Here is a 57,671-nt window from a genome sequence, read left to right on the forward strand (position 1 = left end):
TCTCACCTGCGAGGTGCCCTCTCGAACCGAGCGATAGAAGCCTGAAGCACTCCTATCCTTCCAGTTCAGAGGGCACTTTCTATCTCCGGGGTCCTGCCGGGCCGATCTTCATCGGTGGATCGAGGCTATGGCGGCAGGCTTGCCGAGTTGTTTCCATACGCCCTTCGGCGTGACACGGTTTCGCACCCTATTGATCCCACGGGGGCTGTGACCAGGGCGTTCCTCGGCGACTTACATACCCCTTGGTCTGGGATGGCGCCAGGAAGGCCATCACATAGTTTGATCATGGCGTTTGTGCTGGTAACCGGCGCCGCATAGGGTTCGACTTAAAAGCCTGATCAGCTACCCAGGCCCGCCTTGCTCGGCTTTCGGTCATTTTGACCGCTTTCATGGCACTGCCCAGTAGAGGGTGTCGGGTTGGATGGTGGCTTGGCCGATCGTGGTGACGCCGTCCCAGCAGGTGCCGCAGAGGGGGACGATGTGGACCGCGTCAGTGCGGGGGTTGACCAGTTCGCGGAGTTGGTCGGTGAGTTGGTGGAGGTCGTCAGTGTCGAGGGTGCAGACGAAGACGCTTCGTTGGATCCGGTCGCCCCAGGTTTGGATGGTAGCGGCGGCGTGGGCGCGGGTGGTGTCGGTAGAGATGTCGTAGGCGATGAGGACGGTGGGCATGGTGGGTCATCGCCAGGATAGGCCGGCCCACGGGGTGCCGCGGTCGATGTAGGCGGCAACACGTTGGGCTTGGCGGTGTAGGTGGCGGCGGAGGCTTCCGGCGAACCCGGGTAGGGCGCCTCGGGTGGAGTGGAGCATGCGGCGTTCGTAGGCGTCGATGACGGCGGCCCGGCCGGCTTCGGTGAGCAGGATTCCGGCGCGACCGTCCTCGGTGCGGGCGTGTTCGGGGCGTAGCTGGTTTGCGCGGGCCAGGGTCGTGATGGCCTGGTCGACGACGAGCGGTCGGAATTCTTCGATGAGGTCGAGGGCGAGGCTGGGCCGGCGGTCGGTGTCGGTGTGGAGGAGTCCGATGGCGGGGTCGAGTCCGGCGGCGGCGAGCGCGGCGACGGCTTCTCCGGTCAGCAGGGTGTATCCGTAGGAAAGCGCGGCGTTAACCAGGTCCAAGGGTGGTCTTCGGCTCCGGCCGACGAACCGTAGTGGTTCGGGGACTGCGGCGCTGAGGCCGGTGAAGTAGGCGCGGGCGGCGGCGCCTTCGACGCCCATGACCTCGTCGCGGGTGGTGGCGTCGGGTAGCAGGGCCAGCATGCGGCGCATCGCGTCGACGGCCGCGGCGAGGTCCTCGTGGTTGTCGCGGCGGGTGAACCGCTGAATGAGGGTGATCTGCTTGCGGATCTTTGCCTCGATGGCAGCGCGGCCGAACGGGATGGCTCGGGTTGAATCGTCGGCGCAGGCGAGCTGGGCGCGGAGTCGGGCCACTCGACGGGTGGAGCCTGAGCTGAGCTGCCCGAGGTAGTGGCCGCGGCGGGAGGCCAGAATAACCTCGACGCCGCTGGACAGCGCCCAGGATCGGGCGCCGGCGCTGAGCCCGACCGGGCCGAACAGGACCAGTCGTTCGACATGTCCGGTTGGCACGTCAAGCAGTTCGACATCGTCGGGTGATTCGACGATGAGTCGGCCAGCCTCGGTGCGTACCGCGGCGCCGGGTTTGGCGACGTAGACGGTGCGGGTGGCGGGTTCGACAATGCGGTGGTCATTGAGGACGGGCGGGTAGCGGGGGCCGAAGTCCTCGCCGAGGAAGCAGAATCCGTCGGCGAAGGACATCACGCTGCTGTCGGCACCCAAACGCATACCGATCTCGGCGGCGGCGTGTTCCACCAGATGAAGTCCTTCCTGAGCATCGGCGCGAGTGGCGGCCAGGACGCAGAAGTCGTCGCCGTAGCGGACCATCGGAAACCCGGCGGCGGTGACCCGGTCATCAATGTGGCGCAGTGCCAGGTTGGCCAACAGCGGGGACAGTGGTGCCCCTTGGGGCAGGCCTCGGCCGGGACGTGGTCCGGTGTCGCCGCTGACGGGGCGGCTGAGCAGGAGGTCGATCAGGGTAAGAACCTCGGGCTCGGTGAGCGTGGCGGACAGCAACCGCCGAAGGCGGGACATGTTGATCGAGGGAAAACAGTCGTCGATGTCGGCGTGCGCGACCCAGGCGAGGCCCTCGGCGCGTAGTCGGGCCACCTGTTGGACCGCGTCGGTGACGCCGAGACCGGGGCGGTAGGCGTAGGCGGCAGGGCCGAGCAGGGGGTCGATGATCGGGGCGAGGACGCTGGCGAGGGCCTTCTCCACAATCCGGTCGGTGACCGGTGGGATGGCCAACTGTCGGCTGCCGCCGTCGTCTTTTGGGATCGTCACTGGGGTGAGGGGCTGCGGCCGGTAGGCGCCGGTGGCGAGCCGGTCGGCCAGATCCGCGAGATGGGTCTTGGCGTCGATCGCGAACCGGCGGGTGCCCGCCGTGAGGGTGCCGTCGGCGCGGTCGTCGACGAGCATGTCCTCCCATGCGGTGGTCAGCGCGGTCAGTGAGGTCGCGGCGGTGAATAGCGGGCCGGGGCTGGTCATGGGCGGTCCGGTTGCCGCCAGGTCGGTTCCGGTCGGACCTGTCCGAGTCCGCGGGTGGTGTGGGCGCCGATGCCGGCGTAGGGGGCCAGTCGCATCAGCCGGTCCACGGCGTGGCGGGTGTCTGTCGGGGCGTCGCAGGCGTATCGGATGCGGCCGACAAACCCGGAGACGGTCAGGTTGTTGATCCGCAGGACCTGGTTGGCGCCGTCGACATCCGTCACCCATACCGGGTCGGTGGCGAGGTCGAGGACAAGCTCGGGCAGGCCGGGTGGGGCGAAGCGACGCCAGGCGGCGCGGAGTCCGCCGAGTACGGGGTTCGGTGCGGGCCAGGGGGTGAAGGAGTTGCCGCGACGGAACGTGGTGGGAGTGACAAACCGCAGGCACCAGGCGTTTGCGCCGCTGTCGCCAGCGGTCAGGTGGGTCCAGGGGGTCGTGGCGATCTGTTCGGCACCGGCATCGAGTTGGGTGTGCTGGGCGCCGAGTCGTAGCCGTACGCCGGGTGCGGCCCGGGTCAGTAGCCGGTTGGTGAGGGTGTCGTCGAGCAGGGTCACCTCGAACCCGGGGCTGTCCAGTGTGTGTCGGGCGGGTGGGCTGATCGTGTACGGCTTGGCCTGCGCGCGGTGGGCGTTGGTGGTGGTGTCGAACCAGCTGGAGACGACGGCGTGCAGGTGCTCGACCCGTACCTGGGTGGGGTCGATGCCGGGGGTGGTGATCCGCCAGCGGCTGGGCATCTGTGCGGCACTCTCCACAGGGTCGAACGGGTTGTCGAGTTGTTGGATCGGGGCTCACGGTAGGTGGTGGGTGGGTGGGGCGGCAAGCGTTGTGGAGTGTCACGATCCGGACGAATTGCGGGGTTCACCCGGGTCGGCGGTGACGTGAACAGCGAAAGCCTGATGTCGATGCCCGGGTGAGATTGTCGGCGAGTGTCGCGATGGTGACTGTTCCTGCTGTCGCGGTCTTGCGACCGTCGTTGCGGGACGGTACGTATGGAAACCATGACTTTCAGCGGTCGTTTTTGGGTGGTCGTGGTTCCGGGTGACGGCGGCTCCTGATGCCGTTGGTGGTGGTCGTCGGCTGGGACGCCGGTTCTCGGCTGTTGCGTTTCGTGCCGGTCGAGAACGGCCGGGGTGGCGGCGAGCGTGTGGTCGTCGTGCCGGACTGGTACGCCGATGAGGTGTCCGCCCAGTGTGGGCAGGGTCCGTTGCCGCGGGTCGGTGAGCTGGTTGTCGAGGATGATGGTTGCTTGCTGGATCTGTCGGGTCCGTCGGCGCGGTGGTGTCGGGCCAACCGGCGTAACCGGGCGGTGCGGCTGACCGACCCGGACACCGGTGACGAGGTCGCCGTGCTGTCTCCGGCACTGGTGGGCCTGACAGATGACGAGGCGCTCGGGCAGCGGGTCAACCAGATCGGCCCGTTTCTGCTGTTCGACCTGCCCCAACCGGTGGCGGGATGCTGGGTTCGCGAGGGCGGGTTGACGGGTTGGCGGGCCGAGGAGACGGATCGTCAGGAGCGGGCCGCAGCGCAGCGGGAGGCGGATCGGATCGCTCGTGCGGAGGCCGTCAGACGTCGCGCTGTGGAGGCCGCGAATCGGGCATTGGAAGAGGCGGAACACGAGGCGCGGCTTCGGCGGGAGCGGACGGACCGGTTCGTCAACCCGTACACGTTCGTGCCGTTTCCGGCGCGGATCGTACGGGGAGAGCCGGCTGGCCATGACCGGCTGGCGCCGGGCCGGATGTCCGGGCGGCTGGTGGTGCGGTGGGAGTTCACTGCGCCCGTGCAGGCACCGGACAGTTCGGTCGACGGCGGCGAGCTACGGTTTCCCGGCTCGTCGGTCAAGGGTGCCGTTCGCTCCGTGCATGAGACGTTGGCCGGCGGCTGTCTACGCGTCGTCGACCCCGAGTTCGTGCCGTCGTACCGGGATACCGCGTCGGCGCTGTCGGACGAGTGGACCCTCGCGGTCGTCTCCGAGGTGACCAGAGACGGGCAGCCGTTGGCGGTGCGGCCGGCCGACAAGGTGGTGTGGGTTCGGGCCGGGCAGCTCATCGCCGCCTGCGGGGCCGGCTTGCGGACGGGTAGCCGGGTCGGGTTCCAGCCGCCGAGGGACAAGAACAGCCTGGGACGTTACGAGCTGTCCGAGGATGCGCCGGTGTCCGCCGGTGGTGACTGGGTGGTGCTGCTGACCGACGCCACCGTACGGCCGAAAACGCGTAAGGATGGCAGCCCGGCGTTGTACTTCGCCGCGTGTGGCCGTGTCCCGGATTCGGCTCCGCGGTGGCCGGTGACCGAGGATGCGTGGCGGACGTTCCGTCAGGCGGTGGCGGGTGCCCGGGAAGTGGTCCAGGCCCGGTCGCCGGACCCTTCGTCCCGGCCGGACCCGTGGCCGGAGGTCCGCTTCCGGGGGGAGCTGGTCGGGCGGCGTAAGGCGGTGACCGGTCGGTTCGACCAGGGTGACGTGTTGTGGGTACGCCAGGACCGAGCCGGCGGCGTGGTCGAGCTGCGCCTATCCGCGATCTGGCGGCATCCCGGCGCGGGCCCGCTCGGCAAACGGATCCCGCCGCACCTGTCACCCTGCACCGATCCGACGGCGTTGTGCCCGTCGTGCCGGCTGTTCGGCTCGGCAGACACCCGCGCGCGAGACGAGGACGGCCGCGCGGAGCAGCGCGCCTACGCCGGACACATACGGTTCGGTGACGCCGTCAGCGCCGGGCCGGTCCCGCTGACGAAAATCCGGCGGGTGCCGTTGAGCACGCCCCGTCCCGGGGCGGGCCAGTTCTACCTGGCGTACGAGGACCGCAGTCCCGCGCGCAAGGGCAATCCGCCGACCCGGGAGTGGGGTGCCGAGCCGGACCGACCGGACGCACGCCTGGTCCGCGGCCGCAAGTTCTACTGGCACACCGAGCCGGGCGACCATCCGTCCCGGTATGAGGCGAGAGAGCACCATCACCGCTCGAAGATGGTCACCGAAAAGCTTCTCGCCCCGCCGGGTACGGTCCTGTGGCAGACGATCACGTTCGACAACCTGGATGGCGGCGAGCTGGGCGGGTTGCTGGCAGCGCTGGAACCGCAGCGGGTACTGCACCGTGGCGACGCCGAGGCGCGTGGGCCGCTGCGACTGCATCTAGGCGGTGGGAAGCCGCTCGGCCTCGGCTCCTGCACGGCGACCGTCACCGGAATTCAGGTGTGGGACGCGGACAGCCGCTACGGTGACGGACCCGATCCCGCATTCGCGCCTGAGGCGGCGGTGGACGCGTTCGTCGGTTCGTGTCCGGACGAGGTGGCCGCGACCTGGCCGGCGCTGGCCGCTGTCCTGGCCGCCGACACGGTCAACCCCGCCCAGGTGTGGTACCCGCCCGGCGCGGACTGGCCCGACCGTGAACGAAAGCCGAAGCAATTCGACGAGCCGTTCGCCTTCTTCGCCGTCACCAGTGGGATGCACATGGCCGACGGACAGGAGCGGCCGTTGCTGCCGCTGCCCGACCCGACCGCCCCGGACCAGACCCTGCCGATCATCCACAAAACGCACGCGAAGGGGTACCGGCCCGAGGAGCGCTGGACGTGACCGGCTGGATGTTCGTCGATGTCGCCGCCGTACGTATCCAGTCCTACCTGGGCCGTACGCCGGACCTGAAGGGGCGCCGAGGGGCATCGGCGTGGCTCAGTCACGCCTCGCACCGCGCCGAGCTTTCCAGCTGGGTGGCGGCGGCCACCGCCGGCCTGCCCGTCACCGTCGAGGTCAACCACGAGGCCGGCGAGGCGGACGGGCTGATCCCCCTGCGAATACCGGCCGGACAAGGCAACGGCGAGGTGGCCGAGGCGGTCGCGGGAGCGGTCATCAGTGCACTGCGGCAGCGGCTGCCGGGAATCTCGCTGGTGGCGACCTGGGCTGCCGACGACTCATACCTGGACGCCTACCGCAGCATGCACAAGACCGGCAGTGGCGCGGGCCTGACAGTCTTCCCACCGGTGCCGGACATGCCGGCCCTGGTCTCCTGTCAGCGATGCCGGATCGACCCGGTGGTCGCCACGATCGACATCCATGAGGTGGAGGTCGTCAAGGTCTGTGCGGACTGCGAGGCCCGGTACACCGACCGGTACCGAAGGCCCGGGCTGTGGCGGGAGCACGTGCCGGTAAGCGCGGAAACCGATCTGCTGCACGCCCTGCACCGAAGTCCTGGTCAGGTGGTGCAAGACTTCACCGGCCTAGCCGACCTCGGTGACCCGGCCGGCAACCGCAACCACCTGGCGACCGTTCATATCGACGGCAACGGTCTCGGCGGCCTGTTCGACCGCATCGCAACCACCGGCACCGGCGAGGCGAAGGCGACAGTGTCGGCGACGGTGTCGGCGGCCACCCGGGAGGCCCTGGTCGAGGCGACCAGGGCCGTGCTTGGCGACACTCGCCAGGTGCCGGTCATCCCGCACCTGGTCGGCGGGGACGACGTCCTCGTCTCGGTGGTCGCCGACCGGGCGTTGCGGTTCGTCACCTGCTACCTGGAGGCGTTCGCTGACCGGATGCGCGGCATCGGCGGGCTGGCCGGGAACCCGGCCGGCGGCCAGCCGGTGACCGCGTCCGCCGGTGTGGTGTTCGCCCACGCCACGTTTCCGTTCCGCCGTGCGGTGGAGCTGGCCGGGCAGGCGCTCAAGACGGCGAAAAAGGACCACCAGGGCCGTCACGCGGCGGTGGCGTGGCTGGACGTCACCCGTGACGGCGAACAACCACCTCCACACCGGACGGCGTGGACCATCGACACCCTGGCGGGCCTCGCGACAGCGCTGGACACCCTCGCCCGGGTCCCGGCGTCCGGGCGGGCGACCCTGGAACGACTTGTCGACCCCGATCGGCCCGCCCTGTCCACCGCGCGGCTGCGCGAGCACGCCCGTCGCCTCGACCGCGACGACGTGCTCGACCCGTTCCTGGACCGCGGCGGACCCGGTACGGTCGCCGACGCGCTGTCCCTGGTCCGGTGGTGGCGGTGACCCTCACCTTCGAGATCACCTTCCATGGGCCGTTCCGGGTCGCGACCGGCCGGGCCGGCGACGGCGCCGACAGCGTCATCGACCGCAGCGCACCGCTGCCCGCCTCCACGCTCAAGGGCGTCATGCTTTCCGCCGCCCGGGACCTGCTGCAACTACCCGAACCTGTGGTGGCTCCGGTGTTCGGTACCGCCTGGCAGCCCGCGCCGTGGAGCTGGTCCGACGCCACCTTCACCCCCGCCGACGCCAGCATTACCGCGTTCGAACCGGTCCGGGTCCGCTCCCGCGCCCGGATCCAGATCTCCGAGGCCACCCACACCGCGGTCGACCGGGCCCTCGCCATCGGCGAGGAGGTCCTCGCCGACCGGGCCAGCTTCACCGTACGACGCAGCGGGCCGATACCCGCAGACCAGGTAGAGCGGCACACGGCGGTGCTGGCCGCCGCCGCCCGGGCGGTGACCGCGCTCGGCGGCGACCGGCGCCGTGGACTCGGCTGGGTGTCCATCACCCCGCTGTCCCCACCGTGGACCGAGACCAGCGCCGACCATCTGGTCGACCTGCTCCATCCCCGAGCGCGCGAGGACCGTTCATGACTCCCCCGCCCCCGCCAGCGTTGGCGGTCACCGTGGTGGCCCGGCAGCGGCTCGCGCTCGGCGTCGCCTCCGAGGTCGGCTACTACACCGCCAGCCACCCGTACGTGCCCGGCAGCGTGCTCCGTGGCGCACTCGCCGCCGCCTGGATCACCGAACACGGCCCACCTGGGCACGGCAACCCGGCCACCGACGAATTCCGGACCCTGTTCGACGGACACATCCGCTACGGACACCTCTTGCCCGACGGCAGCCACCGCACACCGCTGTCGGTGTACCGGTGCAAGTACCCCACCAGCGACGCCTGCCATGACACCGTCGTCGACCAGGCATTCGAAACCGGCGACCACTGCCCCGCCTGCGGGATGCGGCTCGAACAAAGCCGCGGCGACCTCGACGTACCCGGCGGGCTGACCCGGATCACCCGCACCTCCATCGACCCGACAACCGGGCGCGCCAAGGACGGGGAACTGTACGCCAACTCCGCCCTACCCGCCGGCACCACCCTGTCCGGCCTGATACACGGCTACCACCCCTGGCTGGCGCAGCCCCGCACCCTGTGGCTGGGCGGGCGGCGTACCGTCGGCGGGCAAGCCGAACTCACCACCACACCGCACCACCCACCCGCCGCCCCGCCCGCACCAGAGCCGGGGCAGCCGCTGGTGGTCCGGCTCACCAGCCCCGCCGTGTTCGTCGACCCCGCCGGACGGCCCCGGCTGGAACCTGAACCCACACTCGACCTCACCCCGGGGGCCACCCTGCTGCCCGGCGCCTGGACCCGGCCGGTCACCTGGGCCGGCTGGCACGCCGCCTCCCGCCTCCCCAAACCCACCGACCTGTGCGCCGAAGCCGGCTCCACCTACCGCATCACCGGCCCCCCCGACATCCTGGCCACGCTCGCCGAGCGGCTCGGTCGCGACGGCATCGGCCTGCGCCGGGCGGAGGGATTCGGTAGCGTCACCATCGCCACCGGCCCGTGGCGACCCGCCCACCCCCCTCCACAACCTGAGACTGACGGCGCTGATCCGCTGCAGGCACTGCACAACAAGCTGGTCGACCTCCGCCTCGACGACCCTGCCTGGCGATGGCTCACCGGCGCCCTCCGCGCCCTGCAAATCGAACAGCACCGCACCGGCGGCGCCCCAGTGCACGCCGACCTGCTCAACGGGCTACTCAGCCAACCCACCGCCGCGGACCTGTCCGGTCGGCAACGTACACAGCTACACGCCGCCCTGGTCGGCCTCACCCCGGCCACCCTGCGAGATCTCACCACCCTCGTGCTCGCCACACCCGCCGCCGACCGCCGCCGATCCTCACCGCAGGCGACGCGATGACCATCACGTTCCTGATCGCCGAGATCACCGTCGAGCCCGGCTGGGCCGTCGGCGCCGTACCCACCGACGACCCGTCCGTCGACCGTGACCTGCTCCTCGACGCTGACGGCCGGCCTTGGGTGCCCGGATCCGCGCTCGCCGGCTCGCTGCGTGCGCACCTTCGCCAGCACGACGCTCAGCACGGCACCGAGTTCGATACAACCCTCATGGGGAGCCGGCCGCCCATCCAGCGCGGCGACACCACCGAGGCGTCGCCGCTGTGGATCCTCGGCACCCACTTCACCCCCGATCCGGCCAGCGGAGACCTCACCGAGATCGTCGGGCAAACCGCGGTCGACCGGCGCCGCGGCGCCGCTATCCCCACCAGCCTGCGGTACAGCCGCAGCGTCGCCGCCGGCGGCACACTCACCGCCTACCTCCGGCACGACGGGCCCCTCACCGACGACCACCTACAGGTCCTCGCCGCCTGGCAACCCGCCATCGGCCGCGACCGCACCACCGGCGGCGGCCAAGCCCGCCTGACCCGGCTACTGCACGGCACCATCGATCCCACCACCGCCGACGGCATGCGTACCTGGCTGCACCACACAGGGCACGCCCTCATCGAAGCCGTCGCCATCCACCAGATCCTCCCCGGACCCCCACCACAACCATGGTTAGAAACCGATCTGCACATCGTTGACGCGATCCTCGTCTGCGACCCACGTCCGACCGGCCCGGCTCAACCCCGCACCCGCGACAGCCAGCCGTTTGTCCCCGGCTCCGCCTGGAAGGGACTGTTCCGGGGGCGTGTCGAGTACATCCTGCGGTCCCGCTACGGCCTACACGCCACCTGCGGGCAGCCCACCGGCTGCGGAACCTGCCCCACCTGCCACGTCTTCGGCCACCCCGGCGGCCGGGGGCGCCTCGTCTTTCACGACAGCCCGATCTTCGACGCCCAACAGCCTGCGGCCCGCACCCACGTCGCCATCGACCGCGTCACCGGCGGCGCCCACGACGGCCTGTTCTACCAGAGCGCTCCCGTCACCGCCGGCCGCCTCCGCCTCCGCATCGACACCCTCACCGACGTCCCACCGTGGGTGGCCACCGTCATCCAGCACGTCCTACGCGACCTGCACGACGGACTCATCGGCCTCGGCTCCCACACCAGCCGAGGCATGGGGACCCTCCGCCTCGACAGCCGTCCCACACCCGGCCCGGTCACCATCCCCGAGCTCGCACCCACACCGGACACCGCGGAAGGACCAGCGAAATGACGGACACGTCACACACCAGCACCACGACGGCAACCGGCATCCTGCACGCTCACGGCCGCATTACCTGGCGCCACCTCGCCACCGCCCTGCACGACACCGACGGAACCGCGTGGGCCGACTACGACGGCTTCCACATCGGAGCAGCGCCCACCAGCCCGCCCCCCTACACCCACCTGTGGGCCTGGACCGCCGACTGGCTACTACGCGCCCGCCTCGACGGCGACGCCGCCATCGTCGGCGTCCTGCAAACCGGCACCACCACACCACAGCTGCCCCACCCGGGCCCGCCCGCCGCCACCGAACCCATCACATACACCATCCGCCACGCCCACACCTGGCCCGCCAACGAAAACCGCGTCGGCCCCCTCAACCCCACCATCACCGACCGGCCGGCCGACCTCTACCACACCCACGGAACCCATCCCATCACCTTCGTCAGGATCCGATGACCCGCTCTGACCTTCCCACCGCACCCACACGCCGACCCGCCCAGCTCCGATGGCCAGCATCCGCCCCACTACTCACCGTCATGGCGAACTTCGCCATCGCCGCCTTCACCGCCCTCACCGCCGCCGCCCTCGCCCTCATCGTCGAAGACGCCCTGCCCCTCACCCCGCCCCGTCAGGTATCCGCCGAACGCGCGCTCCTTCTCGTCGCGTCGCTCGCCCTGCTCTTGACCGCAGTCGTGTGGCGCGGCATGGTCCACCGTCGCACCGGCACCCTCTTCTACGTACGGCTCATCGCCGACGAAATGCCCGACCTCCACGAAACCGCAGTCCAGATCGCCGCCCGCAGGCGCATGTCCCTCAAATCCGTCACCCGCTGGGCCGACCTACCCGCTCACACCCACCACGGCATCGTCGACCTCACCGCCGCCTGCGCAGACATCGCCACAGCCCTCGAGACCGCCGTCAACACCGACCGCGATGACACCGCCTACACCATCGCCCCCAACACCCTCTGGCCCGCAGCACTCGCCATCGGTGCCGAACTCCCGATCATCGACAACCTCCAACTCCTCGAACTAGACCCCCGCACCCCCAAACCCATCACCTTCACCCTGACCACCCCCGTTACCCCAGCCGACGTCACCACCAAAGAACTCGCCCTCGACACGAAAACACCCGACGCCCCAGTCGGCCTCCTACTCGCATTCACCAGCTCAGCCACGGAAATGACTCCAGAAAAAGTATTCAGCCAATACCATCTCAGCCGATGCCACCGAATCCAGCCGACCGCGATCAACGACGTCGAAGAATTGAGAAACACAACGTTCACCGGGCCCCAACTCGCCGCGTTCACCCAACCTCTCGTCGACGCAATCATCAAGATTCAGAACGAGGCCGGGACACAGGGCGTAATCATCGCCGCCGCCATACCCAAAACCCTCGCCATGGCCATCGGATGGCAACTCGCCCAAGCCTCCACTCGCTTCTTCACCCACACTCACCTACTTCACTACGACCAACAGAGCCAAACCTACACACCGACCTGCGTTCATCCCGCGCAACCAAGCCAGCCACCCACAGAACGCCCGACATCCCCAATCCAGGACCCGCAATGACCTCAAGGGCCTGTCTCGCCGGTGCTGTCTCGCCAACGGCACCCCTCGGGTCCGTGGATCTAAAGGGTTGTTTCCGCCCGGCCTGCCGGGCGTTGTGCCTAGCGAGGAGGGCGCCGTGATGACCGCGACACTAAACGACCAGACCGGACGCAAGAAGCGGCCCGAGCCGACCACGGACGCGAAGGCCGCTGCAGAGGTGGTTCGGGCGGCGAAGGAACGGAGCAATCCCGTAGAATTCACCGAAAGCACTGGAAACTGAGCAATCCAGGCCTGGGCAGCCGATCAAGTCTACAGGTCGCCCCCTATGCAGCCATCCCTACAGCACAAACACACGAAATTCATCGAGCTACGCCGATCCGCATACCGCCCCACACCAGGGGGTGTGAAACACCTCGACAAGTACCCTGGTCACACCCGCCGTCAAAGAGATAGGGTCCTGAACCACGTCACGCCAAAGGGCGTATGGAAACACCACGTCCCAATCCTACCACCAGCGAAGCCAAGGGTCCTGAACCACGTCACGCCAAAGGGCGTATGGAAACCGCTAGTCCAGGAACGAGCTGAACGGGCTGGCAGGTCCTGAACCACGTCACGCCAAAGGGCGTATGGAAACGCAACGGAAACAGCCCCTGAACCTTCGACTACCATCCCGTCCTGAACCACGTCACGCCAAAGGGCGTAGGGAAATTCCACCGGTTCCGGATCCTGTGGGTGCCGACAATCTCATCCGTCCTGGTCACAGCCATCTTCATGGTCGAGGTGGAAGCCTGTACCGTGCCAAACTCGTCGCACATGTTGTGAGCTGGGAGTTCTCGGTTTGGGTTGATGATCGTTGGTATGGTCGTGCGGTTGCTGTACCTGGGGATGATCCGCCTGTTCAGCGGGCTGGGGTTGGTGATCCGCGGTGACAGGGCGTTGCTGATCGAGGTTCTCGTGCTGCGGCATGAGGTGGCGGTGCTTCGTCGGCAGGTTCGGGGCCGGCCGCGGTTGTCGTGGCCGGACCGGGTGGTCCTGTCCGCCCTGGCCCGCCTGCTACCCCGCCGGATGTGGAGCCATCGGATCGTCACCCCGGCCACGTTGCTGGCCTGGCACCGCCGGTTGGTGCGACGCCACTGGACCTACCCGAGCCGGCCCGGCCGGCCACCCGTCAGCGACGAGATCCGGGAGGTCATACTTCGGCTGGCCCGGGAGAATCCGCGATGGGGACACCGCCGAATCCAGGGCGAGCTACAGCGGCTCGGCCATCAGATCGGTGCCGGCACGATCCGACGGATCCTGAGCCACCGGCGCCTCGGCCCCGCGCCCCGCCACAAGAACACCAGTTGGCGGACGTTCCTGCGTAACCAGGCCACCGGCCTGTTGGCCATCGACTTCTTCCACCTCGACACGATCCTGCTACGACGCCTGCACCTGCTGGTGGTCATGGAGGTAGCCACCCGGCGGGTCCATCTTCTCGGCGTCACGGCGCACCCCACCCGGCAGTGGGTGACCCAGCAAGCCCGCAACCTCGCCTTCGACCTGGGCGAGCGCCTCAACCGGTTCCGATTCCTCATCCGCGACCGCGACGCCAAGTACACCACCACCTTCGATGATGTCTTCACCGCCGAGGGCATCACCGTGGTCAAGACCCCACCCCGGACCCCACAAGCGAACTGCTTCATCGAACGCTGGGACGCAGCCTCCGCGACGAGTGCACCAACCACATGTTGATCTACGACGAGCGCCACGCGCAGGCCGTGGCCGGCGAGTACGTCGACCACTTCAACAACCACCGACATCAAGGGCGCCAGCAGCGGCCACCCAACCATGACCCGTCCGTCGTCATCCCCATTGACAAGCCCATACACCGCCGAAGACGCCTCAGCGGGGTGATCAACGAGTACCACCGAGCAGCCTGAACTGATCATCAAAACACCAGTTCACCGCCGTTGAACCAGTTTTGGCACGGCACAGGCTACCGCTAGTCTTCCGGTTTCCCCACACCAGGGTCTACCTGCCGAAGAACAGCCCGCCCGGCCGACAGCGCCGCGTGTATAGATGCCGGAGTGATCGGGATGGAATGTTCGCCTCGACGACGGACAATCGAGATGAACGCGCCCTCGCACTTATCGCCAACCATCGCGCCTGTGACGAGGAACGGCTTGTCCTCATCTCTCTGCTCCGGAACCACAATGACGATAAGCCCACGCTCGCCCGCAGGCACCCACTCCACTCGAAGACCACGCACAGGTGGATACACCAGGCGATCAACGGTCTTGTGGTAAATGGCTGCTGTTCCCGGCTTGAGGTCAAGCGGCACGAGTTTGTCAATAAACTCCTGGCCGTTTCGTACTTTAGTCCGGAACCCGAGCACCAGAAGGCCGGGACTGTCGCCATTGGCGTACCGAGCCACGTCCTGGGCCAACTCAATCTGGCCAGCCTGATCAGGGTTGTAGCCTCGCGACTTCACTTCAAGCCAGGATGACTCCGCCTGCCCAATAAGACTTTCGGGGAAGCCGCCGAGGACAAGAGCAGTGGCAGTAGGCCAATCCAACCACTCGCTTCGCTCTCGATTTCCCTGAACCGGTATCCGCACCTTGAGCACCCTAGAGCACGTATTGCGCAGGTTCATCACTTCCAACACGGTTTGCGACAGGTCACGCAGGCGCACCCTGGCATCCCAAAATGCGTCGTCCCTCTCGAAAGCTCGCTCGTCGATGTATTCGATTGAGATGAAGTCGTGCCCCGCGCGCTCGACAAACCCAGCCACGATGGACTGGGCGGTCCCGTCATCCTTAACTACTGGGGCGGTGAGAGAGAAGGCGACACAAAGAGAACCATCGTTCAGAAGGTCAAAGTACAACCCGTTGTACGGCTCATCCTCATTCTCTGGCTCTACCCGCAGGGACCCCACGAATCGCTCGTGAAGGTGGCTACGTTCAGGAACTTCAACAGGAGGTTGGCGGTCGGGAAGGCCAACTGCGTCCAACAGCGCTGACCGAACCTCAGCAACCGAGAAGGAGGCCACCAGAGGTAGGAACGCTTCAAATTCTGCGGTGCCACCTTCGAGGACAAGGCCGTCCTCGCCGCCCAACAACAATCTGTGACGCTCAACCGAACTGGCCGCTTCTCCCACGATACCCACCTACCATCACACGCCGAGCTGGCACTCGCTGCCCGGAACAGTAGAGGACCGGCCGGCCGGACTCAACCAGGAAACCGGCTCCCGGAAACGCATTTCCATGATCGAGAACTGTCATCCCCGCCAGTGCAGCAACGCCCCAGTCACCAAGTCCTTGGCTTTCTGCCCGTACACCGCCGCTGCTGCCAGGGCCTCGAACGCCTTGGGCATACAAGGCAATCTCTCGTGGCTGGGTAATCGCCAGCTCGGCCGTGATGGCCTCGACGTGCACCAGGCGGTCATCAAACAGGATGAATTGATTGCTTGGCACCTGGTGCTGGTGCTCAGCGGGCAGGATGCCCAGCCGCACACGCGGGAGGGCCAGCGCTGTCACCAGCCGGTCGAGTTGCCCGGCCATGACGCGTGTGTCCCCCACCTGGGTTTTGAGTGCCTGCTCAGCCAGTATGAAGTGGAACCGGTGAACGCCGTGGTAGAGGATGTGCTGCCGCTCCATGCGGACGGCTACCCCGGCCTCCAGGTCGTCGGGTACCTGGTAGAACTCGATGACCCTGCGGGTGCCGAATACCTCGTCCGTTCTGGTCATGGCCGTCTTGATCACCGAGATGAGACCGCGGGCGCAGTGACGAGCGCTCTCACCCATACGCGGCGCTGATCTACGTTGCGTGCTGCGCGAGGATGACATGCTGTGCTGTTGCGACTGGCCTACCTCGGTGTGACCAACGCTCTCGCGCTGCTACGGCTGCTGCCGATGAGCGACCGGGATAGGGACGCCGAGATTCTGGCGTTGCGGCACCAGATCACCGTCCTCGAACGACAGCTGCACGGCGAGCGGGTCCGGTTCACGCGGGCTGACCGGGCGTGGCTGGCTGCTCTACTACACCGGCTGCCGAGGGACATCGTGCGCGGCCTGCGGCTGCTGGTCCGCCCGGAGACCGTGCTGCGCTGGCACCGGGATCTGATCGCCAGCCGGCATGCCAGGATCTCCCGACCCCGGCGAGCCGGGCGGCGACGAACCGTCCGGTCGATCCGACGGCTGGTGCTGCGCATGGCCCGAGAGAACCCCACGTGGGGGTACCGCCGCATCCACGGTGAACTACTCGTCCTGGGTGTGAAGGTCGCCGCGTCCACCGTCTGGGAGATCCTCCAGCAGGCCGGCATCGACCCGGCACCACAGCGCACCAGCACCACCTGGGCAACCTTCCTGCGCTCCCAAGCGCACGCCATTATCGCCGCCGACTTCTTCGAAACCACGACACTGACCGGCGCCCGCATGTACGTCCTTGCGGTCATCGAACACGCCACTCGCCGGGTCCGCATCCTCGGCGCCACCGCCCACCCGACCGCCGGCTGGGTAACCCAGGCAGCCCGGAACCTCGTGATGGACCTCGAAGATGCCGGATGCCGAGTGAAGTACCTGATCCGGGATCGGGACGGAAAATACCCGGCCCTGTTCGACACGATCCTCGCCGACGCGGCAATCAGCCTCGTGCTCAGCGGGGTACGGACGCCGCGCATGAACTCGATCATGGAGAGATGGATCCAGTCCTGCCGCCACGAACTGCTCGACCGGACACTCATCTGGAACCAGTCCCACCTGTTACACGCCCTGCGCGAGTACGAACGGCACCACAACCAGCATCGTCCTCACCGCGGCATCGCAAACGCCCGACCCCTACATCCGCTGCCCGAACCGATCACCGATCCCGCAGCGCTGACACACCTGAACGTCCAACGACACGATCGACTCAACGGCCTCCTCCACGAATACCAAAACGCAGCTTGACCAGCGCGGACGAAATTTTCGGCACCCGCAGCTCCCAAGTTGCTCCCATCGTAAGGAGCACAACACGAAACGGCTCGTTACCGAAGATCCGGTAACGAGCCGCATGACCTGCTCATATAGCTGGTGGGCGATACTGGGTTTGAACCAGTGACCTCTTCCGTGTCAAGGAAGCGCGCTCCCACTGCGCCAATCGCCCTCGTTGTTGCCGAGGTGGAGACGGGATTTGAACCCGTGTACACGGCTTTGCAGGCCGTTGCCTCGCCTCTCGGCCACTCCACCGAGGTTGCCCCCGATGTGGCGGCATCTCCGAGCGGACGACGGGACTCGAACCCGCGACCCTCACCTTGGCAAGGTGATGCGCTACCAACTGCGCTACGTCCGCTTGTCTTCCGGTGTTTCCCGGTGACGGATGAGAACTTTAGCCGAGCCCGCGAGCGGATGCCAAATCGGGGCCGCCGACGGCGGGTCAGACGCCCCTGACCGGGACAAACGCCGTGGCCGCACCCACCTCCCCTACAGCATCCTAGGAACCTGGATAGGAGGAACTGGGTGCGGCCCGACGGGTTCCGCCGCTACTTCGGGGCGTTCAGGTCGGTCAGCGCCTTGGCCGCCCCCCGGTGCAGGATCACCGGGTCGGTCCGCCAGGCGAACTGGAGGCTGATCTCCTTGGCCGCCGCGTTCGCCTGCTCCAGTTGCGGCTTGCGCTCGAAGAGCGCCTTGGTCAGCACGCAGACCAGGTCGGCGTCAAGGTCCTCCTTCACCAGCAGGAAGTTCGGCACCACGATGGTCTTGACGTCCGCCGGCGTACCGTAGGTGGCGGCGGGGACGGCCCCCTCCTCGTACACCGGGTTGATCTTTTTCATCTCGGCGAGCAGCGGCGTGATGTCCAGGAAGCTGACCTGGTCCCGGGTGGTGGTGAGCAGGTCGGTGATGCCCGGGGTGGGCAGGCCGCCGGACCAGAAGAACGCGTCGATCGAGCCGTCCTTCACCCCGTCGACGGTCTTGGTCAGATCAAGCCGCTGCGCCTGGATGTCCTTCTCCGGGTCGAGCCCGGCCGCCTGCAGCAACCGGTTCGCGATCACCTCGGTACCGGATTTCGGCGAGCCGGTGGAGACCCGCTTGCCCCGCATGTCGGCGACCGAGGTGATCCCGGCGTCCTTGCGGACGATCACCTGGGTGTAGTTGGTGTGGATCCGGGCCAGCGCCTGGACTGGCTGTTTCTGCCCGGCGAAGCTCCCGGTGCCCTGGACCGCGTCGGCGGCGGTATCCGCGAGCGAAAAGGCCACCGCGTACGTACCGGCGACCAACTGCTGGATGTTCTGCACCGAGGCACCGGTCTCGGCCGCGGTGGCCCGGACCCTGCTGCCGGGCGCGTTGGAGATCTGCTCCGCGTACGCGTTGCCGAGCGCGAAGTAGACGCCGGTGGCGTTTCCGGTGGCGATGCCGATCCGGGTCTCCGTCGCCACGTCGCAGGTGATCTCACCACCGGCGTCGGTGCTGGCGGTGTTCTGCCGGCCGCCACAGGCGACGAGGGAGGCCAGTCCCATCCCCGCGACGGTGACCACGGCCAGGACCCTCGACGTACGTCTCATCTCGTTTCCTCTCCCAGGTTCGAACCGACCTCTCGCGCCGTCGAGCCGGCGCCGCCCGCCGGCCCGGCCCCGGCACCCGCGGCACCGGCCCCGCCGGACGGGGCGACCTCGACGGAACCACCAACCGGACCGCTCTCGGCACCACCGACCGGACCGACATCAACACCGCCGGATACGGCCGCCGCCGGTGCACCACCGGAGACGGCCGACGGTGCACCGGCGGGCGGGGCCGGTACGGTCCGGCGACGGTGGACGAGCGCGACCACCACGGCGAGCGCGACCAGCGCGACCCCGATCGTGATGGAGACCGGGTGCAGGTAGAGCAGGAGCAGACCGGCGACCGCGGTGAGGGTCCGCTCGACCGGTCCGGCCGGGCCCACCCCGAGCAGCCAGCCGCCGGTCGCCACGGCCAGTGCCGCCACCCCGAGGCAGCCGACCAGGCCCGCCCAGAGCACGTCCAGTGGTGCACCCCGGCCGAGCAGGTACTCGCCCGGGCCGGTCAGCACGAACGCGATCGGGGCGAGGAAGGCCGGCAGGGCGTACTTCAGGGCCTGCCACATGGTGGGCACGGTCCGGCCGCCGGTGATCGCGGCCGCGCCCACGGCGGCGAGTGCGGTCGGCGGGGTGACCTCGGAGAGCACCGAGTAGTAGAAGACGAACATCGCCGCGGCCGGGGCGGGTACGCCGAGCGCGAGCAGCGCCGGCCCGATGATCACCCAGCCGATGATGAAGGAGGCGGTGACCGGTACGGCGAGACCGAGCAGCGACAGTGCCACCGCGGCGAGCAGCACGGTGAGCGCCAGTACGACGGTCGGGTTGTCGCTGACCGCCTGGGCGCCCCGGACCAGCAGCGAGGCGAACTGGGCGCCGAGCCCGGTCTTCGTGGTGGTGGCGGTGACGATGCCGGCGGCGGCGCAGACGGCGGCGACCGGGAGCACGCCGCGTACCCCGGTGGCGAGCGCGGTGGCGAGCCGGCGTGGGGTGAGCCGGTGCCGCCGGTCGAGGAAGGAGAGCAGCACCGCGAGGCCGGTGGCGTAGACCACGGCCCGGATCGCGCTCACCCCGACCGCGAGCAGGACGACGATCACGATCAGTGACGAGAAGTGGTAGCCGAAGCGGGCCAGCAGGCGCCATGCCGAGGCGGCGGCCACCTCGACCGGCCGTACCTGGAACCGGCGGGCGTCGATCTCGACGGCGAGCAGGATGCCGAGGTAGTACAGCAGGGTCGGGATGACCGCCCAGCCGAGCACCGTCAGGTAGGAGACCTCGAGGTACTCGGCGACGATGAACGCCGCCGCGCCGAGGGTGGGCGGGGAGAGGATCGCCCCGACCCCGGCGGCGGCGAGCATGCCGCCGGCGTGCTCGGCGGGGTAGCCGGCGCGGCGCAGGATCGGCCAGGTGACCGCGCCGACGCTGACCGCGGTGGCGGTGCCGGATCCGGAGACGGTGCCGAGCAGGAAGCCGGAGGCGACCGCGGTCCGCCCGGCGGCGCTGCGGGAGCGTCGGAACGCGGCCACCGAGAGGTCGACGAAGAACCGTCCGGCGCCGGAGAGGTCGAGCACCGCGCCGTAGATGGTGAAGAGCACGATGTAGGTCGCCGCGACGTCCAGCGGGGTGCCGTAGAAGCCGCTGCCGGAGTTGTAGAGGGCGTCGACGATCTGTCCGAAGTCGAGGCCGGCGTGGGCGATCGCCCAGGTCTGCGGCAGCAGGCCGCCGTAGTAGCCGTAGGCGAGGAAGAGCAGGCAGACCACCGGGAGGATCCAGCCGGTGGTGCGGCGGCACGCCTCGACCAGCAGGACCAGCAGCAGTGCCCCCATCAGCACGTCGACCGGCGCGAGCAGGCCCTGCCGGTCGAGGAAGGCGTCGTAGCCGCCGCCGGCGTCCCCGACGGCCAGCGGCAGCACCGGGTAGAGGCAGACCAGTAGCGCCAGGCCGGCCAGGACCCAGTCGAGCGCCGTCGGCCGGTCCGGGCGGCGGGTGGCGGGCGCGCCCTCGGGTACGTCCCGGGCGGTCCGCGCCGGCAGTCGTAGCCCGGAGCGGTAGGCGAGGAAGACCAGCGGCAGTACCCCGGACAGGAAGATGATCAGATAGAACTGGCTGCCCTGCGACAGTGGGCGGAAGACCTGCCAGAGCACGAGCAGGGCGACGGCGAAGGCGACCACCGCGACGCCGGTGCCGACCGGCCCGGTCAGCTGTCGGGCGGGGCGTTCCTCGTCGTCGTACGCCGGGCTGGCCAGCTGCGACGCGGCCGGCGGCCGTGATCCGCCGTCCGGTGTGGACGGCCGCCGGTCCGGGGACGATTCGGCGGTCGCAGTCGGAGGGATCTGGGCCACACCGTCTGACATGAGCGGACACTACTACGGGCCAGCGAGCGGTGCCGATCTTCGTGGGCCGGACGGTTGCCCGGCCGGGACGAACGGTCGCCACCCGGGACGAACGGTCAACTCCGCAGGTCGGGCGGTCGACGAGACAGGTCCGGCGGTCGTTCGCCACGGCGGGCGGCGGTCCGATGTGTGGGGAAGGGGCATTTCCTGACCCGGAGGTGTCGGTGGGGGCCTTCCTGGCAAGGGAGCGCGGTCGGTCCGTCGCCCGGCTCCACCGTTCGAGGGACAGCGCCCCGATATTTACGATGTTGGTAACTTATCCGACGTGTTGGTAGCTTATTGTGCGCGCCGAGATGGGCTACGGTAACCGCGTGACGAGACGTGCGGCCGAGGTGCGGCTGGATGCGCTGCTGCGTACCGCCTGTGAGGTGATCGCGACCCGGGGTCTGGCGAACACCCGCACCGCCGACGTGGCACAGGCCGCCGGGGTCAGCCAGGCGTTGGTGTTCTACCACTTCGCCACCAAGGAACGACTCGTCGCGCAGGCGTTCGCGTACGCGGCCGAGCAGGATCTCGGTCGGCTCGACGCGGTGCTCCGGTGCACCGCCACTCCGTTGGGCAAGCTCAAGAAGCTGCTCCGGCTGTACGCTCCGCCGGGCCGCTCGCGGTCCTGGGCGATGTGGATCGACGGCTGGTCCGAGTCGCTGCGTACGCCGGAACTGGAGAAGGTGTCCCGCCGGCTCGACCTGCGACGGCGGGAGGGGCTCGGCGAGGTCATCGCCGCCGGAGTGGCCGAGGGGGTGTTCAGCTGCGACGATCCGGCCGGGGCCGCCTGGCGGATCAACGCGCTGATCGACGGGCTCGCGGTGCAGTTGGCGGTACACGAACGGGTGATCCCCCGTCGGCAGCTCACCGGGTGGGTCCGGCTCGCGGTCGCCCGGGAACTCGGGCTCTCCCCCACCCAACTGGACTGAGGGCCGCCCGGCTGGACTGAGGGCCGTGCCCGGCTGGAGTGACGATCCGCCGGTTACGGCCGCGCGTCTGGAGGCAGAATCGGGGCATGGAGTTGCTGCCCGCGTACCGGCGTACGCTGAGCCACCTGGCCGATCAGGTCGGTCAGGTCGGCTACGACCAGTGGGCAGCTCCCACGCCGTGTCCGGACTGGGACGTCCGGGCGCTGGTCAACCATGTGGTCGGCGAACTGTACTGGTCGGTGCCGCTGCTCGCCGGTGCCAGGGTGGCCGAGGTCGGCGACCGGTTCTCCGGTGATCTGCTCGGCACCGATCCGGCGGCGGTCGCCCGGGACGCGGCGGCCCAGGCGGACCGGGCGGCGGGCGAGCCGGGGGTGTGGGACCGGACCGTACGGCTGTCGTCCGGGCCGACCTCGGCCGACGAGTACCTGCACGAGCTGATGGCCGAGTGCCTGGTACACGGCTGGGACCTGTCGGTGGCGGTCGGTTCCGTCGTCCGCCTGGATCCCGAGGCGGTACGGGAGTGTGCCCGCTGGTTCACCGGGCGCTCCGCCGGGTACCGGTCGAGCGGGCTGACGGCGTCCGAGGTGGAGCTGCCTCCGGGGGCGGACGACCAGGCCCGGTTTATCGCCGCCTTTGGTCGCGACCCGGGCTGGCGCGTCGAGGCGTGAGGCCCGGGCTGGCGCCGAGACGTGCGGCCCGACCAGGCCCGGACCGGCGCGCCGGGGCGTGCGGCCCCCACGGGACCACGACCGGCCGGCCGGGTGCGGTGGGCGGCGGCGTCCGTTGACAGTCGGATCACCCCGACGGTACGTTCGGGCGGCTGTTGAATGGTTTCATATTGCCTCGCCGCCGAGGTCGGGCGCTCACCCGGCGAGCCGCGGCCGAGCCGATCGGATATCGACGATGACCACTGGAACCCTGCACCGGCCGCCACCCCGGCCCGCCACCGGCGAAGGCGGTTCGACCCCGCGCCGCCCGCGTTACCGACGCGACCGCCCCGGCATCGCGTACCTCTTCCTCTCCCCCTGGGCGCTCGGCGCGCTGCTGCTCACCGTCGGCCCGATGCTCGCCTCGCTCTACCTCTCCTTCACCGACTACGACCTGTTCACCAGCCCGGAGTGGGTGGGGCTGGACAACTACCGGCGACTGTTCACCGACGACGCCCGGTTCCTCGACTCGGCCAAGGTCACCGCGACCTACGTGCTGATCTCCGTACCGCTGAAGCTGGCCGCCGCCCTCGGGGTCGCCATGCTGCTCAACCGCAACCGGCGCGGACAGGGCTTCTACCGGTCGGCGTTCTACGCGCCGTCGCTGCTCGGCACCGGCGTGGCGATCGCGCTGGTCTGGCGGGCGATGTTCACCGACAGCGGGGTGGTCGACTCGGTCACCGGGACGTTCGGCTGGGACACCGGTGGCTGGATCAACGAGCCCGACTACGCGCTCTGGGTGCTGATCATCCTGGCCGTCTGGCAGTTCGGCGCCCCGATGGTGATCTTCCTGGCCGGGCTCAAGCAGATCCCGACCGAACTGTACGACGCCTCGGCCGTGGACGGCGCGGGACGCTGGCGGACGTTCCGCTCGGTGACCCTGCCGATGCTCTCCCCGATCATCCTGTTCAACCTGGTGCTGGAGACCATCCACGCCTTCCAGGCGTTCACCCCGGCGTTCATCGTCAGCGGCGGGCGGGGCGGCCCGAGCAACTCGACGCTGTTCTACACGCTCTACCTCTACGAGCGCGGCTTCGCCCAGTTCCGGATGGGCTACGCCTCGGCCATGGCCTGGCTGCTGCTGCTCGTCATCGCCATCATCACGGCCCTGTTCTTCGGCACGTCCCGCCGCTGGGTCTTCTACTCGGGGGAGGACAGGTGACCACCTTGACCAGCGGCCGCACCGCCGGCCGTACGGGAACCCGGCTGCGGGGGATCGGCTGGCACACGCTGATCATCGCCGTCCTGGCGTTGCTGCTCTATCCGGTGGTCTGGCTGGTCGCCACCTCGGTCAAGCCGACCGACGAGATCCTGTCCAGTCTGAGCCTGCTGCCCAGCCGGTTGGCGCCGGAGAACTACTCCGCCGCGCTGGACGGCATCGCCGGGATCGGCATCTGGCGGTTCTTCACCAACTCGGTGCTGGTCGCGGCCGGCTCGGTGATCGGCAACCTGGTCTCCTGCGCGCTGGCCGCGTACGCCTTCGCCCGACTGCGGTTCCGGCTACGCGGACCGTTGTTCGCGTTCACCCTGCTCACCATCATGTTGCCGTACCACGTGGTGCTGATCCCGCAGTACACGATCTTCCAGAAGCTGGACCTGGTCGGCACCTTCGTGCCGCTGATCCTGCCGAAGCTGCTCGCCACCGACGCGTTTTTCGTCTTCCTGATGGTGCAGTTCATCCGGGGCCTGCCCCGGGAACTGGACGACGCCGCCGCGATCGACGGTTGCGGACCGGTGCTCACCTTCCGGTACGTCATCCTGCCGCTGCTCAAGCCGGCGCTGGTCACCACCGCCATCTTCACCTTCATCTGGACCTGGAACGACTTCTTCAGTCAACTGGTGTACCTGAACGACCCGGAGTCGTACACGCTGCCGCTGGCGTTGCGGTTGTTCATCGACCAGACCAGCGAGTCGGCGTTCGGCCCGATGTTCGCGATGTCGGTGCTGAGCATCATCCCGGTGATCCTGTTCTTCCTGGCCTTCCAGCGTTACCTGGTGGAGGGGATCGCCACCTCCGGTCTGAAGGGTTGAGCACCCTCGCGGGTCCGTCCGACGTACCGTTGCCGGACGGGCCCGCGACCGGTGGCTGTCGTACTCAGGTCGGCAGGACCGCCGCGATGCCCTCGCGGAGCAGGTTCCCGTCCGCTACCACGATCCGGTGCCGGCGGCGCAGTGAGGTGCCGGCGGCCAGCCGCCGGGTCCGCTGCCAGGCGAGCGCCACGCAGACGCCGGGATAGATCCCGGTCCGCACGAACCAGTGGTCGCCGTCGCCCAACCCGGTGAAGACCAGGGTGTACGCCGCACCGTCGGCGCTGCGACCGCCCAGAGCCAACCACGCTTCCGTACTGCCGTTGACGGCCTCCTCCCCGTCGGCGGAGGCGGTGAAGGTCGACACCTCACCCGACGCGGCACGCCAGAAGAACCCGCCGTACCCGGCACCGCCGGGGCGGCCGTTCGTGGCCGGACTGCCCAGCACGACGTCCCGGTCGGCGGGCGCGGTGAGCCGGTAGGCGAAGTCGAGCAGCCAGGCGTCGGCCCGGTCGGGAAGCGCGGTGGCGCGGACCGTCCGCTCCTCGGTCAGCAGGGTGGCGCCGGAGGGATCCGACCAGCGCAGCCGCTCGGCGAATCCGTCGACGTCGGCCGGCGGCCGGTCGGGGTGCTCCGGAACGGTCGGGACGGGCTCACCTCCGGTGTCCGCGGCGGCGGCCCCGACCCTGGTCTCGACGCCGCCCTTGGCGCTGGCCCCGACCCTGGCCTCGGCGCTGGCCCCGACCCTGGCCTCGACGCCGACCGGTCCGGCCGTGCCGCCGTCGGGCAGCCAGGCGTCGTGGGTGATCTGGCCGTGGTCGTCGCGCCAGGTGTAGCCGGTGTCCCGGACGTACGTCCGACCGCCCCACAGGTTCGTGCCGGAGACGTCCTGCAGCGCCACCGAGACCCCGAGGTGCCACCGGTGGTCCTCGGGCAGGGTGTCGGTGACGGTCACCCCGGCCAGGGTTCGCACCGGATGCAGGTACGGGCGTGGGCCCCAGCGTGGGTCGATCTCCGGCGCGACGACGTACCCGGCGACGATCTCGCCGCCTATCCGGAGCCGTGGTCCGGTCGGCTCGTCGGTCATCAGCCCGCTCCTGTCGGTTCGATGGCGACTGTCGCTGGTGTTCCCGGTGGCGGTCGACGGGACCGCCGGACGCGCGGAGGAAAGCGGTTGCCGGCGGACAGCGTACCCGGGTCGGTCGCGCCGGGCCGCCGCCCGTTGACAGGGCATCGATTGACGCCGGTGGCAAGGGGCTACCGGGCGGGGCGGGGCGGCGTACCGTGTCGGCGCACGGCGAGGGGCACGGCGGACGCCGATGGCGGGGTCGCCACGCCGCTGGCGGTGCCACGAGCACGGTCGGTCCGGTCGCCGGATAACCTTGACACGTTTCAGCCCGGGCGGTCCGGGCAACGGAGGGAGACGTGGTGGCGGGACCCACGGTCAGCATCCGGGATGTGGCCGCCCAGGCGGGCGTCTCGGTCGGCACGGTCTCGAACGTGCTCAACCGGCCCGACATCGTGGCCGCGTCGACCCGGAGCCGCGTCCTGGCCGTCATCAACGAGTTGGGCTTCGTACCCAACGACGCCGCCCGGCAGCTGCGCCGGGGCCGGGGCCGCACGCTCGGCCTGGTGGTGCTGGACGTGGCCAACCCGTTCTTCACCGACGTGGCGCGCGGCGTCGAGGACGCCACCGGCGAGGCCGGCATGGCGGTGATCTTCTGCAACAGCGACGGCGACCCGGGCAAGGAGAGCCGCTACCTCGACCTGTTGGAGGAACAGCGGGTCCAGGGGGTGCTGATCACGCCGGTGGACGACGCCAACGAGCGACTGGTGCGGCTGCGGGAGCGGGGGGTCCTGGTCATCCTGCTGGACCGGCGCTCGACCCGGACCGACGTCTGCTCGGTCTCGGTGGACGACCGGCTCGGCGGTGAGCTGGCCGTGCGACACCTGGTCGAGGCGGGACACCGGCAGATCGCCTTCGTCGGCGGCCCCTGGCGGCTGGAACAGGTACGGGACCGGCACCAGGGCGCCCTGCACGCGCTGCACGAGGCCGGGCTCTCGGAGCAGAACATGCGGCGCTTCGAGACGGCCAGCCCGACCGTGGCGGCCGGCCGGGACGCGGCCTCCCGAATCCTCGGCCAGCCCCGGTCCAGCCGGGCGACGGCGGTGTTCTGCGCCAACGACCTGCTCGCGCTCGGCGTACTGCAGGAGCTGACCCGGCAGCAGGTCCGGGTGCCGCAGGACATCGCGCTGGTCGGCTACGACGACATCGAATTCGCCGCCGCCGCGGCGGTCCCGCTCTCCTCGGTACGCCAGCCCCGGCAGCGACTCGGCCGGACCGCGGCCCAGTTGATGCTGGAGGAGGCGAACGATCCGGAGGGCCACCGGCACCAGCAGGTGGTCTTCGAACCGGAGCTGGTGGTCCGCGAGTCGAGCCGGTACGCCCGCCCCGTCGACTGACCGTTTCTTGACAGTTCAACGATGCCGATCGTATTTTGAGGGCGCTTGGTTGAAACGGTTCATTCAAGGGAGGCCGCCATGCGGCGTGTCTGCTTCATCCTGCGGGTCCGGCCCGAGCGGCTGGCCGAGTACCGCGAACGGCACGCCGCGGTCTGGCCGGAGATGCTCGCCGCACTCCGCGACGCCGGCTGGCACGACTACTCCCTCTTCCTGCACGACGACGGGCTGCTGGTCGGGCACTTCCGCACCGCCGACCTGGCCGCCTCGCTCGCCGCGATGGAACGCACCGAGGTCAACGCCAGGTGGCAGGCCGAGATGGCACCGTTCTTCGTCGGGCTGGACGGGCGGCGCCCCGACGAGGGATTCGTCGTCCTCGACGAGATCTTCAACCTGGACGCACAACTCGCCGCGCTGGAGAACACGGAGGCCGACATGACCGAGCGAAGCGAGGAGAGGGCATGACCGGGGTCGAGGTCCGGGCGGCGTTGCGCGCCCAGCAGATCGAGGTGCCGTCGTGGGCGTACGGCAACTCGGGCACCCGCTTCAAGGTCTTCGCCCAGCCCGGCGTGCCGCGTACTCCGGAGGAGAAGATCGCCGACGCGGCCCAGGTGCACGCGTTCACCGGGATCGCCCCGATCGTCTCGCTACACATCCCCTGGGACCGGGTCGACGACTACGCGAAGCTGGCGTCGTACGCCGCCGAGCGGGGGGTACGACTCGGCGCGATCAACGCCAACGTCTTCCAGGACGACGACTACCGGCTGGGCAGCGTCACGAACCCGGATCCGCGGATCCGGCGCAAGGCGCTGGACCATCTGCTGGAGTGCGTCGACATCATGGACGCCACCGGCTCGCGGGACCTGAAGCTCTGGTTCTCCGACGGCACCAACTATCCGGGCCAGGACGACATCCGGGCCCGACAGGACCGGCTCGCCGAGGCGCTCCGGGTCACCTACGACCGGCTCGGCCCCGACCAGCGGATCCTGCTGGAGTACAAGCTCTTCGAGCCGGCGTTCTACACCACCGACGTACCGGACTGGGGCACCGCGTACGCGCACTGCCTGCGGCTCGGCGACAAGGCCCAGGTGGTGATCGACACGGGCCACCACGCCCCGGGCACCAACATCGAGTTCATCGTGGCGTTCCTGCTCCGCGAGGGGCGGCTCGGCGCCTTCGACTTCAACTCCCGGTTCTACGCCGACGACGACCTGATGGTCGGCGCGGCGGACCCGTTCCAGCTGTTCCGGATCATGCACGAGATCGTCAGGGCCGACGCGCTGCGGCCGGAGTCGGGGATCAACTTCATGCTCGACCAGTGTCACAACATCGAGCCGAAGATCCCGGCTCAGATCCGTTCGGTGCTCAACGTGCAGGAGGCGACCGCCAAGGCGCTGCTGGTCGACGCGGAGGCGCTGGCCGCCGCGCAGGCGGCCGGGGACGTGCTCGGCGCGAACGGGGTGTTGATGGACGCCTTCAACACCGACGTCCGGCCGCTGCTGCGCGAGATGCGGGAGGAGATGGGGCTGGACCCGGATCCGATGACCGCGTACGCCCGGTCCGGGTACGCCGAGAAGATCGTCGCCGAGCGGGTCGGCGGCCAGCAGGCGGGGTGGGGTGCCTGAGATGACGGACACGCACACCTCCCCCGAGGTCACCGCGCTGCTGGACCGGTCGCACCGGCTCGGCGCGGACAAGCGCTACACCAACTACGGCGGTGGTAACACGTCGGCCAAGGGCAGCGCGGACGACCCGGTCACCGGCGAGGCGACCGAGCTGATGTGGGTCAAGGGATCCGGTGGCGACCTCGGCACGCTGACCGAGGGCGGCCTCGCCGTACTCCGGCTGGACCGGCTCCGCACGCTGGTCGACGTCTATCCCGGCGTCGACCGCGAGGACGAGATGGTCGCCGCCTTCGACTACTGCCTGCACGGCAGGGGTGGGGCCGCGCCGTCGATCGACACCGCGATGCACGCCCTGGTCGACGCGGCGCACGTCGACCACCTGCACCCGGACGCCGGCATCGCGCTGGCCACCGCCGCCGACGGGCCGGAGCTGACCCGCCGCTGCTTCGGCGACCGGGTGGTCTGGGTGCCGTGGCGCCGCCCCGGCTTCCAGCTCGGCCTCGACATCGCCGCGATCGCCCGGGACAACCCGCAGGCGATCGGCTGCGTTCTCGGCGGGCACGGCATCACCGCCTGGGGGGCGACCAGCGCCGAGTGCGAGGCGAACTCGCTGGAGATCATCGAGGCGGCCACCCGGTTCCTCGCCGAGCAGGGCCGGCCGGAGCCGTTCGGGCCGGTGCTGCCCGGGTACGAGCCGCTGCCGGCCGCGCAGCGTCGGGAGCGGGCCGCCGCGCTCGCCCCGGTACTGCGGGGCCTGGCCAGTACGGACAGCCGGCAGTCCGGCCGCTTCCAGGTCGGACACTTCACCGACGACGAGGCGGTGCTGGACTTCCTGGCCCGGGCCGAACACCCACGGCTGGCCGCGCTCGGCACCTCGTGCCCGGACCACTTCCTGCGCACCAAGGTCCGGCCGCTGGTGCTGGACCTGCCGGCCGGGACGCCGCTGCCGGACGTGGTCGCCCGGCTGCGGGAGCTGCACGAGGCGTACCGGAAGGACTACCGGGCCTACTACGAGCGGTACGCGGCGCCGGACTCCCCGGCGATCCGTGGCGCCGATCCGGCGATCGTGCTGGTGCCCGGGGTCGGGATGTTCAGCTTCGGGCGGGACAAGCAGACCGCCCGGGTCGCCGCCGAGTACTACCTGAACGCGATCAACGTGATGCGCGGCGCCGAGGCGGTGTCGACGTACGCCCCGATCGACGAGTCGGAGAAGTTCCGGATCGAGTACTGGGCGCTGGAGGAGGCGAAGCTCCAACGGATGCCGAAGCCGAAGCCGCTGGCCGGCCGGGTCGCCCTGGTCACCGGCGCCGGTTCCGGGATCGGGGCGGCGATCGCCCGCCGGCTCGCCGCCGAGGGTGCCTGCGTGGTGGTCGCCGACCGCAACGCCGAGGGCGCGGCGGCGGTCGCCGGTGAGCTCGGCGGCACCGACCGGGCGGTCGCGGTGCCGGTGGACGTCACGGACCCGGCCGGGATCGAGGCCGCGTTCGCCGAGGGCGCGCTCGCCTTCGGCGGTGTCGACCTGGTGGTCAACAACGCCGGGCTGTCGATCTCGAAGTCGCTGCTGGAGACCACCGAGGCGGACTGGGACCTGCAGCACGACGTGATGGCGAAGGGTTCGTTCCTGGTCTCCCGGGCCGCCGCCCGGGTGATGCTGGACCAGGGTCTGGGCGGGGACATCGTCTACGTCTCCAGCAAGAACTCGGTCTTCGCCGGCCCGAACAACATCGCCTACAGTGCCGCCAAGGCCGACCAGGCCCACCAGGTACGGCTGCTCGCCGCCGAACTCGGCGAGCACGGTATCCGGGTCAACGGGGTGAACCCCGACGGGGTGGTCCGCGGTTCGGGGATCTTCGCCAGCGGCTGGGGTGCCCAGCGGGCCGCCGTCTACGGGGTGCCGGAGTCGGAGCTGGGGGCGTACTACGCCCAGCGGACGCTGCTGAAGCGCGAGGTGCTGCCGGAGCACGTGGCGAACGCGGTCTTCGCGCTGACCGGTGGCGAGCTGTCGCACACCACCGGGCTGCACGTACCGGTGGACTCCGGCGTGGCCGCGGCCTTCCTGCGATGAGTGCGCCGACGGAACCGGCGGCGGGCTCCCCCGCCGCCGGTTCGCCGCCGGCCACCACCACCGCACCGGGCCGTCGGGCCGGTACGGCAGCCCGCCCGGACTCGACCGCGGTGGCCGCGGTCGACCTCGGGGCCGGCAGCGGACGGGTGATGCTCGCCGAGATCACCGCCGACGGGATCGACCTGACCGAGGTGCACCGGTTCGGCAACGACCCGGTACGCCTGCTCGACACCCTGCACTGGGACGTGCTCCGGCTGTACGCGGAGACGGTCGCCGGGCTGCGTACCGCGCTGACCCGCCGGCCCGACCTGGCCAGCGTCGGCATCGACTCGTGGGCCGTCGACTACGGGCTGCTCGACACGACCGGGGCACTGCTCGGCAATCCGGTGCACTACCGGGACCGGCGGACCGACGGGGTGCCGGAGCGGGTGGTCGCGGCGCTCGGCGCCGACCGGCTCTACACCACGACCGGGCTGCAGCTGCTGCCGTTCAACACCCTCTTCCAGCTGGTCGCCGCGACCGGCACCCCGGTCCTGGACCGGGCCGAACGGCTGCTGCTCATTCCGGACCTGCTCAGCTACTGGCTGACCGGGGTGGCCGGCACCGAGGTCACCAACGCCTCCACCACCCAGTTGTTGGACGTCTCCACCCGACGCTGGTCGACGGAGCTGATCAACGCGGCCGGCCTGCCGGAACGGTTGTTCGGCCCGCTGCGCCAGCCGGGCGAACCGGCCGGTGAACTGCTCGCCGGGGTACGGGAGGCGGTCGGGGCGACCGGTCCGCTGCCGGTGACCGCGGTCGGCTCGCACGACACCGCCTCGGCGGTGGTCGCGGTGCCGGCCGAGGGCGACCGGTTCGCGTACATCTCCTGCGGCACCTGGTCACTGGTCGGGGTGGAGCTGCCGGCGCCGGTGCTGTCGGCGGAGAGCCGGGCGGCGAACTTCACCAACGAGGCCGGGGTGGACGGCACGGTCCGCTACCTACGCAACGTGATGGGGCTCTGGCTGCTCCAGGAGTCGCTGCGGGTCTGGCGCTCCCGGGGGTACGACGTCGCGCTGCCGGAGCTGCTCGCCGCCGCCGCCCGGGAACCGGGGCTGGGCCCCGTGGTCGACCCGGACGACCCGGTCTTCCTGCCGCCCGGCGACATGCCGGCCCGGTTGGCCCGGGCCTGCACGGACCGGGGCGAGCCGGTGCCGGCGGGGCCGGCCGCGATCACCCGGTGCATTCTGGACAGTCTGGCGCTGGCGCACCGGTCGGCGGTGCGGCAGGCGGCCCGGCTGGCGGACCGGCCGGTGGACGTGGTGCACGTCGTCGGCGGCGGCGCCCGTAACGAGCTGCTCTGTCAGCTCACCGCCGACGCCTGCGGGCTGCCGGTGGTCGCCGGCCCGGTCGAGGCGACCGCGCTGGGCAACGCGCTGGTGCAGGGCCGGGCGCTCGGCGTACTGGACGGTGGGCTGCCGCAGCTGCGCGGGCTGTTGCGGCGCACGCTGCCGCGTACCGGCGCGCTGCGGACGTACCAGCCGACGCCCGGGGCCGAGGCCGCCTGGCGGGACGCCGCCGAACGGGCCGGTCTCCAGGACCGGTGACGAGCCGGCGACGGGACCGGCAACGACGCGGGTCCCGTCGCCGTGCCGGTTACCCCCAGCGAGGTTGTCGAGCTGCGCAGTCACGCCGGCCAGATCCGACGTACCGGTCGGTGGAGCATGCCCCGGCGGCTGGTCGTGCACAGCATGGCCGGTGCGGTCCACCTCGACCTGCGGCAGGCCGTGATCAGTCACCGGGTGTCCCACATCGAGCTGGCCACCCAGGCCGGCGCGACGACCATCGTGCTACCGCCGGGCGCGACCGCCGACATCGACGGGGTCAGCACGACCGGTGGTACGGCGAGGAGCAAGGTTCCGTCCACCCCCGAACCGGGCTCGACCGCGCCGCACATCGTCGTCACCGGCAGTGCCGCCGCCGGCACCCTTCTCGTCCGTTACGAGCGCCGCTTCTGGTTCTGGCGCTGGTAGTCCCCCTGGCCAGGGGTCCGGCCAGGCGCGGAGCGCCGATCGCCCGGGTGCGCGGTCGCGGAGCGCCGATCGCCCGGGTGCGCGGTCGCCGTCGTCGGAGCAGGCTCAACGAGCATTGCTCATGAAAGCCAAAGAAGCCCTCAAAAGGAAAGCATCTGTTAAGAAGGTGCTAACCGGACTGATCCCTGGGCTTGGAGGCTGCACAGATGGCGACGCGGACCCGACCCCACGCCGGGACCGACTCCGGTCACCGCACCGACCTGCTCGGCCTCGCCGCGCTCGGCGCCCTGCCGCTGCTGCTCGTCGCCGTCGGACCCGACGTCGTACCCGGCGGCCCGGTCGGGGTGGACGTCCTCTTCGTACTCGTCGGTTTCCTGGTCACCGCCACCCTGCTCGCCGAGTGGAACCGGGCCGGCCAGGTCGGGCTGACCACGTTCTACGCCCGGTGCGCCCGCCGGCTGCTGCCCACCGCCGTCCTGGTCCTGGCCGGGTCGGCACTGCTCGTCCTGACCGGGCTGCCCCGGTCCCGCTGGCCGGAGGCGGGCTGGGACCTGTTGACCGCCGGGCTCGGCGTACTGAACTGGCGGCTCGCCGCCCAGGACGCCGGCGTACCGGTGGCCCCGGACGCCGCCGCCGGGCCGCTGGCGCAGCACTGGGCGCTCGGCGTCGCCGTACAGTTCCTGGTGCTCTGGCCCGCGCTGCTCGCCGCGGTCGCGGTCTGGGCGGTCCGGCGCGAGGGCCGCGATCCACGCCGTCCCCTGCTGTACGCGGCCGGCCTGCTCACCGCCGGTTCGTTCGGCTGGGCGGTGCTGGCCGCCCCGGGCGCACCGGCGTTCGTCGGCACCCACACCCGGGTCTGGGAACCCGCCCTCGGGGCCGGGCTCGCGATCCTGGCGCTGCGCCCGGTCGGACTGTCCCGGCGGGTCGCCACCGCCCTCGGCTGGGGCGGACTCGGCGCCATCGTGGTCGCCGTCCTCACCCTCCGCCCCGGACCGGGTTCCGCCGGCGTCGCCGCCCTGCTGCCCGCCCTCGGTGCCGCCGCCGTCATCCTCGCCCGCACCTGCCACACCGGTACGACCACCGGCGACGACCGGCCGGTCGGATTCCTGGCCAGCCGTCCGGTACGCGCGGCGGGACGGATCTGCTATCCGCTGCTCCTCTGGTACTGGCCGCTGCTGGTCGCCGCCCACGCCCGGTTCGGTGACCTGCCGGCGGTGGCCGCGGTGGCGGTGCTCTGCGGCGCCGTCCTGCTCGCCGTCCTCACCCGCCGGTACGTCGAGGCGCCGCTGCACGCCGGTCTGCCCGCCTGGTCACCCGTCGAGACGTTGCGGATCGCCGCCCTGCTGCCGGCCGCCGTGGTGATCGGCGGGCTGCTGCTCCAGCTCGGGGTCTGGCCGCCCCGCCCGACCCCGTCGTCCGCCGCGGGGCGCCGCCGCGCTACGCGGCTCACCGTCGGGCGACCCGGCCGGCGCGCCGGTGGCCCGGGTGCGCGCGATCAGTCCGAAGCCGGCCGACGCCGGGGCGGACCTGCCCGACGTCTACCGGCACAACTGTTTCTCCGGCGGGGCGGACGGGCCGGCCCGGGCCTGTCTCTACGGTGACCGGAACTCCGACTTCACCGTCGCGCTGGCCGGCGACAGCCACGCCGCGAGCTGGGTGCCCGCGCTGGCCGCCGTCGCCGAGGCGAGAGGTTGGCGGTTGATCACCTACCTCCGGCCCGGCTGTCCCTTCCTCGACCTGCCGGTCGCCGACAGCGCCGGCCGTCCGGTCGCCGCCTGCGCCCGGTGGTACGCCAACGTGCGGACCGAACTGACCGGGCCGGAACGCCCGACGGTGCTGCTGACCACCGGCCGCCGGTACCCGCCGTCGGTCGGCGGCCGGGCGCTGACCGGCCGCGCCGCCGAGCAGGCCCTGGTCGAGGGGATGCGCCGGACCTGGTCCGGGCTGGTCGCCGACCAGGTCCGCACGGTGGTGCTCCGGGACACCCCGGTGCCCGGGATCGACGTACCGGAGTGTGCGGTGCGCAACCCGAACCGGTTGACCCGGTGTGCGCCGTCACGGCGTACCGCGCTGGCGGCCGGGGCCGGTGCCGTCCAGGCCGAGGCGGTGCGCAAGCTCGACGACGTACCGCTGATCGACCTGAACGGCGCGATCTGCCCGACCGACCGCTGCGCGCCGGTGATCGGCGGTCTTCTGGTCTACCGGGACACGGAGCATCTCACCGCGAGCTACGCGCGGAGCCTGGGTCCCCGACTCCGGGCCGCGCTGGAGCGCGTGGTCGGCCAGACCACGCCCTGAACGTCACCCCACCCCCGAGCGGCACCAGGGGGTGCCGGCCCGGCTCGGGGCACCACCGGTCAACACCGCGCTCACCTGCGTGGACAGCGGGGTTCCCGCCAGCCCGTCGAGAGGCGGCGGCGGGCACGGTCGGCGCTCCCACCCCCTAAGCCCCTAACGTGCCGACCCCCGAAGCGCCCCGGCGGTCGGGGTGAGAACACGGGCTTGTCCCCGATGTCCGGTACGTCGAACCCGCCGTACGGTCATCGCCAGGTCTGGACGGACATGCCCAGATCGTCCCGCCGAACGTTCGAGGAGATCGTCACTGTGAGTACGGCACCCACCGCGGACTCGACCGCCACCTCGGCCCCGGCCGCCAGCCCGCAGCCGGCTCCGGAGGCGCCCGAGGCGACCACGCCCGAGGCGACCACGCCCGAGTCGGCCGCGCCGGAGGCGACCCCGACCCTGCACGACTTCGTGCTCAACCTGCTCGGCGACGCCGACCTCCGCTCGGCCTTCGAGCTGGACCCGCAGGGCACCCTGGAGAGCCTCGGGCTCTGCGACGTGGTCCCCGCCGACGTCCACGACGTGATCCCGCTGGTGGTCGACTCCGTACCGCTGCAGGGCCTCACCGACCTCAGCGCGGTGGAGAGTCTCGGCCTGAGCTCGCTCGCCGTCAGCCCGACCGCCGTCGTCGGCCAGGTGCAGACCGTCGCCAACCAGTTCACCACCGGGCTCTACGCCACCGACGCGGACGTCAGCGTGGCCGACGTCGCCGGGGTCAGCATCGACCCGACCGGCCTGACCGTGACGGCCTCCTCCACCGCCCTGCCGGTGCTCGGCCTCGGCAGCGGTGTGACGGTGGACCTGTCCGGGGCGCACGACCTGGCCGGGACCCTGGACGCGACCGTGCTGAACGCGGCCGGCGGGCTCGGGGTGGTCGACGGTGTGCTCGGCACCGCCGACTTCGCCGCGACCACGGTGACCTCCACCGCCGGCACCGCGACCAACCTGGTCGGCGCCGGTGACCTGGGCGGCCTGACCGACCTGACCGGCACGCTGGGCAACGTCACCGACCTGAGCAGCACCCTGGGCACGGTCACCGGCACCGTCGACGGCACGATCGGTGGCGTCGCCGACCTCGACGGCACGCTGGCCGGGGTCACCGACGTGAACGGCACCCTGGACAACGTGACCGGCACCGTCAACGGCACCCTCAGCGGGGTGACCGACCTGGGCGGCGTGACGGACCTGGCGGGCGTCGCCGACCTGGGCGGCGTGACCGGCACCCTGGGCGGGGTCACCGACCTCGGCGGCGTGACCGGCACCCTCGGCGGGGTCACCGACCTCGGCGGCGTGACCGGCACCCTCGGCGGGGTCACCGACGTGGCCGACCTCGACGGCACCCTGGGCACCGTGACCGGCACGGTCGACGGGACGCTCGGTGGCGTCGCCGACCTGGACGGCGTGACCGGCACCCTGGGTGGGGTCACCGACCTGGGCGGGACCACGGGCAACGTCACCGGGGCCGTCGACGGCGCGCTGGGCGGCGTGACCGGTCTGCTCGGCGCCGGCGACCTCGGGGTGCAGAACCTGACCGACGGCGTCCTCTGAGCATTCACCTCCACCAGAAACGGCGACGGCCGTACCTGGGAAGCGGGTGGTCCGGCCGTCGCCGTTCGCCGTGACCTACTCGTACTCCTGCCCACAGACCGCGAACTCGGCCAGGTCGTCCCAGGTCAACGTCTCGACCGGCACCTCTTCGGGCCCCGGCTCCGGACGCAGCGGAACCACCGGGCCGGGCAACTCGACCCGTACGTCGTCGTCCGGGTCCCAACCGCCGAGCGCGCCGGCCAGTCCACATTCCAGATAGGACGCCGGGTCGAAGTTGTACCAGCGCACCCCGATGCACCGGCGTTGACCGCCCGGCCGGGGCGCGTCCAGCCCCAGCCCGGCGTACGGCGGCAGTGGTCCCTGGTCGGCGAAGTCGGCCAGGTCGGCGATCTGGCACCGCACGATGGACTGCCAGTCGACGTACCGGCGAGGTTCCACGGTCAGCCACTCGAACGAGGTCGACCGCCACTCCGGCCGGATCGGCGGCGGTTCGACCGACCCGGCGGCCACCAGCATCGCCGCCACCTCGTCCAGGTCGAGGCGGGCCCGGCCGGCCAGTGGCCGCGCCACCTGCCACCAACCACGCAGGAACTCGTCCAGGGTGCGCCCCCGCTCGGTCATCCGCCGGCCCTCGGCGAGGACCCGCCGGTAGAGATCGCGGTTGGTCCGGCAGACCGGCCCGGACGGCCCGGCCACCCGGTACAGCTGCTTGTGCGGTACCCCGGACTCCAGCACCATGAGCTGGGCCAACGCGGCTATCCGGTCCGGATGTACGGCCACCCGGTACTCGTTGCCATTGTCGTCCTGTCGCCAGACTTCCCACTGCGTCACGGCCGGAGGGTAGCGAACCGGCCCACGCTCACAGCCCCGCCTCGGCCAGGATCCGGTACGCCCACCCGGACGGCAGCCCCGGGTTGGCGGCGGCGGCGAGGACCACCTCGGGGTCCTCGTCGGCGAGCAGGTCGGCGACCCGGGCCGGGTCGAGCCCCGGATGGCCGGCGGCGGCCCGGCGGACCGACAGTTCCGGATCGACGGCGAGTCGGCCGAGCAGATCCGGAGGAAGATCGGGACCGGCCAGCGCCAGACGCCGGACCCGGGGCTCGGGATCCTCGGCGAAGCGGGCGAAGGCCGCGGCCGGGAAGTTCGGGTGCTCGACCAGCCGGGGCCGGAGAGGGCCGCCGTCGCCGTCTTCCCGGACCAGCCGTTCCAGCACCTCCGGCGGGACGTCCGGGCGGGTCGCGGCGGAGCGGCGGACCCGCCGGTCGGGATCGGCGTCGAGCCGCTGCCACGCCTCGGACGGCAGGTCGCGGCAGGTGGCCAGGGCGCGCCGGAACACCACGTGCGGGGAGTCCAGGTAGGACAACCGGGCCGGCAGCGGCAGGTCGCGTACCCAGGTCGGTACGGCGAGGTCCCCCTCGAGTGCGACCCGCGCCTCGATACTGCCGGCGGCCCGCTCGGCGACCAGTTCCGCGTGCAGCCGGTCCCGGGTCCGCTCGTCGACCCCCGGATGCTGGATCATCACGCCGCGGACGAACGGGTGCGGATCGGCGACCAGCACGGCGACCACCTCGGCCGACAGCCGGGGGTTGCGGGCGACGGCCTGCCGGGTCCCGTGGTCCGGGGCGGTGGCCAGGGCGAAGGCGACGACGTCGGTCAGCTCCGCGTAGCCGGCGACGTGGGCCCGGGTGGCCGGGTCGGCGAGGCAGGCCGGGTGCAGTTCGGCCGGTACCGGTGGTTGGGCCCGGCGGGACGCGGCGGCCCGTACCGTCGGGTCGGGGTCGGTCAGCAGGGCGATCCGGACCGGGGCGGGCGCGGCCCACCAGGCCTCGGCGACCGCGGCCCGAATACCTGGGTCGGCATCCCGGGCCAGTTCCTCGGGTGACCGCCCGTACGCCTCGGCCAAGTCGTCGACGGGGACAAAAACCCGCCGCGCGACCTTACGGCGCACAAGGTCGCGGTGCGCGTCGCGGATCGCCGGGTCGGGGTCGGCGGCGATCCGGGCCCGGATCGCCGGGGAGACCCGGTCACCGCGCAGGAACAGCAGCGAGTCGGGATCCCGGTGCGCGAGGACCGCCTCGGCCACCGGATCCGGCAGTGGCCGCCGCCAGCCGGCCAGTTCCCGGGCGACCGCCGGGTCGCGGGCCAGCCGGACCAGCATCTCCTCGGTGGCGGCGGGGTTCCGGACAAGTCCGGACAGCCTCGCCTGGTCGCGTGCGGTCATGCGGCACCGGTCGTCGGCACCGTGGCCCGCCCCGCCCGACCCGACCGACCGCACACGGCCGGGCCGCAGTCGGAACGGGCCAGGGCACCGACCTCAACCGAGCTGGCTGGCAGCCTCGGCGATGACCCGCTTGGCACCCTCGGCGGGCGGGATCCGGCCGAAGATGACCTCGTCGTAGACCCGCTGGAACTCGGCCTTGACCGCGCCGCCGCCCTTCGGCTGGGCGGGCGGGGTGGGCAGCAGCAGGCTCGTCACCGAGCTCTCGAACTCGTACACCTTCTTGTCGTTCTCGGTCAGGCTCGGCGCGATCGCGTCCCGGACCTTGGCGTTGGCCGGCATACCCCGGGCCACACCCTGCGCCTTGCCGGCCTCGACGTCGTTGACCAGGAAGTCGATCAGCATCGCGGCCTCCTTCGGGTGCTCGCTGCGCTGGGCCACGCTGTACGCCATCGACATCGAGGCGATCATGCCGCGCTTCGGGGTGTCGCTGGGCATCGGCGCGATGGCCAGCGGCGCGCCGTACGCCCCGACGAGTCCGGTGTAGCTGGAGTCGTAGTTGACCTCGCCGGCGACACCCTTCTTGACCAGCGACGAGTTCTGGATCGAGCCGTCGAGTTGGGTGGTCAGGGCGGCCGGGGCGAGCGCGCCCGCGTCGCGCATCTGGCCGGTCATCGTCCAGAAGGCGGTCAGGTCGGCCTCGGTGAAACCGAGCTTGCCGTCGTCGGTGTAGATCGCCTTGTCCCGCTGGCGCAGCCAGATGTCGAACCAGTCGATGGCGAAGCCGAAGTCGCCGAAACCGGCCACCTTGCCGCCGTTGGCCTGGCTGATCCTCTGCCCGGCGGCCTGCATGTCGGCCCAGGTCCAGGTCGGGGTCGGCGCGGGGACGCCGGCCTTCTCCAGCACCGCCGGGTCGTAGACGACACCCTGGGTGTTCTGGGCGATCGGGACGGCGTACGTCGCGTCGCCGACCTTGCCGGCCGGCAGCAGGGTCTGGGTCAGGTCGGCGACGGCGAGGGTGCCGTCCTCGACGTATTCGGTGAGGTCGCGCAACGCGTTGCGCTCGGCGTACTCGCGCAGGTAGGCGCGGTCCATCTGCAGCACGTCCGGCGCGTCACCGCCGGCGATCTGGGTGGAGAGCTTCTGGAAGTACGCGTCGAAGGCGCCGAACGAGGTGTTCACCTTGATGTTCGGGTACTTCTGTTCGAACAGGTCGATGGCCGCCTCGGTGACCTTCGCCCGGTCGTCATTGCCCCACCAGGTGAAATCGAGGGTTACCGTGCCGTCCGAGCCGCCGTCGTCGCCGCAGGCGGCCAGCGGCAGGACGAGCAGTGCGGCGGCGGCGAGGGTGGCGACCCGCGCTGCGCGGGGCAGGCGCCGGGTGTGCACCATGGACGTTCTCCTTCCCGGTGGCGCCCAGTTTCCGGCCGTCGTCTCGGTGGACCGGCGGGACGTGTGGAGTGCCGGTAAGCGCTTACCCGGGACGGGCAGGGAGTGCGCTAGCCGCCGGGGGACTCTCCGACGTCGACGGGGGACCTGGGCGCGATGTGGGGTATGTGTCGGTGCTGTCAGTCGGGGGGATGAAACGATTTAACTAGTCCGGACGGTATGGGGACACCCGCAGGTTGTCAAGGGATCCGGACCCCGCCCCACCTGGGCTTCCGGTGTCGGACCGACCCGAGTCACCGCGCCGCGACGGCCACCGGGTCCCGGAACAGTTCGCGATCACTCCTTGCCTTCGTCCCCACCTGCTGATATCCACGTATCTACACGCGCTCATGATCCACGTCCGGGCCGGGCCTCCCCCGGTCGGCTCCGCCGTACCCACACCACGCCCCCGGTCCGCCCCACCACCCGTCCCGCCCCGCTCACCCCCGTTCCGCGTACCCGCAGTCCAAGGAGGACCCCTTGCCACGATCCGGGTGGAGATCACCGAACCGCGGCCGGCGACGGCTCGTACCCGCGTTCACCGCGGCCGTACTCGCCGCCGCGCTGCTGCCCGCCACCACCTCGGCGAGCGCGGCACCGGCCGAAGCCACCGCCCCGGTCACCCCGGCCGAACACCCCGAGTCGTACGGCGGCAGTCACGCCCCCCGCGACGTCGACAACCGGGGCGGCGCGGCCGCACCGGACGCCCGGCAACGCGGGCTGGCCAAGCAGCTGCCCGGCACGGTCCGATGGAACCCGCTCGGCACCCCGCACGCGCTGACCGCCACCGACGGCCCCCTCGCCGACGGGCTCGACAGCGACCCGGAGACGGCGGCCCGGCAGTACCTGGCCGCCAACCGGGACCTCTTCGGGCTGGACGCCGAGGCGGTCGCCGGGCTGGAACGGCTACTGGTCCGGCAGATCGGCGCCGGGGCCGTGGTGACCCTGCGGCAGCGCTTCGGCGACCTGCCCGCCGGCGTTGACGGCCTGGTCAGCATCGCGGTCCGCGACGGCGCGGTGGTCAACGTCAGCTCCTCGCTCTCCCGGCACACCGGGGCGCCGGGCCCGGTCACCATCTCCGCCGAGCAGGCGTACGCGACCGCGCTCGCCGACGCCGGACTCAGCGCCGACCAGGTGACCCGGCACGAGACGCGTCAGGTTGCGGTCCCGATCCCGGGCAGCCCGGCCCGGGCCGCCTGGGAGGTCACCCTGATCTCCACCGACAGCGCGCACCCGACCGCGTTCAGCACCTTCGTCGACGGCGAGCACCGCACCGTGCTGGTCCGGGAGGACCTGGTCGACTTCGACTCGGACAACCCGCACTGGGCGGTCTTCCCGGGCACCCCGCCGAGCCGGGTGAAGCCGGGTCGGGAGGACTCCCGGGTGCTCTGGTGCCTCAGCCGGGAACGGGGCTGCGAGCGTACGGTGCGGGACCCGGTCAGCGGGCAGGCCTGGGACGTCGACCTGGCCACCGGCGAACCGACGTACACCTCGCGGGGCAACGCGGCCAACACGGTCGTCTCCTGGGGCGCCGGCAGCCCGGTCGTCCCGGCGCCGACCAGCGCGACCCGGGAGTACGTCTACCCGTTCACCGACCCGTGGCGGACGTCGAAGTGCGACCCGGCGGTCTTCACGTCTCCGGGCCGCAACGACGCGGACGCGGCGATCGCCAACCTGTTCGCGATGCACAACCGGATGCACGACTGGACCTACCACCTCGGCTTCACCGAGTCGTCGTGGAACCTGCAGGCGGTCAACCTGAGCGGACAGGGGCTCGGCGGCGACGCCGAGCAGGGTCGTGCGCAGCAGGGCGCGCTCAGCGGCAACCGGAACAACGCCAACCAGGGCACCATGCGCGACGGGCTGCCGCCGACCACCAACATGTACCTGTGGCAGCCGGCCGCCGGCGGGCCGTACCCGCCCTGTGTGGACGGCGACTACGACATGACGGTGATCGGGCACGAGTACATGCACGCGGTCACCAACCGCATGATCGCCGGCCCGGACAGCGGGATCAGCGGCCACCAGGGCGGCGCGATGGGCGAGTCCTGGGGTGACCTGATGGGCGCCGAGTACCTCTTCCAGCACAACCTGCGGGCACCCGGCGAGACGCCGTTCATCACCGGCGGCTACGTCACCGGCAACCTGGTCAGCGGGATCCGCAACTACGACCTCAGCCGCAGCCCGCTGAACTACTCCGACATCGGCTACAACACGGCCGGCCCGGCGGTGCACGCCGACGGCGAGATCTGGGGCGCGACCAACTGGCGGGTCCGGTCCGCCCTGGTCAAGCGGTACGGCCTCGGCACACCGTCCCGGCAGCTGGACTGCGCCAACGGGACGGTGCCGGTCGAGCGGTGCCCGGGCAACCGGCGCTGGGCACAGCTGGTCTTCGACTCGTACCTGCTCCAGGCGGCCAGCTCGGTCAGCATGATCGACATGCGGGACAACATGCTCGCCGCCGACCAGCTCCGGTTCGGCGGACGCAACGCCGACATCATCTGGCGGGCGTTCGCCGAGTCCGGGCTCGGCCGCGACGCGGTGACCAACGGCGCGGCGGACACCGACCCGACGCCGAGCTTCGCCTCCCCGTACGGCCGCAACGTCACCGTCACCCTGCGCCCGACGGGCGAGGCGGCCGGCGCCCCGGTCCGGCTCTACCTCGGCGAGTACGAGGCCCGGGCGGTTCCGGTCGCGGACACCGACCCGGCGACCCCGCTGCCGGACACCTTCGAGGTGGTCCCCGGCACGAAGTTCTCCTTCGTGGCGGTGGCGCCCGGGTTCGGGCACACCCGGTTCAGCCGGGAGTTCACCCTCGGCAAGGGCTGGCACGGCGACCGGCCGCAGCAGGTGGCGCCGGAACTGCGCCGCAACCTCGCCTCCGGCGCCTCCGGTGCGACGGTGACCGGGGACGGCGTCAACCTGGCGCAGGTCGTCGACGACACCGAGGCGACCAACTGGGCGTCCCTGGACGGGGTGGCCGGCAGGCGGGTCACCGTCGACCTCGCCGGGGACCGGCCGCAGACCGTCCGGCGGGTGAACGTCAGCGGCTACCTGCGTCCGTCGGTCACCACCGGTCCGGACACCGGGTCGCAGAACGCGCTCTCGGCGTTGCGCTCGTTCGCCGTACTGGCCTGCGACGCGACGAAGCGGGACTGCACCGACGACACGAACTACCGCCGGGTCTACACCAGCCGGTCGGACGCGTTCCCCGGTGGGGCGTACCGGGCGTACTCGCGGGACATCAACCTCCGGTCGTTCGAGATCCCGACCACGGTCGCCACCCACCTGCGACTGGAGGTGCTGACCAGCCAGTGCACCGGCGGGCCGGCGTACGCCGGTGAGCAGGACAACGACCCGGCGACCAGCACCGACTGCGCAACCTCCAGCCCGGCCCGTAACCAGGTCCGGATCGCGGAGTTCCAGGTGTTCGGCCGGTAGCCGCGCACAGCCGTGGCCGGCCGTCTGCCGGCCCCGTCGGTCCCCCGCACCGCCGTCCGTCCCGGGTCGTCCGCCCGGGCCGGGCGGCGGTGTGCTGTCCGGGGCGTGGCGTCGGCGGTGGCCGGTTCACCAGTCGGGAAGGTGGGCGGCGCGGCGGCGTGCCGCCGGCCGGGGCGGGTAGCCGGCCCGGCCGCGCCGCGCCGGCGGCACGGGTTCCGGATCGTTCTCCCGGCTCCGGCTCAGCACCCGCAGCAGCAGCCCGACCCCGAGGAAGAGCAGGACACCGCCGACCGCGAAGCCGACCTGGACCGGCCCGATCCGGTCCGGCCCGGTCACCGCGCCGGCCCGGTCGGCGGCGCCGGTCCCGTCCCCGGAGGTGTCCGCACCGGCCAGCCCGGCCGCATCCTCGGCGGAATCGTCCGAGGTGGCATCGTCCGACGTGGCATCGTCCGCCGGGGTCGTCTCGTCGTCGGCGGGGCCGGTGGTGCTCGGTGCCGCCGACGTCGACGGGGCGGAGCGGGACGGGGTGGGTGTCGCCGTGGACCGCTTCGGGGTGGCCGGGGCGCGCTCGGCCCGGGCACCGGTCACCTGCCGGGTGGCGCCGGCCTGGTCGAGCAGCCGCCCCTGCGCGTCGTACGCCTCGACGGTGAGACTGATCCGGCCCGCCGGCGCGTCGTCGGCGACCGCGATCCGGTACTGGGCGGTGACGGTCCGGTCCCGGCAGAGGGTGCCCGGATCCAGGTCCCGGTCGGTCAGCCGGGCGGTGTCGCCGCCGGCCCGGACCGTCATCGGGAAGGAGCCGGTCTCCTCGATCCGGTCGACCCCGACCTGGTCGAGCCGCAGGCCCGACACCTGGACCAGCAGCGACCAGCGGACCTTGCGGCAGCCCTCGTCCCGGCTCGTCGAGACGACCGCGGTGACGGTACGGGGATCGCCGCCGGCCGCGAGCGTGTCCGGCACCGTGGTCAGCACGGTACGGAAGCCGGGTGCCGCGCCGGCCGGTACTGCCGGTAGCAGCGCCCAGCCCACGGTCGCACCGGCCAGGACAAGCCCGAGCCGGACCACACCGCACCGCCGCATCGTCACCACCGCCTCGTCGTCACCGGAACCCCGTCGGTACGGTCCGCCGGACGCCTGGGCGGTCCGCGCACCGACGAAGCTGTGCGGAACCGACGTTATGGGCGTCGGTCGGGTGGGCGGAAGACTGGCGTATAGGCACCTTTCAGCAATCAAAGGGGCAGATTTCACGGGCAGTGGTGAACCGGTTACCAACAGACCGCGACCGGCCGACCCGGCCCCGGGCCCGGCTGTCCCGCCGGGCACAATCTGCGGTTGTGTCGGAGAGCGTCGCTGAATTCGTCCGGGCCTACGCCGGGCTCGCCCCGGTCGCGGCGGTACCCGAGATCCGGCTGCACCAGGCGGCCGAGCCGATCGGGCTCTGGGAGCTGACCGAGGGCGAGTTCCGCAGCGAGCAGCCGCCACCGTTCTGGGCCTTCGCCTGGGCCGGCGGTCAGGCCCTGGCCCGGTACCTGCTCGACCATCCCGAGACGGTCCGCGGCCGCCGGGTGCTCGACCTGGCGTCCGGCTCCGGTCTGGTCGCGGTCGCCGCCGCCCGGGCCGGCGCCACCCGGGTACGGGCGGTCGACGTCGACCCGACAGCGGTCGCCGCGATCGAGGTGAACGCCGGGGCGAACGGGGTGACGGTGGAGACCCGCCTCGCCGACATCCTCGACGGCGACGCCGGGGACGCCGAGGTGGTGCTGGCCGGTGACGTCTTCTACAGCCAGGAGATGGCCAACCGGATGCTCCGGTTCCTGCTCCGGGCCGCCCGGGACGGCGGTGCCCGGGTGCTGGTCGGTGACCCGGAACGGGCGTACCTGCCCCGGTCCCGGTTCCACCGGCTGGACAGCTACGACATCCCGGTCCCGCCGGCGCTGGAGAGCGTCCGGGTCAAGCACACCACGGTCTGGGAGTTGATCCCCGCCACCCCCGGGTCGGGGCGTTCCGGCCCGGATCCGCGTACTGACTAGCGTGACGACGTGCTGTTCCGTAGTTGGCAGGGGCCGGTCGAGCAGGCCTGGCCGGACGTCGTCACCGTGCCCGACCACCTCGGGGTGGACCATCTGGTGGTGACCCGGCACGCCCTGGTCCGCCAGGTGCTCGCCGACCCCGACACGTTCCGCCCGGACAACGCCCTCGACGCGGTCACCCCGATCCCGGTCACCGCGCTCCGGGTGCTCGCCGGACACGGCTTCCGGCTGCCGCCGACCCTGGCCAACAACGGCGGGGCCAGCCATCCGGAGATCCGGGGCATCGTCGCCGACGCCCTGCACCCGCACCGGGTCGACGCCCTGCGCCCCTGGCTGACCACCCTGGTACGCGAACGGGTCGACCGACTGCGCGCCGCGCTCGACGCCGGCCGGTCGGTCGACCTGTACGCCGACCTCGCGGCCGACCTGCCACTGCTCGTCCTGGCCCGGCTCGTCGACCTGCCGGCGGCGCCGACCGGCGCGGTCAAGGAGTTCACCCGGGCCGCCCTCGAACTGTTCTGGGCCCCGGTCGACGCCGACCGGCAACGGGTGCTCTCCGACACCGTCGGGCGGTTCCACGCCGTACTGCGGGAGTTCGCCGGGACCGGGGACGGACTGGTCGGCCGGCTCCGGGCCGCCGGACACCCGCCGGAGGTGGTGGTCGGCGCGCTGTTCTTCCTGCTGGTCGCCGGTCAGGAGACCACCTCGCAGTTCCTCACCCTGCTGCTGCACCGGCTGACCGGGGAGCCGGCGGTGCTGGCCGGGCTGCGCGACGGCACGGTCGGGGTCGAGGACGTGGTGGAGGAGGGACTGCGGCTGGAACCGCCGATCGTCACCTGGCGTCGGGTGGCGGACCGGGACACCACGTTGGCCGGCACCGCCGTACCGGCGGGGGCCAGCCTGGTGCTGTGGCTGGCCCGGGCCGGCCGTGACCCGGCGGTGGTGGCGGCCCCGGAGGAGTTCGTTCCCGGTCAGCGGGGTTCGCGGCGGCATCTGGCGTTCGGGGCCGGCGCGCACCGCTGCGTCGGCGCCCAGCTGTCCCGGATGGAGGCGGCGGTGGTGGTGGCCGAGACCGCGCCGCTGCTCGGCGACGTCACGGTACGACGTGCCCCCTGGTGTCCGGACAACCTCTCGTTCCGGATGCCTGACGCGTTTGTGGTCACCCGCCGCTGACCGGTTGTCGGCCGGCGGTTCGGTGGGTCAGTGCTCGCCGCGTCGGCCGTCCAGGTCGATGCCGCGCAGGTAGAGCAGGACGATCAGCACACCACCGACCACCAGGCAGATGTCGGCGACGTTCCCGACGAAGAAGCCGGCGTAGTCGATGAAGTCGACCACGTGCCCCCGGGCGAAGCCGGGCTCCCGAAACAACCGGTCCAGCAGGTGGGTGGTGGCGCCGCCCAGCATCAGCCCGAGGGCGAGCGCCCAGGCGCGGGACCGTACCCGCCAGGCGGCCCGGGTGATCGCGACGACGGCCACCGCGGCGATGATCGCGAAGACCCAGGTGTGTCCGGTGCCGATCGAGAACGCCGCTCCGGGGTTGTAGAGCAGCCGGAGGCTGAGCAGGTCGCCGAGGATCTCCCGGGACCGGCCGCCGGAGAGCGTCGAGGTGGCCCAGAACTTGGTGAGCTGGTCGACCACGATGATCAGGAACGCCAGGGTGACGATCCGGGGAAACCATCGGACACCTGCGGTCGTGGCCGTCTCCTCCGGCACCGACGAATCCGCCTCGACCTGCTGCATGACACGCTCCTCCAGCACCGCACCGTCCCCGGACCGGCCCCAAGCGTACGACCTCGCCCGGCAGGAGCCCATGGTCCGCTTCCCCCGAATCCGGACATCCGGTCGCTGACCGTCCCACCGGTTGCCGAAAGTCAGGGTCGTCCGGTCCCGATCGTCCGCTGTGCCGGCCCGGCCCGGATTCCTACCGTCGACCCGCCTGGATGACCGGTTCCGGCTGACGGACCGAACGGCCCCGGAAGGACTCATGATCACGACAACCGCACTCACCAAACGATTCGGCCGGACAACCGCGGTCGATGCGCTGACCCTGGAGATCACGCCGGGCCGGGTAACCGGCTTCCTCGGCCCGAACGGGGCCGGCAAGTCCACCACGATGCGCATGATCCTCGGCCTGGACCGGCCGGACGGCGGGACCGCCCTGGTCGAGGGCCGACCGTACGCGGCACTGCGGCACCCGCTCCGGGTGGTCGGCGCACTGCTCGACTCCCGGGCCGTGCACCCGGGCCGCAGCGCCCGGGCCCACCTGACCGCGATGGCCCGCAGCAACGGCATCCCCACCGAACGGGTCGACGAGGTGCTGGCCACAGTCGGCCTGACCGAGGTCGCCGGCAGACGGGCCGGGTCCTTCTCCCTCGGGATGAGTCAGCGGCTGGGCATCGCCGGCGCACTGCTCGGCGATCCCGGCGTGCTGATCTTCGACGAGCCGGTGAACGGCCTCGACCCGGACGGGGTGCGCTGGATCCGCGAACTGATGCGGTCGCTGGCCGCCCAGGGGCGGACTGTCTTCGTCTCCAGCCACCTGATGAGCGAGGTACAACTCACCGCCGACCAGCTCGTGGTGATCGGCCGCGGTCGGCTGATCACCGACGCGCCGATCGCCGATGTGATCTCGGCCAGCTCACTGACCGCCGTCCGGGTACGTCTCCCGGAACCGGCCGCGCTCGGCCGACTCCGGGAGCGGCTGGTCGCCCGGCGCCTCGCGGTCGAACCGGCCGGCGAGGACGAACTGGTGGTCACCGGCGCGACCGTCGCCGAGGTCGGCGACCTGGCCCACGAACTCGGCGTACGGCTGCACGGGCTGAGCACTCGGGAGGCCTCCCTGGAGCAGGCATATCTCGAACTCACCGACAACAGCCTGCAGTTCACCGGCTCCCCCGTCGGCACCGCCACCCACCCGACCCGGAGCGAGGCCCGATGACTACCCCGACCTCCCGCACCACGCACCACCCGACGTCGCCTGCCACCCGACGCCCGGCCGCCCCGGTCCCGCCGGGCTCCGCCGAGACCCGGCACTCCGGCGGCGGACTACCCGGCGCGATCGCCAGCGAGTGGACCAAACTGTGGTCGGTCCGCTCGGTGTGGTGGTGTCTGCTCTCCAGCGTCGTACTGATGGCCGCGACCGCCGGCCAGCTCGCCATCTACGTGCAGAACAGCAACACCAACCCCGAACCGGTCGACGACCGTGGCGTGGTCGCGATCGGCCGGATGGCGGTCGACGCCGTCGAACTGGCCCAGTTCGCGGTCCTCGCGCTCGCCCTGCTCGTCATCACCAGCGAGTACGGCACCGGAATGATCCGCAACACCCTGCAGTGGACCCCGTCCCGGTGGCGCCTGCTGCTGGCCAAAACCACGATCGTCGCCGGAGTCACCTTCGCCGTCGGCACCCTGCTCGGCGTGCTCGGTGCCGCGGTCGCCGCACCGGTGCTCGGTGAGTGGGGACGGTTCGAGGCGCCGGAAGCGTTCGGCGACGCGCTCGGCGTCGGGGCGTACCTGGCGTTGATCAGCGTCTTCACGCTGGGCCTCGGCGCCGCCTTGCGGGGCCCGGTCGGCACCCTGGTCGCGGTCTTCCTGGTGCTGACGGTGGTACCGACCATGCTGCGCCTGCCCGACCTGGCGATACTCGACACCCTCGCCGACGTACTGCCCGGCAGCGCCGGACTGCACTTCCTGCGCAGCGACACCGACCCGTACCCGCCGGCGGTCGGCCTGCTCCTGCTCGCCGCCTGGGCGGGCGCGACCCTGGCCGCCGGGCACACGGTGCTCCGCCGCCGCGACGCCTGAGGTGTGGGGAAGGGGCCCTTGTTATCGCTTCCTTGCATGGGAAGGGCCCCTTCCCCACCACTCTTCGGCGGTCAGCCGGAGCGGCCCGACCGATGTCAGGCCGAGTTGTTGTCGTCCCCGGTCAGTCCGGCCTCGTACGCGATGATCGCAGCCTGTACCCGGTTGCGTACCCCCAGCCTGGTGAAGATGCTGCTGAGATAGCTCTTCACGGTGCCCTCCACCAGGAAGAGCCGCCGGCCGATCTCCGCGTTGGAGAGCCCCGCCCCGACCAGGGCCAGTACGTCGGACTCCCGTTCGGTCAACGTCCCGATCCGTTCCCGGGCGGACGGGCCCCGGGCCAGCAGTCCACCGCCGAGTTCGATGACCCGACGGGCGACCTGTGGCGACAGGTACGCCCCACCGTCCGCCGCCGCCCGTACCCCGGCAATCAGCTCCCGGGGATCGCCCGACTTGAGCAGGAAGCCGGCCATGCCCTCGCCGAGCGCCCGGGCGATGTAGTCGTCCTCGCCGAACGTGGTCAGCATGATCACCGCAGTCTCCGGTGCGAGTCGACGGATCTGCGCCCCGGCCGCGAGCCCGTCGAGTCGAGGCATCCGGATGTCCAGCAGCACCACCCGGGGCCGGTGGGCCCGGACCAGTTCCACCGCCTGGTGCCCGTCGGCCGCCTCCGCCACCACCTCGATCTCCGGATCGGTGGCCAGGATGGCCCGTACCCCGGCCCGGATCATCATCTCGTCGTCGGCCAGTAGCACCGGAATCACGTCGTAGCCCTAACTATTTCCACCGCGCGGACCATCCGCGCCTCCCACCGCGCCCCGGCTCAGCCGGGTACCCGGTCCTTGCTCACCAGCCGCCCGTCGAGGAAACAGAGCCGGTAGACGACCTGTCCCATCGGGAAGTTCCCGTCCGTGTAGTACTCGCAGGCGGCGCCGGCCGGTTCGCTCTCCCCGTCCCGGTACGCGGGCGGCGCGACCTGCCGCCGGGGCAGGTCGTCGCGCAGCTCGGCACGCTGCTGCCCGAGCCGGATCCGGTCGAACTCGGCCGAGTCCAGCACCGCTCCCGTGGTCGCGATCGGGTAGTACGCCAGGGTCAGGCCGGCAACGATCACCGCCGGCACCGCGACCGCGGTCAGCAGACTGCGCCGCACCTGGCGCCGGGCCCGCCGCAGGCGTTCGGTCGACGCCGCCACGGGGCCGACCTCCGGCGAAGAGGGATCATCGTCCGGGTCGCCTCCGTCCCGGCCGTGGCCGTCGACCGCCACACCGTGATCGGGACGGTCGGCGTCGAACGCCAGCCCGCCGGTGAGCCCGGGATCGGCAGCCGCCACCCGACCATCAAGATGCTCGTGCGGCAGCTCCGCCACCACCTCGAAGCCGCCGGCCACCGGACCGGCCCGCAGGGTGCCGCCGGCCATCCGTACCCACTCGCGCAGGCCGAGCAGGCCGGTCCCGCCACTGCGGACGCCCGACACCGGACCGGCCGGTGGTGGCCCGTTCACCACCCGGACCACCGTCCGGTCCGCGCCGCCGAGCCGTACGGTCACCGTGGCGCCCGGCGCGTGCCGGTTCGCGTTGGTCAGCGCCTCCTGCACCACCCGGTACGCCGTCCGGTCCACCATCGGCGGCACGCCGGTTAGCCGCGCCACCGCCGGCGGACGGTGCATGGAATCCGGCGCGGCCGCCGGTTCCCGGTCGGTCAGCAACCGTACCGACATGCCGGCGGCGCGGCACCGTTCGACGAGTTCACCGATGCCCTCACCCGCCGGCCGGGTCGGCGCCGGCTCGGCGTCCACCCGGAGCACGCCGATCACCTGACGCAGCCGCTCGGTGGCCGACGTGACGCTGGCCCGCAGTTCGCCGGCTGCCCTGCGGTGCCGCTCGGCGAGGTCCGGCGCGAGTTCCAGCGCGCCGGCGCGGAGCGCGAGCAGGCTGAGGTCGTGTCCGAGGGAGTCGTGGATGTCCTGGGCGATCCGGGCCCGCTCCCGCATCCGGATCCGCTCCGCGTCGCCGCGACGCTCGCGCTCCAGCAACTCGGACTGTTCCCAGCCGGCGAGCACCAGGGCCTGGTGCTGGCGCCGGTAGCGTCCGAGCAGCCAGGGCAGGACTCCGCCGAACGCCAGGGTGGTGGCCAGCAGATACCACATCTCAGCACCGGTGCCGAGCAGCCCGAGGTTCAGGACCGTGCCGCCGAGGGCGATGGCGCCGAAGGCGAATGCCGCCGGGCCGGCCCGGTCCATCCGCCGACCCACCAGATAACTCATCACCGGGATCGCGAAGACGAAGTTGCCGTCGGCGAGCGTCGACAGTACGACGACCAGCAGGGAGAGCACCGGCGCGGGGCGGCTGAGCAGAACCGCGACGGCCATCACCAGCAGCGCGCCGACCAGCCGCAGACCCGTCGACAACCCGGACGGCGGAGGAGAGAGCAGCGCCCAGCCGATCGGCGCGCAGAGCGCGGCCCACAGCAGCACGTCCCGCGGCAGATCGGGCCGCCTCGGTAGCAGCTCGGCCACGCGTCGACGGCGGAGGATCGTGTTCGGCCAGGCCAGCACCGGGCCAGGTTACCCAGCCGGGACAGGTTGCGTTACCGACGAAAGTGAGGTGCCGGGAGTCAACTGACCTCGTCGGCCCAGGTCCGCCAGTCGTCCAGCACCCCGTACAGGGCGGGGGTGAGCCAGCCCGGCGCGGACCGCTGGAAGACGCCCGGTTCCATGGTCCCGGCGCCGTCGGGCAGCGCGCCGACCATGTTCGGGACGAGCTCGGTGAGGTTGGCCCAGTGCACCAGTTCCGGCTCGGCCGGCCAGGCACCGAGGACCACTCCGGCCGGTACCGCCCGCCGCTCCAGCGCCTCCAGGGTCAGCGCGGTGTGGTTGAGGGTGCCGAGGCCGGCCCGGGTCACCACCACGGCGGGGGCGCCGATCGCCACCGCCAGGTCGGCGACGGTCCACGCGTCGCCGGAGGGCCGCAGCCCCATCGGCACCAGCAGACCGCCGGCGCCCTCGACCAGCACCAGGTCGTGCTTCTCCGCCTCGGCCCGTACCTCGTCGACGACCGTGTAGAGCTCGAGCGGTTCCGCGCTCGCCACCCGGGCGGCGGCCAGCGGCGCCAGCGGATCCGGATAGCTGACCAACGTACGGGCCGTCAGCGGGGCGGCCAGTCGGGTGACGGTGTCGACGTCCGAGGGGCCACCGGTCGCCGTACCGGTCTGGCCGGGTTTCAGCACGGCCACCCGCAGGCCGGCCGCCTGGGCCGCGGCGGTGATCGCGGCGGTGACCACGGTCTTGCCCACGTCGGTGTCGGTGCCGGTGACCAGGATCGGTCCCCGCCAGCCCGTGCCGGTCACCGGGGACCTCCCCCGGCCGGCACCGCCGTCGTCGTCGGCTGGGCGCCCGCGACCACCGCCCCGATGGGCGATGACGGTGTCGTACCCGCCGGTGCACACTCCACGATCGCCTCCAGTGCCCGGTCGAAGTCGGCTCGCGGTACGCCGACGTTGATGGTGAGTCGGAGCCGCGACCGGGTGTCCGGGGTCGACGGCGGCCGGAAGCAGCCGACCGCGACCCCGCGCTCCAGGCAGTCGGCCGCCCAGGCCACCGCCGCCTCCGGGCCGGGTGCGGTGACCGAGACCACCCCGGCGGCCGGGGTGGAGACCGGCAGCCCGGCCGCACCGAGCCGGCGGGCCGCGGCGGCAGCCCGGTCGGCCAACTCGGCCCGCAGCCGGGCACCGGAGCGGGCCCGGTCGGTGGCGGCGAGAACCCCGGCGGCCACCGCCGGTGGCAGCGCGGTGTCATAGATAAATGTCCGGCCGGTGTCGATCAGGTGCCGGACCAGCTCGGCCGGGCCGGCGACCACTCCCCCGGCGCCGCCGAGCGCCTTGGAGAGGGTCGCGGTCACCACCACGTCCGGCTCGCCGGCGAGTCCGGCGCCCGCGACCGCCCCGGCCCCGTCCGGTCCGAGTACGCCCAGCGCGTGCGCGTCGTCGACCAGCAGCACCGCGCCATGCTTCCGGGTCACCCGGTGCAGCCGGGCCAGCGGCGCCAGGTCGCCGTCGACGGAGAAGACCGACTCGGTGACCACCACCGCCGGCCGGCCCGGCGCGGCGGCCAGGGCCGAGGCGACCGCGTCGACGTCGAGGTGCGGGGTGACGACCGTCTCGGCCCCGGAGAGGCGACAGCCGTCGATCAGCGAGGCGTGGTTGTGCGCGTCGGAGACCAGCAGCGTACGCGGGCGGGTGAGCGCGCGTACCGCACCGAGGTTGGCCAGGTAGCCGGAGGAGTAGACCAGTGCCTGCCCGACGCCCAGCCAGTCGGCGAGCGCGTTCTCCAACTCTTGGTGGGCTCCGGTGCTGCCCCGGACCAGGCGGGAGCCGGTGGCGCCCAGGCCGTACCGGGTCAGTGCCTCGGCCGCGGCCGTTGTCACCGCGGGGTCCCGGGAGAGCCCGAGGTAGTCGTTGCCGGCGAGGTCGACGACCCGGTCGTCGGCGGCGCGGGGTCGCAGCCGACGGCGCAGACCCGCCCTGGCCCGCAGCTGGGCCCGGCGCTCCAGCCCTTCCAGCCAGCCTGACACCGTCTCACTCCCCACGTCGTGCACGTCCGGCCCGACGGTGTCGGGCGGCGACGCTCGGCGGAACCGTCGGACCCTGGCCCGCAGGGGCCTCGGCGGCGGCTTCCACCCCGCGTCGGCGGCCCCGGCCGTCCGCGTGGACGGCCCCGACCGGCGAAAATACCACCTGGTCGGCGGCCGGAGGGGCCGCCGGGCCGCGCGGGGTGGCCGGGTGCGACGCCCGCCGGGTCGTCCTTCGGGTCGGCGCCCATCGACGGCCAGGCCGGCTTGTAGGGTACGACCCATGCCAGACATCCTCGACCAGGCACGGACCCAGGTCCTCGACGGCGGTGTCGGTCTCGACGAGGCCGGGGTGCTCGCCGTGCTCCAGCTCCCCGACGAGCGGCTCTCCGCCGCCCTCCAGCTCGCCCACGAGGTACGGATGCGCTGGTGTGGTCCGGAGGTCGAGGTGGAGGGGATCGTCTCCCTGAAGACCGGTGGCTGCCCCGAGGACTGCCACTTCTGCTCCCAGTCCGGCCTGTTCGCCTCGCCCGTCCGGTCCGTCTGGCTGGACATCCCGTCGCTGGTCGAGGCGGCGAAGCAGACGGCGGCGACCGGCGCCACCGAGTTCTGCATCGTGGCCGCGGTCCGGGGGCCGGACGCGCGGCTGATGAAGCAGATGCGCGAGGGTGTAGCGGCGATCCGGGCCGAGGTCGACATCCAGGTCGCCGCCTCGCTCGGCATGCTGACCCAGGAGCAGGTCGACGAGCTGGTCGAGATGGGTGTGCACCGGTACAACCACAACCTGGAGACCTGCCGCTCCCACTTCCCGAACGTGGTCACCACGCACTCCTGGGAGGAGCGCTGGGAGACGCTGCGGATGGTCCGCGCCTCCGGGATGGAGGTGTGTTGCGGCGGCATCCTCGGGCTCGGCGAGACGATCGCGCAGCGGGCCGAGTTCGCGGCGCAGCTCGCCGAACTCGATCCGCACGAGGTGCCGCTGAACTTCCTCAACCCCCGACCGGGCACCCCGCTCGGTGACCAGGCGCCGGTCGAGCCACGGGACGCGCTGCGCGCCATCGCCGCCTTCCGGCTGGCGATGCCGCGGACGATCCTCCGGTACGCCGGTGGTCGTGAGATCACCCTCGGCGACCTCGGCACCCGGGACGGTCTGCTCGGCGGGATCAACGCGGTGATCGTCGGCAACTACCTGACCACCCTGGGCCGGCCGGCAAACGAGGACCTGGCGCTGCTGGAGGAGCTGAAGATGCCGGTGAAGGCGCTCTCGGCGACGCTGTGAAGGAGGCACGGTGCAGCCGATCACTCCAGCTCCGCGGGGGCCCGAGATGACGTGGTGTGACCGGTGCGGCGGGGCGCTCGCCGACGGCGGCCACGACGACTGCGACCGGGCGCGGCACCTCGAACCGCCCCGGTTCTGCGCCGCCTGCCGGCGGCGGATGAAGGTGCAGGTGCTGCCGGCCGGCTGGACGGCGACCTGCGTGGAGCACGGGGACCTCCACTCCTGAGGCCTCGCCCGGCGGCCGTCCCCGGCTGGCTCCTCCCTCCTACCGCAGGGTCTTCTCCAGCAGGGTGACCGGGTAGTTGCTGCCGCCCGCCCCGTGGGTGGGGCGGTCGGTGAACGACTGCTCGCCGACCACGAGATAGCCGGCCGACTCGTAGTACCGCCGGAGCTGGTGGTTGTCGGCCCGGCAGTCGAGTCGGCACAGTCGGCGTCCGGCCGCCGTGATCCGTCGTTCCGCCTCGGCGAGCAGCCGTCGCCCGGTCCCGGGCGGCGCGGTACGTCGATCCGTCATCAGCCGGTGCACGTAGCCGGCCACGGGGGGCTGCGGACCCCACGTGACGACGTCGTCCCACCAGAGTTCGAAGGCGCCGACGACCGGCCCGTCCGGACCGAGGGTGGCCAGCCGGACCTCGGCGTCGGCCAGCCGGGCCCGGAAGTGGTCCTCGGTGAGGTCTCCGGGCCGCCACTGATCAATGCCGTTGGCCAGTTGCCAGCGGGCCGCGTCGTCACGGAGCCGGACCAGCGCGGCGAGGTCCCGTTCGGTCGCCAGACGGTGGTTCAGCGGCGCCAGCCGCGACCCGGGGCGGATCCCGCTGTCCGGGCCGGTGCGGATCCCGCCGTCCGGGGCTGGGCCGATGGTGGTGGGCGGGGTCACAATCGGCCGTTCGACGTCGTTCTGGCTGGTCACGGGGGTGAAGCCTATCCGCTCCGGTCCGGCGGTCGCCACGGCTTCCGTCCGGTCAGCTGACCGGCTGGGCCACCCGGCTCCAGGTCAGGTAGTCGACGACCGCGGCCACGGTGGCCGGATCCCGCAGGATCCGCCGGTGTCCGAGCCCGTTGGACCACCGTCCCTCCGCCTCCGGCCAGGCCGCCACGATCGCCTGCCCGTCGGCGTACCGGACCTCCTTGTCCGCGTAGTCGTGCACGACCAGCAGCGGCGGCAGGTCGTCCCGCCCGGTCGCGCGTCCGGCGACGTCCAGTTCCGTCGTCCGCCGACCGACCCGTCGTTCCAGGCGGCGGAGGAACCGGGTCCGGATCCGCTCGTCGAAGCCGAGCGACCGGGCGAAGTCGGTGGTGTAGGCGAGCGGGTCCGCCATCGGCGCGATCAGGACCAGCCGCTCGGCGGTCAGCCCGTCCAGCGCCGCGAGCGCGGTGGCGGTACCGCCGGCCGAGTGCCCGACGATCGCGTACGCCGGGCCGGCGATCCGGGTCACCTCGGTCAACGCGTCGGCGAACTCGGTCAGCAGGCCGCGACCCCGTCCGTACGCCCCGGGTGCGGAGTCGCCGTGGCCCGGCGCGTCGAGGGCGACGACCCGGTGCCCGGCCGCCACCAGCGGGGCGACGAACGACTGGAACTGCCCCCGCCAGCCGCCCCAGCCGTGCATCAGGTAGACGGCGGGACCGTCGCCCCAGGACTCGGCGACCACCGGCCGGCCGTGCACGGTGACGGTGAACCGCTGCCCGGGCGGGTCGGCGGGGCGGACCGGGCCGCGTGGCACGCTGCACCAGATCCGTTCGGCGAGTACGGCTCCCGGGCCGGGCGCCACCCGTTCCAGAACGCCGAACATCCGCCGGGTGACCGCCATCGTAATCATACGAACGATCGTGCTTTTTTGTTTCCGCCAAGCAACCATGTCTCTCCACTCCGAAAGGTCAGATCCGGGCGTTGTCCAACAGCGCGTCGAGCGCCCGGCGGGTCCGGCTGATCGCCTGCGGATCCTCCATCAGGCGATGGGCGTGGAACAGTCCGAGCATCACCCCGTACAGGTCGTGGGCGAACTGCTCGGGATCGGCGTCCGGCCGGAACTCCCCCTCGGAGATCCCGGTCCGGAAC

50 protein-coding genes, 3 tRNA genes, 1 pseudogene and 1 CRISPR repeat array (1 of these 55 running past the window's edge) are annotated in these 57,671 nt (G+C 71.5%); of the genes and pseudogenes, 31 read left to right on the forward strand and 23 right to left on the reverse strand.

Features of this window, described 5'->3' with window-relative positions; all coding sequences use genetic code 11:
• Positions 1–387 precede the first annotated feature (387 nt).
• The 3 genes from cas2 to cas6 are packed head-to-tail and all read right to left on the reverse strand — an operon-like array spanning position 388 to position 3,287.
• A complete protein-coding gene (gene cas2 / locus ABGB05_RS27500; protein ID WP_347656814.1) occupies positions 388–669 on the reverse strand; it encodes a CRISPR-associated endonuclease Cas2 in 282 nt (93 codons plus the stop codon).
• A 6-nt stretch (positions 670–675) separates the two neighbouring features.
• Positions 676–2,556, reverse strand: coding sequence for a CRISPR-associated endonuclease Cas1 (gene cas1, locus ABGB05_RS27505; protein ID WP_347656815.1), 1,881 nt, complete (start codon positions 2,554–2,556; stop codon positions 676–678).
• Positions 2,553–3,287 carry a CRISPR system precrRNA processing endoribonuclease RAMP protein Cas6 gene (gene cas6 / locus ABGB05_RS27510; RefSeq protein ID WP_347656816.1) on the reverse strand — a complete coding sequence of 245 codons (735 nt, stop codon included), beginning with the start codon at positions 3,285–3,287 and terminating at the stop codon, positions 2,553–2,555. Before cas6 ends, cas1 begins: the two co-directional genes overlap by 4 nt.
• Positions 3,288–3,607: 320 nt before the next feature.
• On the opposite strand from cas6, the gene ABGB05_RS27515 reads away from it, so the two are divergent.
• From ABGB05_RS27515 to ABGB05_RS27560, 10 genes are all read left to right on the forward strand, one after another.
• Positions 3,608–6,115, forward strand: a complete 2,508-nt coding sequence (locus ABGB05_RS27515) for a TIGR03986 family CRISPR-associated RAMP protein (RefSeq protein ID WP_347656817.1) — start codon at positions 3,608–3,610, stop codon at positions 6,113–6,115.
• Entirely contained in the window at positions 6,112–7,533 is a 1,422-nt protein-coding gene (locus tag ABGB05_RS27520; RefSeq protein ID WP_347656818.1) for a hypothetical protein, read from the forward strand. The genes ABGB05_RS27515 and ABGB05_RS27520 overlap by 4 nt, the downstream gene beginning before the upstream one ends.
• Positions 7,530–8,123 (forward strand): RAMP superfamily CRISPR-associated protein, encoded by a 594-nt coding sequence (locus ABGB05_RS27525; RefSeq protein ID WP_347656819.1) that lies wholly within the window; start codon positions 7,530–7,532, stop codon positions 8,121–8,123. The genes ABGB05_RS27520 and ABGB05_RS27525 overlap by 4 nt, the downstream gene beginning before the upstream one ends.
• A complete protein-coding gene (locus tag ABGB05_RS27530) occupies positions 8,120–9,454 on the forward strand; it encodes an RAMP superfamily CRISPR-associated protein (RefSeq protein WP_347656820.1) in 1,335 nt (444 codons plus the stop codon). The genes ABGB05_RS27525 and ABGB05_RS27530 overlap by 4 nt, the downstream gene beginning before the upstream one ends.
• Positions 9,451–10,710 carry an RAMP superfamily CRISPR-associated protein gene (locus tag ABGB05_RS27535; RefSeq protein ID WP_347656821.1) on the forward strand — a complete coding sequence of 420 codons (1,260 nt, stop codon included), beginning with the start codon at positions 9,451–9,453 and terminating at the stop codon, positions 10,708–10,710. The genes ABGB05_RS27530 and ABGB05_RS27535 overlap by 4 nt, the downstream gene beginning before the upstream one ends.
• A complete protein-coding gene (locus ABGB05_RS27540; protein WP_347656822.1) occupies positions 10,707–11,159 on the forward strand; it encodes a hypothetical protein in 453 nt (150 codons plus the stop codon). The genes ABGB05_RS27535 and ABGB05_RS27540 overlap by 4 nt, the downstream gene beginning before the upstream one ends.
• An 80-nt stretch (positions 11,160–11,239) precedes the next feature.
• On the forward strand, positions 11,240–12,274 hold the full coding sequence (locus ABGB05_RS27545; RefSeq protein WP_347656823.1) for a hypothetical protein: 1,035 nt from the start codon (positions 11,240–11,242) through the stop codon (positions 12,272–12,274).
• Between the two features lie 115 nt (positions 12,275–12,389).
• Entirely contained in the window at positions 12,390–12,533 is a 144-nt protein-coding gene (locus ABGB05_RS27550) for a hypothetical protein (RefSeq protein WP_347656824.1), read from the forward strand.
• A 173-nt stretch (positions 12,534–12,706) separates the two neighbouring features.
• A CRISPR array of direct repeats spans positions 12,707–12,962; the repeat unit is 38 nt; unit sequence GGTCCTGAACCACGTCACGCCAAAGGGCGTATGGAAAC.
• Between the two features lie 149 nt (positions 12,963–13,111).
• Positions 13,112–13,984, forward strand: a complete 873-nt coding sequence (locus ABGB05_RS27555; protein ID WP_347656825.1) for a helix-turn-helix domain-containing protein — start codon at positions 13,112–13,114, stop codon at positions 13,982–13,984.
• The gene (locus ABGB05_RS27560; RefSeq protein WP_347656826.1) at positions 13,978–14,172 is read left to right on the forward strand and encodes a transposase; all 195 of its coding nucleotides are present in this window, start codon (positions 13,978–13,980) and stop codon (positions 14,170–14,172) included. The genes ABGB05_RS27555 and ABGB05_RS27560 overlap by 7 nt, the downstream gene beginning before the upstream one ends.
• Positions 14,173–14,234: 62 nt before the next feature.
• Here the strand turns inward: ABGB05_RS27560 and ABGB05_RS27565 are convergent, their stop codons facing one another.
• Both ABGB05_RS27565 and ABGB05_RS27570 read right to left on the reverse strand, forming a co-directional pair.
• Positions 14,235–15,389, reverse strand: coding sequence for a hypothetical protein (locus ABGB05_RS27565; RefSeq protein WP_347656827.1), 1,155 nt, complete (start codon positions 15,387–15,389; stop codon positions 14,235–14,237).
• Entirely contained in the window at positions 15,364–15,978 is a 615-nt protein-coding gene (locus ABGB05_RS27570) for a Scr1 family TA system antitoxin-like transcriptional regulator (RefSeq protein ID WP_347656828.1), read from the reverse strand. The genes ABGB05_RS27565 and ABGB05_RS27570 overlap by 26 nt, the downstream gene beginning before the upstream one ends.
• 315 nt (positions 15,979–16,293) lie before the next feature.
• Here ABGB05_RS27570 and ABGB05_RS27575 point away from each other — a divergent pair, with 315 nt between their 5' ends.
• Entirely contained in the window at positions 16,294–17,178 is an 885-nt protein-coding gene (locus ABGB05_RS27575) for an integrase core domain-containing protein (protein ID WP_347656829.1), read from the forward strand.
• Positions 17,179–17,299: 121 nt separating this feature from the next.
• Here ABGB05_RS27575 and ABGB05_RS27580 read toward each other — a convergent pair.
• The 5 genes from ABGB05_RS27580 to ABGB05_RS27600 form a co-directional block, all read right to left on the reverse strand.
• Positions 17,300–17,374, reverse strand: a tRNA-Val gene (locus ABGB05_RS27580).
• A gap of 12 nt (positions 17,375–17,386) precedes the next feature.
• Positions 17,387–17,457: transfer RNA gene (locus tag ABGB05_RS27585), tRNA-Cys, on the reverse strand.
• Between the two features lie 30 nt (positions 17,458–17,487).
• Positions 17,488–17,560 (reverse strand) — tRNA-Gly (locus ABGB05_RS27590).
• A 190-nt stretch (positions 17,561–17,750) separates the two neighbouring features.
• A complete protein-coding gene (locus ABGB05_RS27595; RefSeq protein ID WP_347656830.1) occupies positions 17,751–18,770 on the reverse strand; it encodes a TAXI family TRAP transporter solute-binding subunit in 1,020 nt (339 codons plus the stop codon).
• Positions 18,767–21,115: a TRAP transporter fused permease subunit gene (locus ABGB05_RS27600; protein ID WP_347656831.1), complete on the reverse strand. Its 2,349-nt coding sequence runs from the start codon at positions 21,113–21,115 to the stop codon at positions 18,767–18,769. The genes ABGB05_RS27595 and ABGB05_RS27600 overlap by 4 nt, the downstream gene beginning before the upstream one ends.
• 350 nt (positions 21,116–21,465) lie before the next feature.
• Between ABGB05_RS27600 and ABGB05_RS27605 the strand changes: the two genes are divergently transcribed.
• The 4 genes from ABGB05_RS27605 (at position 21,466) to ABGB05_RS27620 (ending at position 24,806) form a co-directional block, all read left to right on the forward strand.
• Positions 21,466–22,068, forward strand: coding sequence for a TetR/AcrR family transcriptional regulator (locus ABGB05_RS27605; RefSeq protein ID WP_347656832.1), 603 nt, complete (start codon positions 21,466–21,468; stop codon positions 22,066–22,068).
• 86 nt (positions 22,069–22,154) lie between these two features.
• Positions 22,155–22,736: a TIGR03086 family metal-binding protein gene (locus ABGB05_RS27610; protein ID WP_347656833.1), complete on the forward strand. Its 582-nt coding sequence runs from the start codon at positions 22,155–22,157 to the stop codon at positions 22,734–22,736.
• Positions 22,737–22,971: 235 nt separating this feature from the next.
• The gene (locus tag ABGB05_RS27615) at positions 22,972–23,937 is read left to right on the forward strand and encodes a sugar ABC transporter permease (RefSeq protein WP_347656834.1); all 966 of its coding nucleotides are present in this window, start codon (positions 22,972–22,974) and stop codon (positions 23,935–23,937) included.
• A complete protein-coding gene (locus ABGB05_RS27620; protein ID WP_347656835.1) occupies positions 23,934–24,806 on the forward strand; it encodes a carbohydrate ABC transporter permease in 873 nt (290 codons plus the stop codon). The genes ABGB05_RS27615 and ABGB05_RS27620 overlap by 4 nt, the downstream gene beginning before the upstream one ends.
• A gap of 64 nt (positions 24,807–24,870) precedes the next feature.
• Here the strand turns inward: ABGB05_RS27620 and ABGB05_RS27625 are convergent, their stop codons facing one another.
• On the reverse strand, positions 24,871–25,890 hold the full coding sequence (locus ABGB05_RS27625) for a PmoA family protein (RefSeq protein WP_347656836.1): 1,020 nt from the start codon (positions 25,888–25,890) through the stop codon (positions 24,871–24,873).
• 341 nt (positions 25,891–26,231) lie between these two features.
• Between ABGB05_RS27625 and ABGB05_RS27630 the strand changes: the two genes are divergently transcribed.
• The 9 genes from ABGB05_RS27630 to ABGB05_RS27670 all read left to right on the forward strand — a co-directional run bounded on the left by ABGB05_RS27630 (position 26,232) and on the right by ABGB05_RS27670 (position 36,856).
• Complete coding sequence (locus ABGB05_RS27630) at positions 26,232–27,266, forward strand: LacI family DNA-binding transcriptional regulator (RefSeq protein ID WP_347656837.1); 1,035 nt, start codon at positions 26,232–26,234, stop codon at positions 27,264–27,266.
• A gap of 78 nt (positions 27,267–27,344) precedes the next feature.
• Positions 27,345–27,728 carry an L-rhamnose mutarotase gene (locus ABGB05_RS27635; protein WP_347656838.1) on the forward strand — a complete coding sequence of 128 codons (384 nt, stop codon included), beginning with the start codon at positions 27,345–27,347 and terminating at the stop codon, positions 27,726–27,728.
• Positions 27,725–28,888, forward strand: a complete 1,164-nt coding sequence (gene rhaI / locus ABGB05_RS27640) for an L-rhamnose isomerase (protein ID WP_347656839.1) — start codon at positions 27,725–27,727, stop codon at positions 28,886–28,888. The genes ABGB05_RS27635 and rhaI overlap by 4 nt, the downstream gene beginning before the upstream one ends.
• A gap of 1 nt (position 28,889) precedes the next feature.
• A complete protein-coding gene (locus ABGB05_RS27645) occupies positions 28,890–30,953 on the forward strand; it encodes a bifunctional aldolase/short-chain dehydrogenase (RefSeq protein WP_347656840.1) in 2,064 nt (687 codons plus the stop codon).
• Positions 30,950–32,539, forward strand: a complete 1,590-nt coding sequence (locus ABGB05_RS27650; RefSeq protein ID WP_347656841.1) for a rhamnulokinase family protein — start codon at positions 30,950–30,952, stop codon at positions 32,537–32,539. The genes ABGB05_RS27645 and ABGB05_RS27650 overlap by 4 nt, the downstream gene beginning before the upstream one ends.
• 42 nt (positions 32,540–32,581) lie before the next feature.
• Positions 32,582–32,965 carry a hypothetical protein gene (locus ABGB05_RS27655; RefSeq protein ID WP_347656842.1) on the forward strand — a complete coding sequence of 128 codons (384 nt, stop codon included), beginning with the start codon at positions 32,582–32,584 and terminating at the stop codon, positions 32,963–32,965.
• 206 nt (positions 32,966–33,171) lie between these two features.
• A complete protein-coding gene (locus tag ABGB05_RS27660) occupies positions 33,172–34,566 on the forward strand; it encodes an acyltransferase (RefSeq protein ID WP_347656843.1) in 1,395 nt (464 codons plus the stop codon).
• Positions 34,451–35,263 carry an SGNH hydrolase domain-containing protein gene (locus tag ABGB05_RS27665; RefSeq protein ID WP_347656844.1) on the forward strand — a complete coding sequence of 271 codons (813 nt, stop codon included), beginning with the start codon at positions 34,451–34,453 and terminating at the stop codon, positions 35,261–35,263. The genes ABGB05_RS27660 and ABGB05_RS27665 overlap by 116 nt, the downstream gene beginning before the upstream one ends.
• Before the next feature lie 306 nt (positions 35,264–35,569).
• Positions 35,570–36,856: an IniB N-terminal domain-containing protein gene (locus ABGB05_RS27670; protein ID WP_347656845.1), complete on the forward strand. Its 1,287-nt coding sequence runs from the start codon at positions 35,570–35,572 to the stop codon at positions 36,854–36,856.
• Positions 36,857–36,931: 75 nt separating this feature from the next.
• On the opposite strand, the gene ABGB05_RS27675 is transcribed toward ABGB05_RS27670, so the two are convergent.
• The 3 genes from ABGB05_RS27675 to ABGB05_RS27685 all read right to left on the reverse strand — a co-directional run bounded on the left by ABGB05_RS27675 (position 36,932) and on the right by ABGB05_RS27685 (position 40,466).
• Entirely contained in the window at positions 36,932–37,687 is a 756-nt protein-coding gene (locus ABGB05_RS27675) for a hypothetical protein (protein WP_347656846.1), read from the reverse strand.
• Positions 37,688–37,715: 28 nt separating this feature from the next.
• The gene (locus ABGB05_RS27680; RefSeq protein ID WP_347656847.1) at positions 37,716–39,077 is read right to left on the reverse strand and encodes a hypothetical protein; all 1,362 of its coding nucleotides are present in this window, start codon (positions 39,075–39,077) and stop codon (positions 37,716–37,718) included.
• Positions 39,078–39,170: 93 nt separating this feature from the next.
• Positions 39,171–40,466 (reverse strand): extracellular solute-binding protein, encoded by a 1,296-nt coding sequence (locus ABGB05_RS27685; protein ID WP_347656848.1) that lies wholly within the window; start codon positions 40,464–40,466, stop codon positions 39,171–39,173.
• 516 nt (positions 40,467–40,982) lie between these two features.
• Between ABGB05_RS27685 and ABGB05_RS27690 the strand changes: the two genes are divergently transcribed.
• Positions 40,983–43,943, forward strand: coding sequence for a M36 family metallopeptidase (locus ABGB05_RS27690; RefSeq protein ID WP_347656849.1), 2,961 nt, complete (start codon positions 40,983–40,985; stop codon positions 43,941–43,943).
• Positions 43,944–44,069: 126 nt separating this feature from the next.
• Here the strand turns inward: ABGB05_RS27690 and ABGB05_RS27695 are convergent, their stop codons facing one another.
• On the reverse strand, positions 44,070–45,023 hold the full coding sequence (locus ABGB05_RS27695; protein WP_347656871.1) for a hypothetical protein: 954 nt from the start codon (positions 45,021–45,023) through the stop codon (positions 44,070–44,072).
• A 254-nt stretch (positions 45,024–45,277) separates the two neighbouring features.
• Between ABGB05_RS27695 and ABGB05_RS27700 the strand changes: the two genes are divergently transcribed.
• Entirely contained in the window at positions 45,278–45,973 is a 696-nt protein-coding gene (locus ABGB05_RS27700) for a 50S ribosomal protein L11 methyltransferase (protein WP_347656850.1), read from the forward strand.
• A gap of 9 nt (positions 45,974–45,982) precedes the next feature.
• Positions 45,983–47,146: a cytochrome P450 gene (locus ABGB05_RS27705; protein ID WP_347656851.1), complete on the forward strand. Its 1,164-nt coding sequence runs from the start codon at positions 45,983–45,985 to the stop codon at positions 47,144–47,146.
• A gap of 27 nt (positions 47,147–47,173) precedes the next feature.
• On the opposite strand, the gene ABGB05_RS27710 is transcribed toward ABGB05_RS27705, so the two are convergent.
• Complete coding sequence (locus ABGB05_RS27710; RefSeq protein ID WP_347656852.1) at positions 47,174–47,713, reverse strand: signal peptidase II; 540 nt, start codon at positions 47,711–47,713, stop codon at positions 47,174–47,176.
• Between the two features lie 244 nt (positions 47,714–47,957).
• Between ABGB05_RS27710 and ABGB05_RS27715 the strand changes: the two genes are divergently transcribed.
• Entirely contained in the window at positions 47,958–48,911 is a 954-nt protein-coding gene (locus ABGB05_RS27715; protein WP_347656853.1) for an ATP-binding cassette domain-containing protein, read from the forward strand.
• The gene (locus ABGB05_RS27720) at positions 48,908–49,774 is read left to right on the forward strand and encodes an ABC transporter permease (protein WP_347656854.1); all 867 of its coding nucleotides are present in this window, start codon (positions 48,908–48,910) and stop codon (positions 49,772–49,774) included. Before ABGB05_RS27715 ends, ABGB05_RS27720 begins: the two co-directional genes overlap by 4 nt.
• Positions 49,775–49,869: 95 nt before the next feature.
• Here ABGB05_RS27720 and ABGB05_RS27725 read toward each other — a convergent pair whose 3' ends face one another.
• From ABGB05_RS27725 to ABGB05_RS27740, 4 genes and pseudogenes are all read right to left on the reverse strand, one after another.
• Positions 49,870–50,535 (reverse strand): response regulator transcription factor, encoded by a 666-nt coding sequence (locus tag ABGB05_RS27725; protein ID WP_347656855.1) that lies wholly within the window; start codon positions 50,533–50,535, stop codon positions 49,870–49,872.
• A gap of 59 nt (positions 50,536–50,594) precedes the next feature.
• Positions 50,595–52,325 carry a histidine kinase gene (locus ABGB05_RS27730; protein WP_347656856.1) on the reverse strand — a complete coding sequence of 577 codons (1,731 nt, stop codon included), beginning with the start codon at positions 52,323–52,325 and terminating at the stop codon, positions 50,595–50,597.
• A 59-nt stretch (positions 52,326–52,384) separates the two neighbouring features.
• Positions 52,385–53,089, reverse strand: a complete 705-nt coding sequence (gene bioD, locus ABGB05_RS27735; RefSeq protein ID WP_347656872.1) for a dethiobiotin synthase — start codon at positions 53,087–53,089, stop codon at positions 52,385–52,387.
• Positions 53,090–53,205: 116 nt separating this feature from the next.
• Positions 53,206–54,339, reverse strand: a pseudogene (locus ABGB05_RS27740) (8-amino-7-oxononanoate synthase); the annotation flags it as partial.
• A 280-nt stretch (positions 54,340–54,619) separates the two neighbouring features.
• On the opposite strand from ABGB05_RS27740, the gene bioB reads away from it, so the two are divergent.
• Positions 54,620–55,615 carry a biotin synthase BioB gene (gene bioB, locus ABGB05_RS27745; protein WP_347656857.1) on the forward strand — a complete coding sequence of 332 codons (996 nt, stop codon included), beginning with the start codon at positions 54,620–54,622 and terminating at the stop codon, positions 55,613–55,615.
• A gap of 46 nt (positions 55,616–55,661) precedes the next feature.
• Entirely contained in the window at positions 55,662–55,841 is a 180-nt protein-coding gene (locus ABGB05_RS27750) for a hypothetical protein (protein ID WP_347656858.1), read from the forward strand.
• 39 nt (positions 55,842–55,880) lie between these two features.
• On the opposite strand, the gene ABGB05_RS27755 is transcribed toward ABGB05_RS27750, so the two are convergent.
• The 3 genes in view from ABGB05_RS27755 to ABGB05_RS27765 are tightly spaced (at most 58 nt apart) and all read right to left on the reverse strand, a layout consistent with a single transcriptional unit that may run on beyond the window.
• On the reverse strand, positions 55,881–56,525 hold the full coding sequence (locus ABGB05_RS27755) for a GNAT family N-acetyltransferase (protein WP_347656859.1): 645 nt from the start codon (positions 56,523–56,525) through the stop codon (positions 55,881–55,883).
• Positions 56,526–56,577: 52 nt separating this feature from the next.
• On the reverse strand, positions 56,578–57,432 hold the full coding sequence (locus ABGB05_RS27760; protein ID WP_347656860.1) for an alpha/beta fold hydrolase: 855 nt from the start codon (positions 57,430–57,432) through the stop codon (positions 56,578–56,580).
• Positions 57,433–57,490: 58 nt separating this feature from the next.
• On the reverse strand, positions 57,491–57,671 hold the final stretch of the coding sequence (locus ABGB05_RS27765; protein WP_347656861.1) for a TetR/AcrR family transcriptional regulator. The gene runs 404 nt beyond the window's last position; the window shows 181 of its 585 coding nt (coding positions 405–585); the start codon falls outside the window, past its right edge; the stop codon is at positions 57,491–57,493.

Origin of the sequence: Plantactinospora sp. B5E13 (genome assembly GCF_039871775.1) — a bacterium.
In the GTDB taxonomy this organism is placed as follows: domain Bacteria; phylum Actinomycetota; class Actinomycetes; order Mycobacteriales; family Micromonosporaceae; genus Plantactinospora.

Bases quoted from the DNA above. Each gene is read 5' to 3' on its own strand.
- bioB (WP_347656857.1), top strand. From the start codon at position 54,620: ATGCCAGACATCCTCGACCAGGCACGGACCCAGGTCCTCGACGGCGGT.
- ABGB05_RS27610 (WP_347656833.1), top strand. From the start codon at position 22,155: ATGGAGTTGCTGCCCGCGTACCGGCGTACGCTGAGCCACCTGGCCGAT.
- cas6 (WP_347656816.1), bottom strand. From the start codon at position 3,287: ATGCCCAGCCGCTGGCGGATCACCACCCCCGGCATCGACCCCACCCAG.
- cas2 (WP_347656814.1), bottom strand. From the start codon at position 669: ATGCCCACCGTCCTCATCGCCTACGACATCTCTACCGACACCACCCGC.
- ABGB05_RS27710 (WP_347656852.1), bottom strand. From the start codon at position 47,713: ATGCAGCAGGTCGAGGCGGATTCGTCGGTGCCGGAGGAGACGGCCACG.
- ABGB05_RS27680 (WP_347656847.1), bottom strand. From the start codon at position 39,077: ATGACCGCACGCGACCAGGCGAGGCTGTCCGGACTTGTCCGGAACCCC.
- ABGB05_RS27685 (WP_347656848.1), bottom strand. From the start codon at position 40,466: ATGGTGCACACCCGGCGCCTGCCCCGCGCAGCGCGGGTCGCCACCCTC.
- ABGB05_RS27695 (WP_347656871.1), bottom strand. From the start codon at position 45,023: ATGCGGCGGTGCGGTGTGGTCCGGCTCGGGCTTGTCCTGGCCGGTGCG.
- ABGB05_RS27715 (WP_347656853.1), top strand. From the start codon at position 47,958: ATGATCACGACAACCGCACTCACCAAACGATTCGGCCGGACAACCGCG.
- ABGB05_RS27530 (WP_347656820.1), top strand. From the start codon at position 8,120: ATGACTCCCCCGCCCCCGCCAGCGTTGGCGGTCACCGTGGTGGCCCGG.
- ABGB05_RS27645 (WP_347656840.1), top strand. From the start codon at position 28,890: ATGACGGACACGCACACCTCCCCCGAGGTCACCGCGCTGCTGGACCGG.
- ABGB05_RS27615 (WP_347656834.1), top strand. From the start codon at position 22,972: ATGACCACTGGAACCCTGCACCGGCCGCCACCCCGGCCCGCCACCGGC.
- ABGB05_RS27635 (WP_347656838.1), top strand. From the start codon at position 27,345: ATGCGGCGTGTCTGCTTCATCCTGCGGGTCCGGCCCGAGCGGCTGGCC.
- ABGB05_RS27760 (WP_347656860.1), bottom strand. From the start codon at position 57,432: ATGATTACGATGGCGGTCACCCGGCGGATGTTCGGCGTTCTGGAACGG.
- ABGB05_RS27545 (WP_347656823.1), top strand. From the start codon at position 11,240: ATGGCGAACTTCGCCATCGCCGCCTTCACCGCCCTCACCGCCGCCGCC.
- ABGB05_RS27625 (WP_347656836.1), bottom strand. From the start codon at position 25,890: ATGACCGACGAGCCGACCGGACCACGGCTCCGGATAGGCGGCGAGATC.
- rhaI (WP_347656839.1), top strand. From the start codon at position 27,725: ATGACCGGGGTCGAGGTCCGGGCGGCGTTGCGCGCCCAGCAGATCGAG.
- ABGB05_RS27595 (WP_347656830.1), bottom strand. From the start codon at position 18,770: ATGAGACGTACGTCGAGGGTCCTGGCCGTGGTCACCGTCGCGGGGATG.
- ABGB05_RS27660 (WP_347656843.1), top strand. From the start codon at position 33,172: ATGGCGACGCGGACCCGACCCCACGCCGGGACCGACTCCGGTCACCGC.
- ABGB05_RS27600 (WP_347656831.1), bottom strand. From the start codon at position 21,115: ATGTCAGACGGTGTGGCCCAGATCCCTCCGACTGCGACCGCCGAATCG.
- ABGB05_RS27750 (WP_347656858.1), top strand. From the start codon at position 55,662: ATGACGTGGTGTGACCGGTGCGGCGGGGCGCTCGCCGACGGCGGCCAC.
- ABGB05_RS27560 (WP_347656826.1), top strand. From the start codon at position 13,978: ATGTTGATCTACGACGAGCGCCACGCGCAGGCCGTGGCCGGCGAGTAC.
- ABGB05_RS27555 (WP_347656825.1), top strand. From the start codon at position 13,112: ATGGTCGTGCGGTTGCTGTACCTGGGGATGATCCGCCTGTTCAGCGGG.
- ABGB05_RS27515 (WP_347656817.1), top strand. From the start codon at position 3,608: ATGCCGTTGGTGGTGGTCGTCGGCTGGGACGCCGGTTCTCGGCTGTTG.
- ABGB05_RS27540 (WP_347656822.1), top strand. From the start codon at position 10,707: ATGACGGACACGTCACACACCAGCACCACGACGGCAACCGGCATCCTG.
- ABGB05_RS27720 (WP_347656854.1), top strand. From the start codon at position 48,908: ATGACTACCCCGACCTCCCGCACCACGCACCACCCGACGTCGCCTGCC.
- ABGB05_RS27535 (WP_347656821.1), top strand. From the start codon at position 9,451: ATGACCATCACGTTCCTGATCGCCGAGATCACCGTCGAGCCCGGCTGG.
- cas1 (WP_347656815.1), bottom strand. From the start codon at position 2,556: ATGACCAGCCCCGGCCCGCTATTCACCGCCGCGACCTCACTGACCGCG.
- ABGB05_RS27570 (WP_347656828.1), bottom strand. From the start codon at position 15,978: ATGACCAGAACGGACGAGGTATTCGGCACCCGCAGGGTCATCGAGTTC.
- ABGB05_RS27650 (WP_347656841.1), top strand. From the start codon at position 30,950: ATGAGTGCGCCGACGGAACCGGCGGCGGGCTCCCCCGCCGCCGGTTCG.